The sequence below is a fragment of the Liquorilactobacillus satsumensis genome, from assembly GCF_964065465.1.
Lineage (GTDB): Bacteria > Bacillota > Bacilli > Lactobacillales > Lactobacillaceae > Liquorilactobacillus > Liquorilactobacillus satsumensis.
This window is the reverse complement of the sequence record NZ_OZ061606.1, coordinates 2,479,875-2,537,545: the sequence shown is the minus strand read 5'-3', so window position 1 is coordinate 2,537,545 and position 57,671 is coordinate 2,479,875. Positions and strand designations below refer to the sequence as shown.

The window sequence follows — 57,671 nt, the reverse complement described above, 5'->3', positions numbered from 1 at the left end:
TCTAGAAGCAGTCAGTATTCCGCAAGGTGCAGTCGTTACCGAACGCGGCACCCAAGATTATACCTGCTATACGGCTTATATGTGTGCAGAGTCGCTTTCTTTTTACTTCTCGACATACTTTAATCAAAGAATCAACAAGATTTCTTTAGCTCCTTTGCTGCTGGAAAAGGATTACAAAATCTTCAAAATAAATAATCATGAAGATCTGCATGAATTAAATTAAGGACAATTCTGGCTGAAAAACCAATCGTTTTCATGCAAATTATTTTATAAATGTTAAAATGCTACCCAAATGAGTTAAGGGACTGTGACAAAAGTTAAATTTTGTCACCGCCCCTCTTTTATTCCGGATAAACGTGTTCCATAAGTCAAAATTCTCCGTCTAACTTTGAATTACTCATAGCAAAGCACTCGCTATGTTCGTAATTTCGAGTTAGCACTCAATTTCCCCGACTTAAGTCACACTCTCTTAATGTTTACTAGTGAGCTTTTTTCTTTAACAAATCACTGATCAACTGAATGACGCTCTTTAATCTGAAAATCCGCTGCATGCTCAAACATGTAGCGCACTGTTCGCCCTTTGGTCCCAGTTAAAACTTGAAAATCGTCAGTGTGTGTTGCCATTTTTCCCAAACGAATTGCTTTTCCAAAGGTCACCATTCCTTCTGAAGAAAATGGTGCGCTTGACCCTTTTTTGAATTGTCCGTCTGTTGTCCGTGGCACTCCCATTTTATCAAAAAGCGCGTAATCCTCTTCATCAGAGATCTCTTGATACTTGACCTGGTTACCGGTGACTGCATTTCCGATCTTAATAAATTCAGAAATAGTGAGTAGTTCTGGGCCGTTAATATTTAAAATTTCACGGTGCAGATACGGATTAGCAAGTACTGCTGCAGCCGCTATAGCACAATCCGCACGCGAGATATAAGCCATCTTTCCAGTACCCTGATTATTACTCAATACTCCAGTCTCCAACATCGCAAAATAGTTCGTAATCATTGCCTCGGCGTATTGCGAATTACGTAAAAAAACATAATCTAGTTTGGTGTTTTCAATATACGATTCGGTCCACGCATGATCGATTTTTTCAATGCTTGGATTGCTTGGATCAGTTGCATTAACTAGCGAAGTATAAATAAGCTGTTTAACATTGCCTGCAACACAAGCATCAATTACATTTTTGTGTGCCCGCTGTCGTTTTTCACCCACAAAGGGCATCGAAATCAAAAGCAGCTTATCTGCATTAGCAAAAATTTTAGTTAACCCTGCAACATCATTGAAGTTAGCAACCGCCGTTTCAATTCCGCTTTCTTTATACTTAGTCAAGCCTGCTGCTTTTGGAGCCGTAAACAACAATTCATTGTGTGGGACTAACGCTTGTACTCTTTCAGCTACGCGCGCCCCAAAATTACCATCGACACCTGTTACAATATACTTACCCATAATCAAGCACTCCTTTGATATTTTTTTCACAATCTTTACCACCCGATTATAGCATGCTTACTTAAATAAGCAGCCTTCCGTTTTAGGGAGAAGTTTAACTTATAGTTAACCAAGGAGGAATACCATGGATGACAAGCTTAAGTACTTTCTTTACGCAGCTCAAAATTTAAGCTTTACTAAGACAGCTGCACATTTTTTTATTTCAACTACTGCAGTCAGTAAAGCCATCGCCAACCTTGAAGAAAAAATTGGATTTCCACTCTTCAAACGCCGCTATAATTCGCTTGAACTCACCCAAGCTGGACGCAATTTCTATGAAAACGCGCGTTTTATTGCACTCGACTATGAAAATGCCATTAAAAGCGGACAACATTTGTATAAAGATTCACAGCCTCAACTAACAATTGGTTTTTCTAGTTTATACGAAAGTTGGTTGCTGACACCACTTTTAAATGAATTTCGTCAACATCATAAAATCACTTTTAACTTTACACAACGCAGCATCGAACAGCTTGCACAAGGCGTTAGTCATAATATCATTGACCTTGCCTATTCTTTTGGCAATCTGCCGCCTCTTCCCAACCTAGAGATGACAACTTTGCATCAATCTAATTATTTAGTCGGAATCTCCTGCACTAGCTCTTTAAGTCACGCTAAAGTGCTTGATCCTAGTGCGCTGCAAAATCAAACTTGTGGCTATTATAGTCAACCAACCTCGTTAAATGCTAAACGCTGGTTAAATGCAAAAGCCCAAGCAAGTGGATACCTTTTCAAATCCTTTAAACAATATGAAACACTACCCGCACTGTTATTGGCTGTCGCCACTGATCAATGCTTCGCCTTTTTTCCAGATTTCTGGGACAAGCAACCATTTTTCCCAGAAATTAAATTACGACCAACGACCCAACCCTTCGACAGTTATAAATTTGTAGAATTTAAGAAGCGACAATCTAGTGAACTGTGTACCCTGTTAAGTTCCGCTATCAAAAAAACATTTGCTAATAAGTAATCCGCTTGTATAAGCATTTACTAAACATTGCATGTGCTATTTCTGGGTGGTCACATCGGGACTATCTTTAAAAGTCATTTTGCATTATGCTGGTATATATAATAGAAGCGGTCAAAAACAGCTCACTCAATTCACACAAAAGACTAAAACTTTGAGTCTTTTTTAACGATTGAGTTAATAAGCGACTGTCCCTTCTTTGATTAAGGATCCCGCACAAAATCGATACGGATCTTGCAACAATTAAATAAAAGGATGCGTGAAAATGAAAGAATATGATCCAGATTTTTTAGATTTCGTCCAGAGACTTGGAGAATGGTTTCACGAAGCGGAGCAAAATCAGTATGATATTTCGCAGTCTGAAGAAGCCTATGATGATGACATTGCAATGATCGCTGTAATTTCAGAATTAAACACATTCATTACAAAAAACGAAGCACTGTTAGAAAATCTCTTCAACACATATCGCCACAAGTTGGAATAACATTTCTTATTCTAACTGCTTTTAGTCAAAATCTTTGCTGCTGTTTTATGATCTAAGGCATGCGCTGCTGAGCTTTCTGTGAATCCTTGCTAGACAACGTTTCTTGAAAACTATTTTGGTTATGTTTATCTAAAAATAATATTCAAGTAATAATTATTTAAATTCGGGGGAAGCAGAATGGATAAAGATTTAACGTACTTCATGTATAGATTAGAAACATGTCTGGAAGAAGCTATTAAAGAACAGCAACAGGCTGCCGGGGGACCAGATTCTGTTGAAGATGACCTTGCGATGCTTAGAGTACTTGAGGAACTTGAAAATTATATAGACAGAAACGAATTTTTGCGCTGTTTGTTGTACCAAGTTTACCAAAAAAATCTGCATTAATTGACCTTAAGCAGCTCAAAAACCACGTGCACTAAATAAAAGGGGACTGTGACAAAAGTCAAATTTTGTCACAGCCCCTCTTTTATTCCGGATAAACGTGTTCCATAAGTCAAAATTCTCCGTTTAACTTCGAAAAAATGGAGACTCACTTTTTAAAATTGAGAAAAAAGCTCATCTTTAAGATCCTGCATTTCAAGATCATTAGGAACGATTTTGAGATAAGCTACAACATTTTCCTGAGCTTTCTTTAAATGACCAGCGGCGCGACTAACAAATGCAAATTCTCTAAGAAAGTCAGGATTGTCATTAAATGAAGCTGCCGCTGCCTGATAATTCGCAAAGGCATCTTGTTCTTTTTCAAGTGCATTATAAGCTTGCCCCATATTCCAGTAAAGCTGCGGATCAACCTCATCTGCTTGCAAAAACATACTCAAAAAGTCAATGGTCTCTTGGTAGCGCTGACGGCTAAGTAATAGGTTACTCAGTTCAATTACTAAAGTTAGGTTATCCGGCTCCAGCTCAAGCGCTTTTTTTAAATAGTCTGCTGCTGCTTGCGGTTGTTGCAGCTTTAGTGAAACATTGCTTGCTTCTTGGTAAAGCTTAATGTTGTACTCATCATAGCGTAGGCCTTGCTTGAACGCCTCAAGTGCTTCTTGGAGCAACCCCTGCTCTTCGTACGCCCTTCCTAAGTATGGATAAAGCGTCGTGTAGTCGCTTTGAGCTGCCGCAAGTTTTTTAAAGTTCTTAATTGCACCCTCGTAATCTTTAAGTTGAAACTGCGTAAACGCTAACTGAAAACGAGTGTCTGGATCAAAATCAGCTTCAGAAACCTGCTCGAAGTACCCCAAAGCTTGTTCCAGCTTCCCAGCAGCAGCAGAAACCTGTGCTAACCGTTTTACAAGATGCACCCCAGCAACTGTTGCACTTCCCTCTTTTACTAACTGCAGGTACAGCTTCAGTGCTTTATGGTACTCTTTCATATTGAAATAAAGTTCGGCAAGCCCAAACGTCACAGCTTCTTCTGTAGGTGCAATTCTTTGAGCCGCAAGCAATTTTTGTTCGCTAACTTCAAAGAGTCCCTGTGTTTGATATAAGTCAGCTGCCACTAACAGTGCATTGAGATAGGCATCAGAAGTAGGTTGAATAGCCGCCAAATAATTCAAAGCCTCATCATCTTTCCCTTGATCAACTGCAAGGTCAGCAAGTGCAACCTTCAACAAATCTTCATCTGGAAATTTTTGCAATAAGTTTTTGTATGCTTGTGCAGCCAGATCAGAAAATCCCAACAAGTACAACTCTTCTGCTAAGTGATAAAGGTCATCCGGGGTGTCTTGTTGCAAAGCCTGTCCAAATTCCTGCCTCGCAGCAGTCAACTTTCCGTTTTTGAGCAACTCAATTGTTTTCAATGAATGATTCATATAAACTCCTTTTAAGAATAATATTTTAGTAAGCCGCCAAGCAAACATTCCGTTAACATGCACAAAAAAGCCGGACTTTAAGCCCTGACTCTTTAATTTTTTAAGTAGCCGCTAAATGCCTCAATGGCAATGATTGTACCATATTATTTTTTTAAAGTATAGTATTGTGTAATGCTTGTCACCACGTTTTTGGCTCGGGTCACCTAAGCTCTTGGTTTATCTTTTACAAATTCCATGCATTCTGGCTTTTTCTTGTTCACACTTTGTTAGCTAAAAAGCCAATCTATCTTCTAAAAAACTAAAACATAATATTATAAAATAGTTGCTAGTTTAAAGGAGGATAAAGCATGTCAAAAGAAAACAATGCATTTAAAAAAATAATTCTGACAGTTATTGCAGCTGTTATTTTGATGGGAGCTAGCGGCGCTGCAGGCTATTTTTTAGGTCACAATAGCGCTCAAGCCAATTTAAGCAAGACGATGAAACAAAAAGGTGGTGGAATGCCCAACGGTAAAAAACCTACTGGATCACCAGCTGGGAACGGAACTAAAAATTAATCAATTTTTTACTTAATAAGGGGCTGTGACAAAATTTAAATTTTGTCACAGTCCCTCTTTCATTCCGGATAAACGTGTTCCAGAAGTCAAAATTCTCCGTCTAACTTCGAATTACTCATAGCAAAGTACTCCCTATGTTCATAATTTCGAGTTAGCACTCACATTTTCCCGACTTATGTCACACTCTCTTTTTTGTTACGCCATTTTTTGTGCCTAAATCCACCTAAGCTTTTGAGCTCGCTCAGAAAAAAATTTTCAAAGTCTGCCAAATTGGTCCTAAGCTAAATAGTTTTAATTACTTGGCATTATGTTATATTTAAATTATTCAAGGCTCATGTAGTCCAAATACTGATGACGCTAAAAGCTGACTTCATATAGGGGGAGTAATTATGCAAGAAAATAGCAAAACCGTACCTGCTCAGATCAAAGGGTGGAATTGGGGTGCCTTCATGTATAATATTTTTTGGGGAATCGGCAATAAGACATACCTGCCACTCTTATGTTTAATTCCGGTATTTAATCTTGTCTGGATATTCGTATGCGGTTTCAAAGGAAACGAATGGGCTTGGCAAAATGGAGATTATAAGGACATTGAGACCTTTAAAGCTGTTCAAGCGACTTGGAATCGGGCTGGTCTTGTACAATTTATTATTGCAGTTGTTATTTTTGTTCTTTATCTCTTGTTCTTTGCCTCAATCTTCGCTTCACTTATGAATTCATATTAACAAAATAAAACACATTCCTAGCTCAAAAGAGCCAAGAATGCGCCTATGGAATACTGTGGGGAGTTAAACTCCCAAATGTATTATAAATGAATTTATGCTTTTCAACAAGCTTTTTTAGAAAAAATATTCACTACTATCTTCATATCAAAAATATAACCTGCAAGCTTTTTATATTTGCAAAAACAAACTCTACCTGCAGATCACTCCAGAAAAACAACCTCAAACTGCATTTCCCAAAATATCATTCTTGCTCAGCTTAATAGAATTAAAATAAAAGAAAAAGCTGATAAATCAACGTTTTACGCTGACTTATCAGACTTTACAAATGTATCATCAGAACGTTTTGTTCCGACTTAAGACGGATAAAGAACGGTTTTATTTAACAGCATCCTTTAAGGCCTTACCTGGTTTAAATGCAGGTACTTTGCTTGCAGGAATTTGAATTTCTTTACCTGTTTGTGGGTTACGGCCCTTACGAGCTGCACGGTCACGTACTTCAAAGTTACCAAAACCAATAAGTTGGACCTTTTCGCCCTTTGCTAATGTAGCTTGGATTGTTTCAAAAACTGCATCAACAGCAGTTGTTGCATCTTTCTTTGTCAAGCCAGTTTTTGTAGCAACTGTTTCGATTAATTGTGCTTTGTTTGCCATGTGTTTCACCTCCTCAAATGAAGAAATAGACACAGATAACAAATATCTGTCAACAGTCATTTTGACTGAATCAAAATGATGAAACAATGACTAACAAAATCATTATCTCTGTTAATAAGATAGCATATAAAGCCTAATCTGACAAGGTTTTTAACCCTTTTTTTAGTTTTTTGAACTAAATTTTCCGCGTAAAAAAACGCTTTTTTTCAGGGTAAAAAATTAGCTTAACACATTGGACATTATTTTTAAACTATTTACGCTTACGCTCTATCAAATGAAGCGGCGTCCCCGTAAAATCAAAGGCTTCACGAATTTGATTCTCCAAAAAACGTGCATAGGAGAAATGCATCAGTTCAGGATCATTTACAAAAACAACAAAAGTTGGCGGTTTAATTGCAACCTGTGTCGTATAGTAAATGCGCAGGCGCTTACCATTATCGGTCGGCGTTGGGTTCCGTGCAATTGCATCCATCACAACATCGTTCAAGACAGCTGATGGAATACGGCGTTGATGATTTTCATTGATTCGTTTGATCAATTGTGGCAACTGATCAAGACGCTGCTTAGTCCGTGCCGAAACAAAAATGATTGGCGCATAACTAAGATACTGAAATTCTTGTCGGATCAGCTCTTCAAATTCCTGCATCGTGTGATTAGTCTTTTTAACAGTATCCCATTTGTTGACTAAAATAATAATCCCGCGTCCAGCCTCATGCGCATAACCCGCAACCTTTTTATCCTGCTCGCGGATTCCTTCTTCAGCATTGAGAACAACTAAAACAACATCCGAACGATCAATCGCGCGCAATGCCCTTAGAACCGCATACTTTTCAGTATTTTCATAAACCTTTCCTTTTTTTCTGATTCCGGCAGTGTCAATAACTGTAAATTCATCACCATTAGCGGAGATAAAAGGAGTATCAATCGCATCGCGGGTTGTCCCTTCCACGCTAGAAACAATTACACGATTTTCACCCAAAATGGCATTTACCAATGATGATTTACCAACGTTAGGACGCCCAATCAGACTAAAACGGGTTGTATGATCTTCAATTTCTGCACCCGTATTAGGAAAAGAACGGCACACCTGATCAAGTAGATCCCCAATCCCAATACCGTGCGTACTGGAAATGGGAACTGGTTCACCAAAACCAAGCGCATAAAAATCAAAGATTTCACTTCTTAACTCTGGATTATCAACCTTATTAACAGCCACCACGACGGGCTTATCTGAACGATAAAGAATTTTGGCGACTTTTTCGTCTGCATCAGTGACACCTTCGCGTACACTCACAACAAAAACAATAACATCTGCTTCATCAATCGCAATTTCTGCTTGCTCGGTAATTTGAGTCAAAAATTCCTCTTCGCCTGTGTCAATCCCGCCCGTGTCAATCAAGCTGAATTTCTGTCCCAGCCATTCACTGTGAGCATAAATACGATCACGAGTCACTCCTGGAACATCTTCAACGATAGAGATTCTTTCTCCAGCAATCCGATTAAAAACGGTTGACTTGCCAACATTAGGGCGACCCACAATTGCAACAACTGGATTAGCCAATATTTACACCCTCTTTCAAAATTATTCAAGTTCATCTACCAACTGAAATCATAAAAAATGACCCAAAAGCAGCTTATCTTTCGGGTCATTCTGAATAACATAGTAGAAGAATTACTTATCTTCGTCTTTATCCTTCAAATCACCAACAAGATCACCCAAGGTGAATCCGGTGCTTTCTTCAGGAATGTCAACCTTTGAAGGTTTCTCAGCTTCCTTCTTAACTTCACTTCCAGCACTTGGTTTTTCTTCGAGTGCCTTGATTGAAAGTGCCAAACGATGTTCTTGAGGATGAACACTAAGCACCTTCACTTTGATTTTTTCACCAGAACTTAAAACTTCATTTGGAGTTGCAATGTGCTTATGTGAGATCTGGGAAATATGAACCAAACCTTCAACTCCTGGGAAGACTTCAACAAAAGCACCAAAGCTGGTCAGACGTTTAACAGTTCCTTCAAGTACATCGCCTTCAGCGACTTTTTCTGCTAAATCATCCCAAGGTTGCGGTAAGGTTTGCTTAATTGATAATGAAATACGTTCTTTATCTTTATCAACTGCAAGAATCTTAACTTTAACTGTTTCGCCAACCTTTAGCACATCAGCAGGTTTGCCAACACGTTCATATGAAATTTCTGAGACGTGTACTAAGCCATCAACGCCACCTAGATCAACAAAAGCACCAAAACTGGTCAAACGCGCAACTTTGCCTTCAACAACATCCCCCACAACTAATTGGGAAAGAGTCTCAGCTTTCTTTGCTTCACGTTCCTTGCGCACAATTTCTTTATGCGAAAGAATTAACCGGTTCTCACTTGGCTCAATTTCAATAATCTTAAGTTCAAGTGTCTGACCCTTGTATTGACTCAGATCTTCAACAAAACGATCATCAACCATCGAAGCCGGGATAAAGCCACGTACGCCTGCATCAACAACTAAGCCACCCTTTACAACTTGTGTAACAGGTGCTGTAATTGTTTCTTCAGCTTTGAACTTGTCTTCAATCTCATCCCAAACTTTACGTGCCTTTAGTCGACGCTGCGAAAGTAGGTAACTTCCGCCTTCTTTGTCAGAACCAATCCGTGAAATCACTACTAAGTCCAATACGTCTCCAACCTTAACATTTTCTTCAACGTTTTCATCGGCCTTAACACTGATTTCCTTAAAAGGCACTACGCCTTCGACACCGGTTCCTTCAATTCCAACGATCACTTGTTTTGCATCGTCAATGGCCAAAACTTCCCCCTTGACAACATCACCGATCTTAACCTCGTTGACGCTATTGAGCGCCTCTAATAAATCTTTGTTTGATTCTGCTTCACTCATGGACAATGTCCTCCTTAACGACTAACTCTACCTACCATTTTAGCCGAATTTTATTAAAAATTCCAGTTAAATTACTAATTTTACGCTTTTTCAAGCTTATTTTCTACAATTCTCATTATTTTCGTGACAACTTCATCAATACTTAAACTCGTTGTATCAACTTTAATCGCATCTTCCGCTTTTACCAAAGGAGAAACCGTTCTCGTTGAATCCTTCCGATCTCTTTCTTCAATTTCAAATTCAAGCTTGGTAAGACTTGTTGGAATATTTTTTGCTTGATTCTCACGAAAACGACGCAAAGCTCGCTCTTTGACACTCGCAACTAAGAAGATTTTAACTTCTGCATCTGGGAGAACGGTGGTTCCAATATCTCGACCATCCATCACAATCCCACCGCCGGCAGCAATTTCTTGCTGTCTTTGTGTGAGTACTTTACGCACACTGACCTGTGCAGCCACCGTCGAAACATTGTTCGTGACGGTTGGCATTCGAATTTCTTTAGTAACTTCATTATTATTTACAAAAACGCGTTGTCCTTCTTTAGCTGGCACAAATTTTATTTCGAGCTGTGCCAGCATCTTTGCCAATGCCAGGTCATCATCCAAAGCGACCTTTTTTTGCAGTGCCCACCACGTAACGGCCCGATACATGGCACCTGTATCACAGTATATGTAACCCAATCTATGAGCAGCCAGTTTGGCAACTGTACTTTTTCCAGCTGAAGCTGGTCCATCAATTGCAATTCGTAATTGTTTTCCCATGGTACATAACCTCTCTGAAGTGACTGCAGATAATTCTGCTTGCAGCCCCATTACTTGATCTTTCAATTTTGGAACTTGTACAACCTGCTTACACGCTAACACCCTTATTTTACGCGAACTTTTTGCCCTGGTGACAAGGTGGAACTGCTACTAAGCGTAGGATTAAGTTCCAACAATTGTGCAACTGTTAAACCATTATTAACCGCCACACGATAGATTCCTTGTCCCTGCCCAACTTCTACATAACTTGACTGCGTTGCATCCGAACTGGATGAAGAACTTGTCGTAGTTGCTGAGCTGCTTGATGTTTCTTGCGTAGTTGAGCTGCTGGCAGTCGCTGCAGCTGTCGAACTGCTTGAGGCCGTAGCTACGCTTTGTTCACTTTCTGTTGAAGTTGAACTCTGTGTTGATTCTTTTTTACTGGAAGTAGTACTCGCCTTTTTCGAAGTCTCCTTTTTGGAGGAGCTTTTCTTCGAAGAACTGCTGTCAACCAGCCCTACATCATTATTACTCCCACTTTCTTGCTTAGCGGAAGTCTGCTGTGAAATAAAATATAATGCAACTGTACCTAAAATGATTGCAATAAAAATAACAAGTAACGAGGTGGTTAGCACGCTCGTAGTTTTATCCTTTTTGCGTGTAGCACTGCGTGAATAATTTCCACTGTCATCCCGTTCGTCTTCAAATGTCTTATCCCAAGGTTTTTGTTTTTGCTCAGAATCTTGGTCCCTTAATTTGCGGCTCATAAGCAATTCCTCCTCAAACGATCATCTTTATTTTACCATAAGAAGATGCTGTGCAACATACTTGTTTGCTTTAGTAGCACCGATCTTCGTCTTAATTAAACTTATTAGTTACATTTTAAACAGTGCCGCAATAATTTCACGATAATCATGCGGTACACTTGCAGCAGTCTGATCTCTTTTAGAAGCTAAAAACCTTTTTAAAACAAGGGGTTGGCCGGCCGGTTGACAACAAGTAACTGTATGCTGCACGACACGTTTTTCACCAAAATATGCACATAAAAAGTTTCTTCTGCACTCCGTTGATTTAAGATAGTTAATCAGTGCTTGCAGCTTCTCCTCTTTTCTTAAGCGGCGGCGCTTGAAAATCAAGCGGATTTTTTCGGGGGTCATGGCGCGTTGTGTGTAATACTCCAGTAGTAATTCTTTCTCACTAGCCGCACTGTGTTTATGATCCAGCCCTTTATGTCTAAAATAATACTCTATTTCAAGGTCATCTGGCAAAGTATTGCTACTCAATTGCCGCTGCAATTTAATATCTGCCGGATCAAAGAGTAACAAAGCTAAACTGAGCTGTTGATCCCTTCCGGCACGTCCGACTTCTTGGGAATAGCTTTCTAGGTCCGCGGGAAGATGATAATGCAAAATACAACGAATATTTTTTTTGTTGATTCCCATCCCAAAAGCACTTGTGGCACAAATTACATCCAACTGATCCTGCATAAACTGTTGTTGGATAGAATAACGATCACTTTTGGCCAGCCCTGCATGGTATGCTGCTGTTCTAAGTGAAGTTTTTGCCCTGATTAGCTGACTAAGTTCATCAGCTTTCTTTTTACTTGAAAAATAAATCAGCACTGGCATCTTTAATTGCGGTAAAAGCTGCAGCAAATATTCATTTTTTTGCTGCTGCGATGTGACCTCTTTAACTGCCAAAAAAATATTTGCACGATCAACCGACCTGCGAATTATTTTAGGAACTTCATTTGTATCAAAAAGCTGCTGACAAATGTCACTTTCTACAGCAGATGTAGCCGTGGCTGTCAATGCAAGCGTTAAAGGATTACCAATTTTTTGCCGCAATTCTTTAAGATCCAGATAATCAGGTCGAAAATCTGGTCCCCACTGGGAAATACAGTGCGCCTCATCAACGACAAATAATCCTAACGAAATATGCATTAGCTGTGCAAGCACTGCTTGTTTTTGCAGCATTTCAGGAGCTAAATAAACGTAATCATATTCACCTAAATGCTGTAAGACAAATTGTTTATGCTGATAAGATAATTCAGAGGTCAATGCAATGGCTTTTTTTTCTCCTAGATACCGTAGTTGTTCGACCTGATCCTGCATTAAAGACAGGAGCGGTGAAACAATTAAAACCGGTTTTTTTAAGATTTTACCCATCAACTGATAACAAAGCGATTTCCCAGTTCCGGTCGGTAAAATTCCCAAAGTTGAGTGTCCCGCTAACAGTGCACGCATAATTTCTGCTTGTCCGTCTTTAAAAGAGTTATATCCAAAAAAATGCTGCAGTTTTTCGGTTAAGAAAGTCTCAGAGATCATGTTTGCTTCTTCCAATCTGAAAAAGTCTGAATTTGAAAAAATCAATCTTCTTTTTATGTTCTTCAATTACTTGATAATCCCACGAACTTGGGGGACCGGTGAAAATACCTGCTAAGAATTCAATCTCCGTGGCACTCAAAAGTCGCTTAAATGCAAAATTTTTCTCAAAAATTGCCGCTTCGAGCAAATGTTCATTAATCGTACTGAGTCTCAACTTTCTGGACTTGGCAATCTGTGCTGGCAAAGCCCCCTTTAGGAACTGCGCATAAGTTGCAGCAGTACTGTTAGAAAGCAAGGATTGTTTAAAAAGCGGGGCTACAAGTGCTTGAAAATAAGTGTCTTGGTGCAATAAAAACCAAGCAAAACTGACTGCATAATCACGCCAAAGATTAACAATGTCACTAATATTATAGTTGCTTTTGTCGGCAAGCTGCGCTGAAGTCGCTGCGACAACCCCATGGCCATTAAAAAATGCCATAAACAAATCAGCTTCTCGTGTTGGTTTATCTTTTAAAAAAGCTAATAACATTTTTCCCAAAGTGGCAGCCTGCAATTGCTGTTTGGAGGTCCGAAACCAGCGTTTAAAATAAGCCTGTGCACCATCAGAAGCAGCTGCAACATAGTAATGTTTGTTGGCATACGCTAATTCTGAAGTAACCTGGACTAAAAGCTGTAGCACATCCTCCCACATTTTTTCATCAAGCCGTTGAAAAAGTTGCGGTTGTTTAATCCGATAATGTAAAGCCGCATATTGCGTGCGCGCGGACAATCCTTTTGCTGTTAACAAAAGGCCATTGGGATGCTGCTCCAATTTTGCTTGCCTAAGCAATTGCTTAATTGCCTTATCAAAAAGCAGGCTCTCCATCTGTGGCTGCGTATTTAACCAGTCCAGGATTTGATACTGCATTCCCCAAAAAAGATTTGAGACTGTCCGCTTATTAGCAAGCACTTGACGCACCACTGCAGGTCGACGTGTTTGAGTTTGTGAAAAAAAATAAAGCAGTTCCTCTTGTGCAAACATAGTCCACCTCCTTGCTCTTTAACTATCACTTCTTATTCTACCGTATTATCTACGCAAATAAAGAATAAATACACTCAAATCGCAGTGCTCTCTTTGAAAAAAGCTGTACCTGTTTTAACTTCAAATTAAATCTGCCCAGTCAATCATTTTGTAGACTGCTGGTTTTATTTTCGATGTAACTAAAAAAGTTCAGCCAGCTGGGTAAACAAACCTCCCTGCTAAACTGAACCTAAACTTAAGCTATTTTATTTACATTTTGCAATCTGAGGCTCCAGTCCAAGTCCTGCATTTGTTCATGTTCTAACCTGCCGTGCAGCATTAACTAATGCATCACTACTGAACGGTCCTTGAGCCAAACACGCAGCTTGGTAAATAACAACCAAAAAGCAGTTCCAACCAGCACACCTTTGATTAAATTGAACGGCACCACACCATATAAAACCAACTGGCTAAGAGGAAGTGAGAGCTTCATCCCTAATACCGCCATATATAAAGGCGTGATTACAAAGTAATTGGCCAGCGATAGCACTACCGTGAGACTAGCAGTTCCAGCAAGGATAGAGCGTCCAATGTTGCTAGCGGTCACGGCATGACTTTTGCGTAAAATATAGAAAACTGGTAAGCAAAAGCAAAGTGAAGCAAGCAAGTTAGTCGAAACGCCAATCAAACTAGCAATAGACGGTCCAGAAATCAAGAAATACAGCAATGAACGTAAAATCGCAATCTCAATTCCGCCTAACGGACCAAACAGAAACATACCAAAAAGAATTGGCAAGTCTGAGAAATCAATCTTCATATATGGTACCAGCGGAATCACCGCAAAAGACAAAAACATTAGTAGATACGATAATCCTGCTAAAAAAGAAGCGATTACGTATCTGCGTGTAGCAGAATAAACCATCAAAAAAACCTCCTGATGTTCATCTTCAACAGTGTGCTTATTCAACAAAAAAACTCTGCTGATCAGAGACCAACAGAGTTTACCTAATTATCATTAAATAAGCCCTATCTTCTTTATCCAGACTATACTGTCGGTACTGGACTCACACCAGTTCAACTGCATTGCTGCAGGTCGCGGACTTTTACCGCCGGTCGGGATTTTCACCCTGCCCCTGAAGATAAACTAATTATTTTATTATATGTTAAAAATACCATATCCCTGAACGCATTGCAACTAGGAATTCCACGTTACTGTTTTAAGCGTTGAACTTCATCTTGGGTTAACTTACGATAACTTCCCGCGTTTAAACCGGCAAGCGTTAAAAAACCATAACTTTCACGCCGCAACTTTTGCACAGGATAACCTACCGCCTCAAGCATCTTCTTAACTTGATGGTAGCGCCCTTCATGAATTGTTAACGAAATTACTGCCGTTTTCTTCGCACGCTCAGCGGACAAGAGATGGGCCTTGGCTGGGGCCGTTTTCTTGTGATCGATTAAAACCCCTAGTCGTAATTTTTTGAAAGCTTCATTATCTGGAATTCCTTCCACCTTGGCAATATAGGTCTTATCAATTTTGTAGCGTGGATGCATCAATTTGTTAGCTAATTCGCCATCATTTGTCATCACTAACAGCCCTGAAGTATCATAATCCAAACGGCCGACTGGATAGAGGCGTTCTGGAACATCTTTAAAATAATCCACTACAACTTTTCTGCCCTTATCATCACTAGCCGCTGAGATGACCCCCCGCGGTTTATAGAAAAGATAGTAGACCTGTTTTTCACGCTCAAGTGCCTCCCCGTTGACAGTTACCAAATCTGCAGGTCCGACCTTAATACCTAGTTCGGTCACAACTGCTCCATTAACCTGCACCTTCCCAGCTAAAATCAACTTTTCAGAGGCTCGTCTGGAAGCTACCCCCGCACGTGCCATCACTTTTTGCAACCGTTCAGTTTCATTTGTCATCTTTATGTTCCTCCACTTTAGAATCATCTTCTTGCAATGTTTCATTAAAAAGTTCAAGCAGATCTTGCTGCTCGCTGCCGCCTTTTTCTTCATTCGGTTGCGGCAATGCCGGTAAATCTTTCAACGAATGCAATCCAAAATGATTGAGGAAATTTTCAGTTGTCTGATATAAAATTGGACGCCCAGGCGCCTCCAGCCGACCTGCTTCAGTGATTAATTCAAAAGCCAGTAACTTCTGTAATGAACCCGTTGAACGTACCCCTCTAATCTCTTCAATTTGCACACGCGTAACTGGTTGTTTATATGCAATAATGGCTAAAGTCTCCAAAGCAGCATGTGACAAAGAAGCAACATTGGGGGCTTCGAAATAAGCTTGCAGCAAGGAAGCAAACTCCTGCTTGGTTGCTAGTCGAAATCGTTCCTGTGTTGTAATGATTTGCAAACTGCAATCAGAATTAGCAGCGTAATTTGCAGCCAATTTTTCAATTTGCGCTGAGAGTGCCGGTTTGAGCAAACCAGTCAACTCAACCAACTGATTCAACGAAAGCCCCTCGTCTCCTGCTACAAAAAGCAAGGCTTCAATTTTTGCCTGATTACTCTGCATTTTTTGCGACACTCCTCAATTTGATTGGACCTAACACACTTTTTTGCTTAGCTTGCACAATCCCGCGTTTAATCAACTCTAGCAATGCTAAAAATGAAGTTACCACTTGATCAAGCTCAATTTCTTGCTGTTTTTCAAAAAGTGCGCTGAATTCAAGCTCTACTGTTGGACCAGTTGCAAGCAACTGCTGGAGCCGCTGCATCTCACCCTTAATCGTGTAATGCTCGCGATGCACTTTTTTATTAACAACCACTTTAATTTGCTGCCGACTCAAAAGACTAAACAACGCATGTTGTAATTTTTCAGGCGCCTGCTTTTTCTTTAAAAGCTGACTTCTGACTCCCGCAGGCACCGCCGCTTGTTCACGTGTATGCTGTCGTGCTCTTTTTTGAGCCGCAGCTTCTAAGTTGCTAGCTGCAAGCTGATAACATTGATGCAAGAGCAACTGCTGGACAAGTTCCAAACGCGGATCTTGACTTTCCTGTGTGTCCATGATCGCTGGATGCTGCGGTAGGAGCATCTTACTTTTAATATTTAATAAGGTTGCAGCCATAACTAAATACTCCCCAGCGATATCGAGCGACATTGTCTGCATCTGATGCAGCTGTTCAATATACTGAGAAGTTATTTTTGTCATTTGAATATCATAGATATCCATCTCATTTTTTTTGATCAATTGCAACAACAAGTCAAGGGGGCCTTCGAACGTATCAAGTTTAAAAGTTAGCTGTGTCTGAACATCTTCACTTGCCATTTCGTTGCTCCCACTTGGCGATTAAACCAGCAGTCTCAATACTTCCCATCATTTTAATCTTTGGATATAAAATAGCAAGGTCACTTAACATCTCAAAACTAACGCCTTCATTGCGCTCCGCCGGGGTCACCGCAATATGGCGAATCATTAAGACATTCTCAGTCGCTTCTACTCCAATGACGCCAACAAAATCACCCGTGTCATTCTTCCACAAAAAGAGACAACGATCGTCATCATCACTGTACCATTTAATCTCAGCTTTCAGGCGGGAGAACTCTTTCAGGTCAGGAATGAAAGAGAGCAACCCCATGGTGATTTTCTCATAATCATTTTTATACTTGTAAAGCATGATTGACCTCCTGTGGTCTAGATATCTAAAGTAAAATCGAATTTACTTTATCATAATTTTCTTTTTTGTTCAAATTATCTAAGCACGCGGGTGATACTTATTGTATACATCTGCAAGCCGTTTCTTAGAAAGGTGTGTATATATTTGAGTAGTTGAAATATCTGCGTGGCCCAGTAATTCCTGCACCACTCTTAGATCGGCACCATTTTCTAAAATGTGCGTTGCAAACGAATGTCTGAGCGTGTGGGGCGTAACATTTTTTTGAATTCCCGCTTTTTGAACTTCGAGCTTCAAGTTTTTCCAAATACCTTGACGTGACAGTTTACGCCCATGGTGATTTAAAAAAAGATAGTTGTTTCGCTGTTTTTTCAGTAATTGCGGCCGAACTTCATTTAGATACCGTTCCAACCAGTGAATTGCTTGATCCCCAATTGGGATTATTCTTTCTTTTTGACCTTTTCCCAAAGTTTGAATCAAACCCAAGCTGAGATGCAGATCTGCTAGTTTCAATCCAATTACTTCACTAACACGCAATCCAGTCGCATACATCAATTCAAGGATTGCCCTGTTCCTTAATCCCAGTGGTTTAGCTGTATCAGGCGAATTCAAGAGACAATCAACTTCTTTAACAGAAAGTACTTCCGGTAGATGCTCTCTTCGTTTGGGAGCATCAATCAGTTGCATTGGGTCAGCCGTGACTTTTTCTTCTTCAATTAGGTATTGGAAAAACTTACGCAAGCTAGTCACACAGCGCACAATCGAACTCGTAGCTTTTTTTTGCTCATTTTCTTGTTGCAGGAAAGAAACTACGACTTTACGATCAACATCATTGAAAGAAGTTATTTTAAAAGTTTGCAAAAAAGTCATAAACTGCAATAAGTCATTTTGATAACTGACAATTGTATTATGTGACAAGCCCCGCTCAACTTTCAGATAATGTAAATAGTCAGCAATAATTCCTTCGATAATCCCACATCCTTTGCGTTAGAAAATTCTAGCTTCAAGTCCAACCATTTTGCTGCATCCGTACAATTATTCTTTGTTCAATAAAAGCTGATCTGCAGTTTGTTTAACCAAACCGGCTTTCATCAAGTGACCGACTGCTCGTTTGAATTGTCCCTTACTGATCCCGAAAAATACCTTGATCTCCGCTGGACTACTTTTGTCAGTAAAATTCAGTGTTCCGTTTTGATGCTGCAAAAGCGCTAAAATCATCTGTGCATCATCACCAATCGCTTCGTAGGCTCGCGGACGTAAGGAAAGATTCAAAAGGCCATCAGGGCGTACACCGATTACACGTGCCTTAACCTTTTCTCCCAGCCTTGGTTCAGCATCTCTTTCACTAGGATGAATAAAGCCCAAGTGAAAATCTGAGGTCAGCACATGTGTGCCTGTCATTTTCAAGCGATATGCAATAGCACTCACGTCCTTATTTTGCATCTCTTTATCAGCTTTGACTGAAATTTCTTGAAAGACCTCCTCAGTCGCAAGTGTCCCCCATAAGCGTCCTTTGGAATCAACTCTTAAAGCAATCATCAACCAATCTCCCTTTTTAGGCCAAAGACGAGTTAACTCAGGAAGTTCATCTAGTGAAACAACAACATCTTTATTAGGAAGTCCAATATCAACAAACACGCCTAACTCATGCTTAGTTGCAACTACTTGTCCAAATCCATAGCGACCTATCCGGCTTTCAGGAAGGTTAGTTGTCATTTGTAATTCATGATCTTCGTTTTCATAAATTAAACCATTAACTTCATCAGATTTGGTTAACGGTTCTTCCACTTCAGCTTTCGCCAATCTAAGCGTCTTTCCTTGAATCTGCAAAAAATAGAAAGCTTCATTTTCGTCAACTACTTTGGCAGTCAATTCTTGCCCAATTATTTCTTTCATTTCCATCTTGATTATTATTCCTCCACTAATTAAAACTGATGTGCAGCACACTCATGATACAATATGCGATCCCAGAAGCAATTACAGGACCCGCAGCCACTCCTCTGAGAAAGACAACTCCCAGAATCGTCCCCAAGACTAGTGCGACTGTCACCTGAGGGGTATTCGCAAGCAGCGAAACTCCATTACGTGATAACACGGCTACTAAAATCCCACAAGCAACAGCAATCAACCCCATTGGAGTCTTAAACACACCTACTAAGTCAGCAAATGTAATCTGCCCCCGTGCAATTGGAATTAAAATTGCAATTGAAATGACCGTCACACCCCAATCAATTCCACGACTTTGAATCACCGGCAGCCACCTTTGGGTTAACGGAAAAACTTTAAGTGCCAAAACCACTAAAGCGGCTAACGCCAAAGACGAATTCTTCGCCACAACTGCTACCAGCAAAATAATACCTAAGAAAATCCAACTTTCCATTGTTTCACCCCGTATACTCAAATCCTTATCCATTTTAACTGAAAAAGAATGAAAATGCGAACTAATTTGTTGTGTTCTTCAGCTTGTGCTTATTTTGAAAGCTCTTAAAAACCAAAAAGTTCAAAAAAACAAAGAGACTGTGTCAAAACCTTAGTTTCAACACAGTCTCTTTTCTACTAGTAGTTATTCTTAACAGAAAATCTAAACTTTAGCTAAACATTAAAGTGCGTTTGAAGCTCCGCGATAGACGATTCCACGACGTGAATCAACTGTCACAACTTCTTCATCAGTAACTAAATCAGTTGCACCTTCAGCGCCAACAATTACAGGAATTCCCATTGAAATTCCAACAACTGCAGCATGTGATGTTAAGCCGCCATTTTCAACAATTAAAGCACTCGACTTTTCAATTGCTGGGAGGTAATCCTTATCAGTAGTCTTTGTTACCAATACGCCACCTTCAACTGCCTTTTCGTTAGCTTCAGCAGCTGACTTAGCAATTACAGCTTTACCAATTACTGTTTCATCGCCGACGCCTTGGCCTGAAACAAGCTTAGTCCCGATTAATTGGATCTTCATGACATTAGTTGTTCCCTTTTCACCAACAGGAACTCCAGCGGTAATCAAAATCAAGTCGCCTTCTTTAGCAAAGCCAGCTTCTTTTGCTTTTTCTGTAGCAAGGGTAAACATCTCATCAGTTGAAGCAGGTGCTTCAGCCATAACAGGATATACACCCCAGTTAACAGCTAAACCGCGACGTGTACGATCATCAAATGTAACCGCCAAGATGTCTGCATCTGGACGATACTTCGAGATCATACGTGCAGTGTGACCAGACTTAGTTGCTGCCACAATTGTCTTGATGCCCAAGTTATCTGCAGTTTCAGCTACAGCACGACCAATTGCTTCTGTTACATCAGTCTTGTCAAAGTCATTGATTGAAAATGTGCTGTGTTGACGCAAAGCATTTTCAGCCTTGATATCAATGCGTGCCATTGTAGCAACAGATTCAACTGGGTAATCCCCATTTGCACTTTCGCCTGAAAGCATCGTAGCATCTGTGCCGTCAAAAACAGCATTAGCAACGTCAGAAGCTTCAGCACGTGTAGGACGTGGGTTTTCTTGCATTGAATCAAGCATTTGTGTAGCTGTGATAACAGGTTTGCCTAAAGCATTGCATTTTTTGATCAAAGTCTTTTGAACCAAAGGAACATTTTCAGCTGGAATTTCAACACCCATGTCACCACGAGCAACCATCAAACCATCTGAAACTTTGATAATTTCATCAAAGTTGTCAATTCCTTCTTGAGATTCGATCTTAGGGAAGATTTGAACATGTTCCATGTTCTTTTCTTCAAGTAATTTACGAATATCTAAAACATCTTGTGGTTTACGTACAAAACTTGCTGCAATAAAGTTGATTTCGTTGTCTAATCCAAAACGAATATCGCTTGAATCTTTTTCTGTAATTCCGGGTAAGTTGATTGAAACGCCAGGTGCATTAACACCTTTACGTGAACCCAAGACACCAGCATTCAAGACTTTACATACTAACTCGTTGTTTTCACGATCGATTTTTTCAATCTGCATATCAATCAGACCATCATCAAACAGAACATGACCGCCTTCATGCACATCATCAATCAAACCTGGGTAAGTAACAGCAATTTTCTCATGTGTTCCTTCGATTGAAGCATCCATTGAAATCCGCACTTCATCACCGATTTTGTAATTAATCTTACCTTCTTTTTGGACAGTAGTACGAATTTCTGCACCCTTCGTATCAAGCATAATACCAACCATCTTGCCGGTAATTTTTTCAGCCTGATGTACTAAATTAAGGCGTCCCAAATGTTCTTCATGATCACCATGTGAAAAGTTGAAACGGAATACATTAGCTCCTGCCTCGATTAATTTTACGATTGTATCTAGATCAGAACTAGCTGGACCAAGCGTACTTACGATCTTGGTTTTCTTCATGAGTAAAATCTCTCCTTTGAATAGTTTTAAAGATGACGTTTAAGTCAATTCTTTACCATATTTAAAAGCAAATCACGCCGTCTGCTCAATGCGATCTCCTGCTAGACGGGCAAAACAAAGTTCTAGAAGCGCACCCGCTCATTTAAATCATAGAGCGAGACATCAGTTTGATGCTTATGGTTTTCCAAAGTGTCAATGATATCGGTAGCCACAAGTTGATTATCGTGAATCCCGATTGCAAGACCACCTTTACCTTCAAGCAACAAGCGAATTGCATAGTCGCCAAAGCGCGTTGCCAAGACACGATCCTTAGCAGTTGGACGACCGCCACGTTGAACATGACCCAAAGTAATCGCACGTGTTTCAAAGTTACTAAACTCATCCAATTTGTCTTTGAAGTCTGCAGCCGACATCACACCTTCTGCCAAAACAATCAGACCATGCTGCTTGCCATTCGCGTAGTTGCGATTTATCTTTTCTGCGATTTCCTTGATATCGTACTCACGTTCAGGAATCACAATTGCATCTGCATCTGCGGCGATTCCAGCCCAGAGTGCAATATCACCAGCACCACGACCCATAACTTCTACAACGAAAGTCCGCTGATGAGAAGTTGCAGTGTCATTGACACGGTCCAAAGCATCTAGCGCAACGTTAACTGCTGTATCAAAACCGATCGTGAAATCTGTTCCTGGAATATCATTATCGATTGTTCCGGGGACCCCGACTGAATTGAAACCATGTTGGGTCAGACGTTCTGCACCATGATAAGAGCCATCGCCACCGATTACTACTAATGCATCAATACCGAATTTCTTCAGTTGTGCAATTCCCTTTAACTGCGTTTGCTCCTGTGCAAATTCAGGAAAGCGCGCAGAATACAGCAATGTGCCTCCGCGATCAATGACCCCGTCCATTTCACTTGAATCAAGTTTACGAATATTTCCGGCAACAAGACCTGCAAAACCATAATTGATTCCGTATGCCTCAAGACCTGCCGAGATTGCAGAACGAGCAATGGCACGAATTGCTGCATTCATCCCAGAAGAATCTCCGCCACTTGTTAAAATACCTATGCGTTTCATTTCTTCACCTCAGTAAATGTTATGGAACAACACACTCTCCATGCCATATATTATCACTTTTAGCAGCGAATGTCTTGTAAAAATAAAAATTAAATTCACTTTCTCACAAAATGTTTTCAACGCTTTTCATTTTGAAAAACCACATTTTCTTTTCCAATCATGGCCCTTAACGCTGCACTTGTTTCTTCACTTTCAGCCAGCCAATACTGCCGATCTAAAACCCACTTTTTAGCCTGAGCTGTCTCATAAAGCACAACTGGTGTTTCACCATGATGCTGCAATAATAGCTCTAATAGCTGTTTTCTTTTTGTTTCAGGGAACTTAGGATCTAAGCGTAAATAAAATGTCCCTTTCACACGGCCTTTCAATTTTTTTGCAAGAGAAACTTGATTGGCAATTATTTGAATGCTCCGTGTTTCACTTTCTGTTTTACCAACAACTAAATAAACTTGATTAAGTGCTAATTCAGCAGCAATTTTGCGGAAAACGTTTGGAAAAATGGTAACTTCCACCGTTCCTGTCTGATCTTCACCAGTCACAAAAGCCATCTGATCACCTTTTTTCGTGCGAATAACCTTCATCTTTTTAAAGTAAAGCAGCAATTTACAGTTAGTCTGCGCTTTAAGCTGCGTCACTAAATCAATATTTTCTTGCACTGCCAACTGTTTATATTCTTCAACCGGGTGCGCAGATAAATATAATCCTAGATATTTTTTTTCATTTACAAGCCTTTCATCTAAAGAAAGTTCTTGAAAATTTTCATATTTAGGTGCTAAAGCAGCAAAAAGCACAGCATTATTCCCGCTCAAAGTCACATTGCTTAAAACTTTGGAAAGGTTCTGCAGTAACGTAGCCCGATTTTGTTGGAAACTATCACATGCTCCGGCAAGGATCAAAGCTTTTAAAGGTCCTTCCTTCAAGAATTTATTGTCCAGCCGCTGCAAGAAATCTTGAAAACTATGAAATCTCCCTTGCTGTCTGCGCGCATCCAGAATATGTTTAATAAAATCGCGGCGTAAGGTCTTTATATTTCCCAAACCAAATACGAGTTCTTTTCCTTTTAGTGAAAAATAGTAATTACTCTCATTCAGATCAGGACCATGAACTGGAATATGCTGCTGCCGGGCCTCTATCAGATAATTACTTGTTTTAAGACTATCACCCACAACTGTATTTAATAACGCCGCAAAAAAAGCGGCCGGAAAATGACATTTTAAATAAGCAAGCTGAAAAGCCATTTTAGAATACGCAACTGCATGTGAACGGTTAAAACCATAGTTAGCGAATTTTTCAATATAGTCATACACTTGAGCGGCCGTCTTCAGCGTGTAGCCTTTCTGCAGTGCCCCACTAATAAACCTTTTTTTCATCTGTAAAATGACGTCACCTTTTTTTTTGCTCATTGCTCTGCGCAACAGATCCGCTTGTCCAAGTGAAAAACCGCCCATGACCGAAGCCACTTGCATAACTTGTTCTTGGTAAACCAAAACACCATAAGTATTTTGCAGAATAGCTTTTAAGGATTCAGCTGGATAAATAACAGGCTCCTGACCATGTTTGCGTGCAATAAAATGATCAATGTTTTGCATTGGACCAGGCCGAAAGAGCGCATTAACAGCTGCAATATCTTCAAAAGACGTGGGATGCAACCGACGTAACACATTTCTAATTCCAGCAGATTCAAACTGAAAAACACCGGTGGTATCACCGCGTTGAAAAAGCGCTAAAGTTGCAGCATCAGCTAAAGGCAACTGCCGAATGCTGATTGCTTGCCCATATCCCTTTTTAATGAAAGACAGGGTTTGTGCCAGAATACTGAGATTGCGTAACCCCAAAAAGTCAATTTTTAAGAGCCCTATGCGCTCCACATCGTCCTTAGCAAACTGAGTTAACAGCACACCATCATTTCCGGGTTGCAGCGGGACAATTTCTGTTAAATCAGTATCGCAAAGCACTATTCCGGCTGCATGAATTGAAAAATGCCGTGGAAGTCCCTCTAATTTATAAGCTGTTTTAAAAAGCAGCAGATTTCTTTCACTTTGTTTAACATAGGTGCGCAATCGTTCCGATGAACTGTACGCCTGCCGTAAAGAAATTCCAGGTTCACGTGGAATCAGCCTACTCCATTCATTCATCTCAAATTGATTTAATCCCAGTACACGACCAACATCACGCAGAACCTGTTTGGCTCCTAATGTGCCAAAAGTAATTATCTGTGCCATATGGTGTGCTCCATATTTTTCATGCACGTATGCAATCACTTCCTGACGCCGATTATCAGGGATATCGAGATCAATATCCGGCATTTGTGCGCGTTCTTCATTTAAAAAACGTTCAAACAGTAAATGATACTGCAAAGGGTCAACATCTGTAATTGCAAGCGTATAGGAAACAAGCGAACCAGCGGCAGATCCACGTCCGGGTCCAATAATAATCTGATTACGGTGTGCAAAATTAGTGACATCCCAAACAATTAGAAAGTAATCTGCAAAACCCATTCTCTGAATAATTTGCAGTTCATGCTCTAAACGTGCGCGATAAAGCTGGGCTTGCACCGGTTCTTTTTTAACTGCAAGCCTTTTTTTCAAACCTGCAAGACACAATTGGCGCAAATATTCTGAAGCAGTAATGTGAACTGGAAGTTTAAAATGGGGCAGCCTAATCTTAGGAAATTCTAGCTTTAATTTAACTTGGTCTACAAGCTTGGTAGCATTTTCAAACACTTGTGTGCGCTCTTGTTTCTGATAAGTTAACCATAATTGCTCGCTTGGAAGCAGCCAACGTTTTCCCACAGCATTATTTGCAGACTGCAATTGTTCTCGTTCGAGTTGCGTTCCTGCTTTAATAGCTGTCAGTGTCTTAAGTTCAAACAAATCTTCTTTATCAAGATATCTGACCTGATCAAGGGCAACAGCAGTGACTTTTGCTTTATTTGCACATTGCAAAATACTTTCGAAAAGGACAGTTGACATTTGAGCATTAACGCCGATTGCAAGCTTTCCCTGTTTGCTTACTACCGTTTTCATTTCGGTTATAAATTTATGTGCGTCCTGTTGTGCTCCATCCGAAACAAGTCGCACTAATTTGCTTTGAAAAACAGGGGTAATTACGAGCAGCCCTGCAAATGAAATTGCGGCGTCGCTCAAATCAACCGTTGTTATTTTTTGTGCGAGCAACTCCTGTTTTCTTGTCGAAATTTTCATTAAATTATGATAGCCGGTTTCGTTTTCGGCTAAAAGAACCAGTGACTCATGGGGAGCCGTTTCTAGCGTTAATCCAAGAATTGGCTTGATTTTAGCAGCTTGACATTCACGATAAAAGGTCAGTGCGCCATACATGACATTAATATCTGTTAAAGCCAGTGCATCGTATCCTCTTTCTTTTGCTTTTTGAACTAAATCAGTGATTCTGATAGTTCCTTGCAAAAGGCTGTAGCTGCTGATCACTTGTAAAAAGCTCGCCAAACTCCCCACCTCCTCTATCTTTGTTATTATTATAGCAACTCTGATCAGAAAAAACATCTTTCCAATTTTCATGAAACTAATGCCAAATTAAGAAACTTGTGCTACACTACTGTTGTATTGTGAGGTGTAATTATTATGGCTAAACAATTAACGATCTTAGTTTGGGGCTTTATCTATGGAGAAGTCATTGGTTATATTAGTGCAGCCCTTTCTGGCGGAACTTTTTCTCCTTTATACAGCGGTGTTTTTTCAATGATTGTTGGTTTCGTACTTGTCAATGCCCTTGATCATTTTATTAAAGCACCTGCCAAAAAAGATCATGAGTAGTAAGTAACGCTGCTTGTTACCACTAGTAACCATGAGCCGCGTAGGGGAATTGAGACGTACTGGTGCAGAACGTCTCAATTCCCTATTTTTGTAAAAATCCATGTCTTAAAGAACAGTACATTAAAACAACGCATACACCATTCTTAAAAATGAGGTGAACACTTTGCTCTCTTGGATCGCTTTGCAACATTCCATTATCAGCGTAAAAGCACTCTAGTGAATCAGCTAAAATAAATCGAAATGCACACTTGCTAACTATAAAAACCAAGTTTGTGCTTTTCCTCACTGGAGTGTCTAACATTATGAAAATTGAATATCAAAATAATATTTCCAAAAGCTACGGCTACTCGTTTTTCAGCTTTTTTGGAATTACAAGTTTATGGGTTCTCTACCTTCAAATGAAAGGGTTGAGCTTAGTTGAAGTTGGTGTGTGCGAAAGTATCTTCCACGTTGCCAGTTTTGTCTTTGAAGTTCCAAGCGGTCTTTTGGCAGATCGCTTTTCCTACCGTTTTGTTTTAATTTGCGGCAGAGTCGCAGCAATTGTTTCAGCACTGCTGATGTTATTTGGGAATTGCTTTTTACTCTTTGCACTAGGCTTTATTTTCAGTGCACTCTCGTATAATTTGCAATCTGGAACAATTGAAGCACTTATTTATGATTCATTGACTTCAATTGCACAAACCGACCGCTATCCCAGTATAATCAGCAAAATCACTATCACGAGTGAATTTGCTGATACGGCAGGTGTGGTACTTGCTGGCTTTCTTGTTCACTGGCATTTTGGCTTAACATATGTGTTAGCAGCTATCTTTGGCTTTTTTGGCATGCTAACAGTAATCTTCTTAAAAGAACCGCCAAGTACTCACCCAAACGAGCAAGCTGTTCCAAGACCCACAGCGGCTGCAATCCTGAAAGCCGCGGCAGATACACTAAAGAAAAGTTCTCTTTTACGTAACTTGATGCTTTTTCACGCGCTCTTTAGCACGATCTGCACCCTTTATTATTTTTATTTCCAATCATTGATGGAAAAATATCATTTTCCTGGGGGGTTAATCTCAGCCTTAATGATTATCGCGGCCGTGATTAACATTTGTGGGCTGCGCTACACCCCTTTACTGCAACAACGGCTCTCAAAGAGAACTCTAATTTTTTTATTAACTAGCAGCCTTCTTTTTTTACTGCTTTTAACTTGGGTTAATCAATTACCACTGCTCTGTATCCTATTTTTATTTTCTCAATTACTGTCCTCAGTCATCGAACCCATTTTCAGCAGCTATTACAATACTCTAATCTCTTCGGCCCAAAGAGCAACTTTACTAAGTGTTGCAAGTGCGCTCTTTTCGTTGATAATGAGTGCCATTTTCCCATTGGCAGGCTGGCTACTTCAAAATAGCAGTTTCTCATTCACATTTGGGAGTTGCGGTGTCATTTTCTTGCTGATTCTCAGCCTAGTTAGCCTTAAACGTTGCATTCTTAAATAAAAAATTCTGACTAAAATTAAAGAGAGTGTGACATAAGTCGGGAAAATTTGAGTACTAACTCGAAATTACGAACATAGCGAGTACTTTGCTATGAGTAATTCGAAGTTAGACGGAAAATTTTGACTTATGGAACACGTTTATGCAGAATAACTAGAAAAAGAGTGTGACATAAGTCGGGAAAATTTGAGTGCTAACTCGAAATTACGAACATAGCGAGTACTTTGCTATGAGTAATTCGAAGTTAGACGGAGAATTTTGACTTATGGAACACGTTTATCCGGAAAAAACTAAAGGGGCTGTGACAAAAGTTAAATTTTGTCACAGCCCCTTTAGTTTTTACATAGTCACACACATACCTCTGCTTAATTTTCTTGCGTAGTAAATACTAAATTTTCCTGGACGCCCAAATCAATTGTGACAGTTGAATGCGGCATTATTTTTCCGCTAATAATCTGCTTAGCTAGCGGTGTTTCAACATGATTAGTAATGAAGCGGGCTAATGGTCGTGCTCCATAAGAAGGCTCATATCCGTTGTGTGCAATCCAATCTTGAGCTTTAGCTGATAACTTGAGCGTAATCTCCTGTTCTTCCAACCGTTTAGACAGCCGCGTAATGAATTTGGCAACAATCTGTTTAATAGCTTCCATATTAAGCGGAGTAAACATAATAATATCATCAACCCTATTCAAGAATTCGGGTTTAAAGTGAGTTTGCGCTAATTGCAGCACTTGTTGTTTAACCTCAGCTGAAATCTGCCCATTTTTAGCCTGATCCAGTAAAATACTCGATCCAAGATTAGACGTCATAATAATGATTGTATTTTTAAAGTCCACTGTACGACCCTGACCATCAGTTAACCGTCCATCGTCAAAAACCTGTAACAAGATATTGAAGACATCCGGATGCGCCTTTTCAACTTCATCAAGCAAAACAATCGTGTACGGATTACGCCGAACAGCTTCTGTTAATTGTCCACCTTCTTCATAGCCAACATACCCAGGAGCAGCACCAACCAGCCGCGAAACAGATTGTTTTTCCATATATTCACTCATGTCAATGCGCACCATATGCTTTTCCGAATCAAACAAATTTTCTGCTAAGGCTTTAGCTAACTCCGTTTTGCCGACTCCAGTTGGTCCCAAAAACATGAACGTTCCCAACGGTTGGTTTGGATCCTGCAAGCCTGCACGTGCACGCAAAACTGCATTTGCAACCGCATCAACTGCTTCATCTTGTCCTACCACACGTTGGTGCAGGCTTTGGGGCAATTGTAGCAGTTTCTCGCGTTCGCCTTGAACCAACCTAGCAACTGGGATCCCAGTCGTGCGACTAACAACTTGTGCAATCTCATTTTCAGTCACGGATTCTTCAACGAGCCAATTATCGGGCCGATCTGTCTGTTCCAACTTTTTAAGTTCTTTTTCCAGTTGCGGGATCGTAGCATGCTGTAACTTCGCAGCTTTTTCCAAATCATAATTATTTTCAGCTTCTTCTAATTCATGCTTAGCCCGATCCAATTCACCTTTTTTGTTGCTAAGTGTTTGTATATCTGCCTTTTCGTCTTCCCAACGCATTTTAAGCGTATTTGTTTTTTCGCGGGTTTCTGCCAGCTCATTTTGCAGTTCTGCCAACCTTTTTTGCGAAGCGGCATCACTTTCTTTCTTCAAAGCAGCCTCTTCAACCTCTAGCCGCATCAATTGACGTGTCGCTTGATCCAGCTCTGTCGGCATGGAGTTCATTTCAACTCTAATTGTTGCACACGCTTCATCAATCAAATCAATCGCTTTATCTGGCAAAAAACGGTCCGTAATATAACGATTTGAAAGTGTTGCCGCAGCCACAATTGCATTATCATGAATGCGCACACCATGATGAATTTCAAAACGTTCTCTGAGTCCACGCAGAATTGAAATTGTGTCTTCAACACTTGGCTCTTGCACCAATACGCGCTGAAAACGGCGCTCAAGTGCCTTGTCTTTTTCCAAATATTCGCGGTATTCATCTAGGGTGGTTGCCCCAATCAGATGCAATTCTCCCCGTGCAAGCATTGGTTTCAGTAAGTTGCCAGCATCCATGCTGCCTTCAGTCTTTCCAGCACCGACAATGTTGTGAATTTCATCAATGAAGAGAATAATCTGCCCTTCACTTTTAGTAACTTCTTTTAGAACTGCTTTTAAACGTTCTTCAAACTCGCCACGATACTTTGCGCCAGCGATCAAAGAACCCATATCCAATGAAAAGAGCTTTTTATCTTTTAAGTTATCCGGAACATCTTTGCGAACTATTCGCTGCGCCAGTCCCTCAACGATCGCTGTCTTCCCCACACCAGGTTCTCCAATTAGCACAGGATTATTTTTGGTCTTACGCGATAAAATCCGAATAACATCTCGAATTTCCTCGTCTCTGCCAATTACCGGATCCTGTTTGCCACTACGCACCTGTTTGACCAAATCAATTCCATATTTCTCAAGTGCTTTGTAATTTGCTTCTTGATTTTTTGACGTCACCCGTTCTCCTCCTCGCAAGTCTTGCACAACTTGTAGTAATTTCTTGTAAGTTAATCCATCTTTTTCAAGATAAAGTTTTAGCGGATTATATTGAAGCTTCATTAAAGCTAATGTCAAAGTGTCGAGCGCGATATATTCATCACCCAGCTTTGTTTTAACTTCAGCAGCTTTTTGCAATAACTGAACTAGATTCTGACTAAAACTTTGGCCATACGCAACTTGACCTTCAACAACCGGTACTTGGTCTAATTGCCGATCAAGTTCATGTTCCAGCTCCGGTAAAGAAACTTGCACCCGTTTGAAAAGATCTGCTCCAAACTCACCGGGTTGAATCATCACTTTAAAAAGTTGTGGAATATCAATCTCTTGTTGTTTGCGCGTCACTGCAACTTGCTGGGCTTGTGCCAAAGCCGCTTGTGCTGCGCTTGTCAGCTGATCTTCTTGCATTCTTTTCCCTCCTCAGATGCTTCCAAGCAAAAAGCGCCAGACTTAAGCTGACGACTTGGAAACACCACTCTTTATTATTTATTATAACCCGAACGTGTGTTCATGTTAATCTTTTTGCACTGTTGCGAGCTTGATAATTTCTAAAATCACATCTGTTGCTTTTTCCATTACCTGAGCTGAAACAAATTCAAAGCGCGAGTGCATATTTTCACCACCCGCAAAAATATTTGGTGTCGGTAACCCCATAAATGAGATTTTTGAACCGTCCGTACCACCGCGAACTGGGTAAATAATTGGTTTGATCCCTAAATTCTTCATTGCTTGTTGTGCGAGTTCAACCACTGTCATATCTTTTTCAATGACTTCCCGCATATTATAGTACTGATCTTTCAAGTCCAACTGTAATCGCCTTTGCCCATAAAAATTATTCATTTCGGCAACGATCTCTCGCATCAGCTGCTTCCGCGCCTCAAACTTAGCACGATCATGGTCTCTGATAATATATGTCATCAGCGCCTCATCGACGGTTCCGTCAAGTTGCAATAAGTGAAAGTAACCCTGTCTGCCATCTGTTTTTTCAGGAACTTCAGCAGCTGGCAACTTTTCATGGAAGTCAAACGCTACCTGTAAAGCATTTACCATAACTCCCTTGGCAGTTGCGGGGTGCACATTCTTCCCGCTAATTTTTAATTTAGCTTGAGCAGCATTGAAGGTTTCATATTCCAATTCACCCAACGGTCCTCCATCAACCGTATATGCTAGTTGCGCGCCAAACTCGGAAACATCGAAATGATCTGCACCAGTCCCAATTTCTTCATCAGGACCAATTCCAATCCGAATTTCTCCATGCTTGATCGCTGGATGCTGCTGTAAATACTCAACTGCAGTTATAATCTCTGCAATTCCAGCCTTATCGTCTGCCCCTAAAAGGGTATCACCTGCAGCGGTAATCAAATCATGCCCGCTGTAGTTCTTTAAATTCGGAAAATCTTTAGGGCTCAGCTCATACTTGCCCTGATCGCCGAGTCGAATTGCTGAGCGACCATCGTAGTTTGGAATAACTTGAGGTTGCACATTCTTAGCATTGAAATCAGCAGTATCCATATGGGCAATAAAGCCCAGCTTTTTAACAGTGGTCTGTGCTGCCAAATTACTAGGCAAGGTTGCAAAAACATAACCGCTTTCAGCAGCAATCCGCACATCTTGTAAACCAATTTTTTGCAATTCTGCCACTAATTCTTTGGCGAATAAAACCTGTGTCTGAGTAGAAGGAATAGTTGTTGATTTTTCATCAGAACGCGTTTCTTTTTTGGCATAGCCAATAAAGCGCGTAACCAAGTTAGGGTATTTAGTCATCATAAAAACTCCTTATAAAGTTATAATCGTCTAGATAAATTTAAACGGATCTGTGTTTAATTTGGAAGAAAAGACCTCAATCTGCCAGCCAGCTTCTGTATTCCAGGTGTTGAATTTGGCCGCCAACTGCTGCTTGCAAATCTGTTCAATATGATGTCCTGGATCAACCGCTGACAAACCACAGGCCAGTAGATCATGACCTGTATGGTAAGAAAGATCTCCCGTAACATACATTTGAGCTCCTTGTCGCTGAGCGGCTTGATAAAACTGCCCACCGCTGCCGCCTAAAACTGCCACTCTTTTGATACTTTGCTGTAAATCAGAACTGATTAAACGTAAGTGTGGCACTGCAAAAATTCGTTTACAATCCTCTGCAAATTGTTGCACGCTCATCTCACGGGGAAGATTGCCGACACGCCCCATTCCGTATTTTTCACCCATTTCTTTTAAAGTAAAAAGATCAAAAACCGGTTCTTCATATGGATGAGCCGTTCGCATTGCAGCAAGAACTCTTCTTTTTTTACTTTGCGGAAAAACGACTTCGACTTTTTCTTCGGTGACACACGCTAATTTTTCGTGTGCGCCGTACGCCGGATCTGCTTTGGCAGAGGGCACAAAGCGTCCAGTTCCCTTAACCGAAAAAGAACAATTGCGATACTCTCCAATCTGACCAGCACCTGCAGCTGCAAGCGCTCTGCGCATTTGATCTGCGGCATCACTAGGCACAAAAACAGCTAACTTGAGCAAAGGCAATTCACGAACTGGCAAAAGTGGTTTAGTCTCTAAAAGCCCTAATGCTTCAGCAAGCCAATCGTTCATTCCGCCATTTGCATTATCAAGATTAGTGTGTGCGGCATAAACTGTGATATTGTGCTTGATCAACTCCGCATACATCGCATTTTGTGGAACACTCAAATCAAAGTTTTTTAGCGGATGAAACATTGCCGGATGATGCGCAAAAATAAAATCTACATTGTTTTTAAGTGCTTCTGCTACAACTGCGGGACGCACATCAAGTGTGACCATCATTTTTTTGACTTGTGCATTGTAATCACCTAGTTGCAACCCCACTGGATCGCCTGGTTCCGCCAAGGACTGTGGCGCAAATTCCTCAAAGCGGTTAATAATATCACGCACTTTGGTCATTTAGAACACCTTCGATCTGTTTAATTTTTTGTTGCATTCTTTGTTGTTGTTCAACCGGGAATTCTTTAGCTTTTTTCAATTGTTGTAAAACACGCTTAATTTTAAAAGCTTCTGCTTGCCATTTTTTCAAAAAAGGGGCACTTTGTTCTCTGCGTAAAAAGGGACCAAATTCATAATCAAGTTCGTCCAACAGTACCTGTTCAGGCTGATACTGTGCAACGAGTATCTCATAAATATGTTGGTCTTCTTCTAAAATCTCTTCTGCTATCAGCTGATAACCGTTAGCACCTAACCAGCGCCTAAGTTGGGGTGTACCGACATTCGGCTGTAAAATCAACTTAGGATGTGCTTGCAGCTTATCCTTGCCATCTTCCAAAATTTTTTTAATCAACGGCCCTCCCATCCCACAAATTGTAATTGTGTCAATTTGATCATGGTCTTCAATTGCGGCTAGTCCATCGGCATGCCGCACCTGTACTAGTTTTGTAAGTCCTTCATTTTCAATCTCATGCAGCGTGTTAAGGTATGGTCCCTTAACAATTTCACCTGCAACAGCATACGAAATTCGTTTGTTTAAAGCCAGATATGCGGGCAGATAGGCATGATCCGATCCGATGTCCGCAAGTCGGGCAGCTTGGGGCACATATGCGGCCACTTTAAGCAAACGCTCAGACAAATGTCTTGCATCCATTTAGCACACTCCTTAGTATTCTAACCTAAAGTATAGCGAAAAATTTCAGATAAAAAAAGGGACAAGCGCAAAACAAAAGGAGCTGTGACAAAATTTAACTTTTGTCACAGCCCCTCTTTTATTCCGGATAAACGTGTTCCATAAGTCAAAATTCTCTGTCTAACTTCGAATTACTCATAGCAAAGTACTCGCTATCTTCGTAATTCCGAGTTAGCACTCAAATTTTCCCGACCTATGTCACACTCTCTTTTTGGACGCAATCATGATCAACGCATCATTTTTTAAGCTTTTGCTAACGCGTTCTTTAAATCTGCCACTAAATCGCTGGCTTCTTCAATTCCAACTGACAACCGAATCAATTCGTTCGTAATTCCATTTTTTAGCCGGATCTCTTCCGGAATTGAACCATGTGTCATGATCGCTGGAACCTCTACTAAGCTTTCAACTGAACCCAGACTTTCCGCCAGTGTAATCAATGACAAATTTTCAATGAATTTTTTAACAGATAAGCCTTGCTTAAGTTCAAATGAAAGCATTCCACCAAACCCATTCATCTGTCGTTTGACAATCTCATATCCCGGTGCCTCCGGATCACCAGGATAATAGATTTTCCCAATTCTGTCATCTGAACGCAAGAAAGAAAAAATCTCCTGTGTATTATGTTCATGCGCCTTCATTCTAACAGCCAAGGTCTTAATTCCACGTTGCAATAACCAGCTATCCTGCGGTCCTAGAATACCACCAATTGCATTTTGCAAATACCCAATCTTTTCCCCAAGTTGTTCGTTTTTAGTAACTACCAAACCAGCAACCAAATCACTATGACCCCCTAAATATTTTGAGGCACTATGTACCACAATATCAGCACCCAGGTCCAATGGTCGTTGAATGTATGGTGTCGCAAAAGTATTATCTACAATTGTTAATAATTCATTTTCGTGTGCCAGTTTGGCTAAAGCTGCGATGTCAGAGATCCGCATTAACGGGTTAGTTGGGGTTTCAAGATAAATTGCCTTGGTATTTGCTTTAACAGCCGCTTTGACAGCCGCCAGATCGCGGGTATCAACCGTCGTAAATTCTAGCCCCAGCCTTTTAAGAACACTATTGATCAACCGGAATGTCCCACCATATACATCGTTGCCAACAATAATGTGATCTCCTGTCGAAAAGAGCGTAAAAACGGTATGAATTGCAGCAGATCCTGAAGCAAAGGCAAATCCGGCGGCCCCATTTTCCAAATCGCGAATCAGCTTTTCAACTGCTTCACGTGTCGGATTCCCTGTTCTGGAGTATTCATAACGTGGACTGCCACCTAGTTCCTGTTGTGCGTAAGTAGATGTCTGATAAATGGGAACATTAACCGCACCCGTTGCCTGATCTTGACTGATACCTGCATGAATTAACTTTGTATTGAATTTCATTTTAATTTCTCCTTTTTCTCTTTAGTCGTATATTTTTTGACTGAGGTAGCGTTCACTACTGTCTGGAAAAACAGTCACGATGTTACTGTGCGGTGGCAAAACTTCTGCTAACTTTAAACTGGCTGCTAAAGCTGCCCCGCTTGAACTGCCAATCAGAAGGCCTTGTTCTTTAGCACTTCTTTTAACCCACGAAAAGGCCGCTTGGTCACTAATTGTAAAGATATGATCAACATTTTTTTTATCTAGAAAAGGAGGAATAAACTCAACCCCGATTCCTTCGGTCCGATGGGCATGTTGTGGCCCGCCATTTAAAATAGAGCCTTCCGGTTCGACAATCGCAGTTTGAATAGCTGGGGATAATTCTTTAAAGTAACGTGCCATCCCAACAAAAGTTCCTCCGCTGCCAACTCCTGCAGCAAAGCCATCAATTTGCAGCTGATTTGCGGCCATCTCACGCGCAATCTCAGGAGCAATACTATGATAATATGCATCTGGATTATCCAAGTTTTTAAATTGCATTGGTACATAACTATCAGGGGTTGCTGCCGCTAACTCTGCTACTTTTTTAATCGCACCAACAATTCCGTCTTCACTAGGTGTGTGCACTAATTGTGCACCAAGTGCTTTCATTAGGGTTTGTTTTTCTTGACTGAATTTTTCAGGAACTACTAGGATTGTTTTCAGATCATAATAACTGGCTGCAAGCGCCACCCCGATCCCTGTATTTCCGGCCGTGGGTTCGATCACGGTCATTCCTTTATGCAGTTTGTGTTCCTTGAAAGCTTGCTCGATCAGATAAAAACCCAAACGATCCTTGATACTTCCACCTGGATTATTCATTTCAAGCTTGGCAAAAATTCTTGATCCATGCGGAACTTCTATTTCTAGTTCAAGTAAGGGTGTCTTTCCGATCAGTTCTTTTACTGAATGGTATATCATTTCCATTTCCTCCTTAAAGTAACAAGAAAAAGGGCGCGAATCTGAAATAGATTCGCGCCCTGTGCGTAAAAGGTTTGTTAATGGCAGTTTTTAACTTTTGAAGTCTCTTCTAAAATGACTCCAACTCAAAACGGCCGCATCCTTTACACCAACACGCGGAATGCGACAGCTACAGCAGTTATTTGTCATTTTATTAAAAGTAAAAGCAACCATTACAAATACCTCTCTTCTTATTACTTTGAATCTTACTACCTAGTTTCATAAAAAGCAAGTTCTATTTTAAAATATCCTTTATTCAAGAAAATCTTTTAATTGTTTTGAACGTGATGGGTGTCGCAGTTTACGCAAAGCCTTTGCCTCAATTTGACGAATTCTTTCACGTGTAACCCCGAAGACTTTTCCGACTTCTTCTAATGTTCTAGTTCGGCCATCATCAAGTCCAAAGCGCAGCCGCAACACATTTTCTTCCCGATCGGTTAAAGTGTCTAAGACACTCTCAAGCTGTTCTTTCAACAGCTCATAAGCAGCATGATCGGCAGGACTGGTTGCATCCCGATCTTCAATAAAGTCGCCTAAATGCGAGTCATCTTCTTCACCAATTGGTGTCTCAAGTGAAACCGGTTCTTGGGCAATCTTTAAAATCTCACGCACCTTATCTGTCGGCATATCCATCTCGGCACCAATTTCTTCCGGCACGGGTTCTCGTCCAAGATCCTGCAGCATTTGTCGTTGAATCCTAATTAATTTATTGATCGTTTCAACCATGTGCACCGGAATACGGATAGTCCTAGCCTGATCAGCAATCGCACGTGTAATTGCCTGTCTGATCCACCAAGTAGCATAAGTTGAAAACTTGAAACCTTTACGATAATCAAATTTTTCAACAGCTTTCATCAAGCCCATGTTGCCTTCTTGAATCAAATCCAAAAAAGACATCCCACGACCAACGTACCGTTTTGCAATTGAAACAACCAAGCGCAAGTTAGCTTCTGCTAACCGCTGTTTAGCCTCTTCATCGCCTTTTTCAATTCTCAAAGCCAAAGCAACTTCTTCATCAGCAGTCAGTAAATTAACACGCCCAATCTCTTTTAGATACATCCGGACTGGATCATTAATCTTGACTCCTGCTGGAGCAGATACATCACGATCATTAGAAGCTTTTTTAGCCTCAGAAGTCGCTGCCTTTAAACTAGCAGCACTTGGTTCACCCTTTTCATCTACAACCGAAATGCCAGCATCTTCTACAGCTTGAACTAATTCATCCATCTGCTTTGCCTCTAATTCGAAAGGAACGACCATTTTCTTAGTTAAATCATTATAATTGATTTGTTTTTTTGGCTTATAATCTCTAATCAAGCTGCGTAATGCTTTAACATAAGCAGGATTTTTGGTGCCCTTGTTTAAACTTTCTTTTGCCATGGGATGGCCTCCTTATAATGATGCTGATTTTTCTGACTGCTGTTGGCGCAACAGCTCAATTAATCCAATTGTCAGTTTTGTTACAAGTTCCTCGTTATTCATTCTTTTCGCATCCGCCAACTGTTGCTTCACATCCTTAATGCGTTGTTCCAGCGGAGATTGCTGCATAATCACTCTCACGCAGTCAGAAAACTCCTCTTCGTTTTCTTCCCCAGAATAATTTTCAAGCTCTAACCCTATCAGCAGCTGCCTGAGTCCTTCATCATCCAAAAAATCTAAGAAGCGTGCAGTCTCATATTCAGGATACACATTAAAGTAACCTTCCGCAATCGTATACAGTTCTTGATAACCATCATGTACAAATGCATAGCTTGGCAGTTGCCTCAACTTCAACCGAATATTTGCACTGTGCAACAAACGATACAATAGCAAACGTTCTGCTTTTTCTACCCGTTCATATTTTTTGGGGGATGCATTACCGGCAACTGGACGGCTTGCTTGTGCTGGTTTCACTAGTGCTTTACTATTACCGCTTTTGCGCATAAAATCGTTTAACTGCGCAGCTAAACTGTCCTTATCAACTCCAAAGCGCTTCGCTAATTGATTAAGGTATAAGTCTCGCTCAATTGGTGAAGTAACCCCTGCTAATTGCTTCAAAACATCAGCAATATAAGCAAGTTGGTCATCCTCATTGGCTAGATTGCGCCCTTGTTCATAGTAATGCAAGTAAAAGGCAAGTCCAGTCTCATGTGTGTTCTGTGCAAGTTCCTTAAAAGCAGCTTCACCATACTTACGAACATACTCATCAGGATCAAGCGCCTCAGGCATCCGGATTACACCAAGTGTCATTTTAGTAAGCGGTTCTAGTAACGAGAGTGCGCGCGCAGTTGCGGTCTGCCCAGGAGAGTCTCCATCATAACACAAGTACATTTTGGACGTTGTTCTTTCCAACAAATAAATTTGTTCATTTGTTAGACTTGTCCCCATGGAAGCTACTCCATTTTTGATCCCCGCGCGATAGGCTGCCAGCACATCCATAAAACCTTCGAATAAAATTACAAATTGTTTCTGCCTGATTTCTGTTTTAGCTTTGTCAAAATTAAATAAGACTTTGCGTTTGTTGAAAATCGCGGTTTCTGGGCTATTAAGATACTTGGGCTGTTTCTGATTCTGCGCTAGCGAACGTCCAGAAAAAGCAACGGTTTTGCCTTGCACATCTCTAATTGGAAATAATACTCTTCCCCGAAAGCGCCCCCGCAGATCGCCCGTCGCCGTTTCACTAAAAAGGCCAGATTTGCGCAGCAGTTCCTGCTTGACCTTCTTCTCCTGAAAAAAGGGTAACAGAAGTTCTTTTTGCGGTGCAAAACCGAGCTTGAATTCCGTAATCATGTCATCACTAAGGCCACGTTTGTGCAAGTATTGGAGCGCCTCTTCACCCATCGCTGTATTAATAAGAATGTGGTGAAAAAGTTCTGTTGCATCAGCATAAAGCTGCTTTAACTGCGTTGTTTCCGAGGATTCACTGTCAACTGCACCATTTTGTGACTGTAACACATCCGCATCAAGCTGAATATTCCCGAGCTCTGCAACCCGCAACACCGCATCGGGAAAACTCAGATTTTCAATCTCCATGATGAATTTAAAAACATTTCCACCACGGTGACAGGAAAAACAGTGAAAAATTTGCTTTTGTTCAGTAACAGAAAAAGAAGGTGTCTTTTCTTCGTGAAACGGACATAAACCAAAAAAATTCTTCCCTGATTTGCTCAGTTGAACATATTGGCTTACGATATCAACAATATTGACACCTGTTCTGACTTTTTCAATTACCTCTTCAGGTATTCTGCGGCTCAAAAGATCACCCCGCTTAATTTCCAAAAATGTTTCAAGGACATAAAAGCCGCACAGCTAGTGCGACTTTCAAAAATACAATCATTATTAATTATACAATATCACCTAGGAAAAGCAAACAATTGCTTTGGGAGAAACTGATTTAACGCTCTACTTGACGTTCAGCTTAGTCAGATCGCCGAATGGTGCGGTCAGATCAGCAATTTTAACTAACTGTGCTAAGCGATTATTACGTACCGCTTCATCCTTTGCCATCACCATAGTTTCTTCAAAGTACTCCGCAATCACAGGCTGCAAGGTTTTCAATAAGACATAGCGTTCCTCACTTGTTTTTCCTTTGCTGTCTGCAGCCACACTCTCTACCGCAGCGTATAGTTTAGTTTCTGAATCATTTTCAAATAACTTTTTATTGATAATTTTCAAATTAGCAGGTGAAACTTTTTTTGCCAAACGTAAAACACGTGTTAAAGCTTCGATTGTCTCTTTAAAATCAACCTCGACCTTATGCTTTTGCAGCACTGCTGCCGCTGCCATAATCGCGACAAACGAATTTTTTGTAAGGGCTGTGACAGTCTCGACAACATCATAATCGAATTGCTCACTGCTTAAAAGCTTCTTAATCCGTTCAACAATAAATACCTCGACTTCTGCTTTATTATTTTGCGGGGCGATCTTCGCGTATAAGCTAGGAGCCTCCTCATAGTTACGGGTCACAAGCGCCGTTAGATCAACAGCAGAAAGCTGCCATTTGCGTGCTAACAAAATTCTAACAATCCCTGTTGCTTGCCGTCTTAGTGCATAAGGATCATTTGAACCTGTTGGTACCATTCCAGCAGCAAAGAAGTCCATAATACTATCTAATTTATCCGCTAATGCCAAAACTGCACCGACAACTGTTTGTGGTAACTCACCCTCTGCAGAAATCGGCAGGTAATGTTCCCGAATTGCCGTTGCAACAGCTGGTTTCTCTCCTTGGAGCAATGCATACTTTTCACCCATGACTCCTTGGAGTTCAGAAAACTCACCAACCATGCCTGTTACCAGATCAAATTTATAGATCTGAGCTGCCCGTAAAAGAGCAGTATTTTCGGTCGGAGATAATCCTAAAATTTTACCAAGTTGCTGTGCCAACAAATGAACCCGCGCCATTTTTTCAGAGACTGTGCCGATTTTATCATGCAGCATTACTCTTTTAAGGCGTTCCACAAACTCTGCAATTGTATGTTTCTGATCTTCATGGTAAAAGAATGCCGCATCCTCTAAACGAGCAGTCAGCACCTTTTCATTTCCAGCAACCACTTTTTCAAGATATTCGCGATTACCGTTACGCACTGATACAAAGTTAGGCAGTAACTTGTCATTTTGATCCAAAACATAAAAGAAACGTTGGTGATCTTTCATCGAAGTAATAAGAACCTCGTCTGGAATTTCTAAGTATTTAGCAGCAAAATGTCCTGCAAAAACAGTTGGATATTCCACTAAGTTGTTAACTTCCTCTAATAGTTCAGGCTCAATGACAATTTTCCAAGCATTTTTTTGCGCCAGTTCTGTGAGTTGCTGTGTAATCATTTGTTTGCGCTGTGCAGCATCTGCAATTACATACTCCGCTTCTAGAGCCTGAGGATAAGCAGCTGCATTTTCTAAGCTGACTGTTTTCCCAAGAAAGCGATGTCCCTGTGAAAGCCGATCCGTCTTAACATCCAGAATCTGAAATGGCACAACTGTGTCATCCAGTAATGCAACTAGCCAGCGTAATGGTCTGACATACTTAAAATCATTATTTCCCCACCGCATCATTGTTGGGAAGGTCATTGACGCAACCACTTGCTGAAGCCCTTGGAGGACTGTTGCGGCACTTTTTCCGGGAATGAATTTTTTCACGTAGGCATATTCGGTCCCCTTAAGCTCTTTAAAAAAGATTTGCTCTGGTGAACTTTTTTGTCCTCGTGAAAATCCAATTGCAGCTTTCGACCAATTACCATCCTTATCCAAAGCAATCTTTTTAGCCGGACCTTTGGCTTCTTCTTCAAGATCAGCTTGCTTGTCTGCCAAGTTCTCAATCTTGACCGCCAAACGCCGTGGAGTTGAAAAAGAAACAAGTTTGCCAAAGGGGAGCCGCTCTTCTTTTAAAAACGCAGCTACTCGTTGGACAAGCTGTGCTGCACTTGGTGTGACTACATGTGCTGGAATTTCTTCCAAACCAATTTCAAGCAAAAATGTATGACTCATCCTCATTTATCCTCCTTCAGCAATGCTGCCCGCACTTTTTCATCTTTGATTAACGGGAAACCTAATTTCTTTCTTTCTGCCACAAAAGCCTTGGCAATGGACTTCGCTAGATTGCGAATGCGTGCTAAGTAACCTGCTCTTTCTGTCACTGAAACAGCACCGCGTGCATCAAGCAAGTTAAATGTATGACTACATTTTAGTACATAGTCGTAAGCCGGATGAACTAAGCCATTTTTAATCTGTTTTTTGGCTTCCGTCTCAAAAGTATCAAAAAGTTTAAACAGCATTTCCTGATTACTTTCTTCAAATGAATATTTGGAATGTTCATATTCCGGTTCACCAAAGATATCACCATATTTAACTCCATCAGCCCACTCAAGTTCAAAGACTGAATTAACATTTTGAATATAAGACGAAAGTCGTTCAAGGCCATATGTAACTTCGGCCGCAACGGGACGCACTTCCAGCCCCCCAACTTGTTGGAAATATGTGAATTGGGTTATTTCCATGCCATCAAGCCAAACTTCCCAACCAACACCGGCGCATCCCATTGAAGGATTTTCCCAATTATCCTCAACAAACCGAATGTCATGTTCTTTGGGATCAATGCCTAATGCACGCAGACTGTCGAGATACAACTCCTGAATATTTTCTGGTGATGGTTTCATAATTACTTGGAACTGATGATGTTGATACAGACGATTAGGGTTTTCACCATATCGCCCGTCAGCAGGACGCCGTGATGGTTCCACATACGCTGCACTCCATGGTTCTGGTCCAATTGCACGCAAGAATGTATATGGACTCATCGTCCCTGCTCCTTTTTCAGTATCATATGACTGCATCAGCATACAGCCTTGTTTTGCCCAAAATTGCTGCAGAGTTAAAATAATGTCCTGCAAAGTCATTGTTTTAGCCATGTTACCCCTCCTCAAATTTTGATCGCAGCGATCTTAAAAAGCTGGAAGCATAAAAAAACCTATGCAACCACATTTAAGGTCACATAGGGACGATTCGATCTAATCGCGGTTCCACCCTACTTCTAGCACTAAAGCTAGCAACTTAATTAATTACGGCTCCAAAAACGCCAACAATAAAACAACCTACCCGCTTGCACCAATCCGAGTTCGCTATTCAAGTCATTGTATTGCCCTTTTTTATCATTGCCTTCATATTCAAAGACTAGGATAGTTGACAAACAACTATTTGTCAATCCCTGGACGCAACTTCAAAATATTTTGATTTTGCTTTAACATCTCATCCAAAAAGTGTTTAGGCTTCAAGCTGACCCCAACATCATTGTTATAAATTTGATCTAGCGTATCACGCAGCTTCACCTTAGTTTCTTCCTTAAGGTTAATCGAACGCAAGCGTAAAAGATCCACGCGGGCTAAGAAGCGCATAAAATAAACCGTCCGCTGATCCAAATGCATCCGATTACGATCAACTGACCAGTGGTGCTGACAAAGCAAGCCCCCGTAACTCTCTGAAAAATCGAATGTACCGCTTTGACGACCGCAGATGACACACCCTTTTAGATTCGGTTTAACGCCAAAGTTCTCAAGCAACTGAAGTTCAACAATATTGGTCACAATTCCAGCATCAAGTCCATGATCAATTGCAGCTAAAGCCGCCACAATCCGCGGATACCAAATTCCAAGTGGGCGTGCATCTCCAAAGGCTGCAGCCACTAATCCTAGAATATAGGTTGCATAAGCATTCAATAAAATATCTTGGCAAATCTGCTGGTACTGCGCAACATCTTTAACCGCATCAATAAAAGACAAGCCGTCGTCGTTAATTGTTCCCGTATAAGAAGCAGTGGTAAAGGGCAAAATAGCTGCCCCCAGCTTGAAACCACGTTTACGCGCCCCACGGACAAAAAACATTTTAAAGCCATAGTGGTCAGTTAAGATCTTAACCAGCATATCCCGTTCGCGATAATCGCGCCTGAACATGACAATTCCTTCAAATTCAGCCATTCTAGTCGTTCCCAAGCTGACCACCTCCCGTCATGCTTTTTAATAATCGTCTTGCTTGTAACCAAAAGCCTGCAGATCAGCTTTTTTATCCCGCCAATTTTCTTGAACTTTGACCCAAAGTTCAAGATAGACACGGTCACCCAAAAGATGTTCGATCTCTTTTCTAGCTCGAGTTCCGATCAGTTTGAGCATTTTACCGCCCTTTCCGATTAAGATTCCCTTTTGCGAGCCGCGCTCAACGATAATTGTTGCTTGTACGAGTACTTTTTCTTCATCTTCACGATGAATTCTATCGACAATTACAGCCACAGAATGCGGTACTTCTTCGCGTGTTACCTTGAGCACCTGTTCTCTAACCAATTCTCCTGCAATAAAACGTTCTGGATGATCCGTAATCTGATCATCCGGATAAAATTGCGGTCCGGCTGGCAACTGTTTTCCAAGTGTCGCTACCAATTCTTCACAATTATTTCCTTTGAGAGCTGAAATTGGGAAAACTTCTTTAAAAGCTAATTCATTGCGATAAGAATCAACAATTGCCAATAAGTCATCAGGATGAACCTGATCAATTTTGTTAATGACCAAGAAGATAGGCTGTTTTACCTGTTTTAGACGCTCAATAATGAATTGATCGCCTTTGCCTTTTTTTTCAGTAGCATTAACCATAAAAATTACACAATCAACTTCATTTAAAGTGGATAAAGCAGACTGCACCATAAAATCACCTAGACGACTATGCGGCTTATGAATCCCTGGAGTGTCTATAAAAACAATTTGAGTTGTAGCAGTTGTATAGATTCCTTGAATCTTGTTTCGCGTGGTCTGTGCCTTATCACTCATGATGGCAATCTTTTCGCCGATTACTTGATTCAAAAATGTCGATTTCCCGACATTTGGTCTCCCGATGATTGCAACAAAACCGGAATGTGCTTTGCTTTCCATTAATAAACCTCTCTTCGTATATTAAAACAACGCCAATAAGTGCGGAATGAAAATAACCGCGCCGCTAATTGCCGCAAAAACCGCTGTCACAAAAACCGCACCGGATGCAATATCCTTAGCTTTTTTTGCCAATGGATCACGTTTACATTCTGTAATCAAATCCACGACGTTCTCCAAGACTGTATTCCAAAGTTCACTTACCAATACCAAAGTGACGCAAAGCCCCAGCCAAAGCCACTCAAATAAGCCAAGCTGTAGGAGCCACGCAAGCAAAAAAACTGCAATTGCAGCAAAGGAATGAAACCTCAGATTCCGTTCTTCTTTCCAAGCCGTCAACAACCCAGCAGAAGCGTGACAAAAAGATTGCCAAAAATGGCGATGTTTCCATTTATTCTTTTTATTTTTTAAGTCCATAAGCATCTAAAATCTTTCGTTGTAATCCAAACATAACTTCCTCATCTTCTTTGCGCATATGATCATAGCCATTCAGATGCAAAAAACCATGCACGACTAGGAAACCTAGTTCCCGCTCTTCAGAGTGCCCAAGATAAGCAGCCTGTTCCTTAACCTTGTCCACTGACACCATAATATCACCAATATTTTTAGGAACATCAAATTCAGCATCATCTGGAAGAATGATTGGAGTGTCATCATCACTTTCTTCTTCAATCGCAAAACTAATCACATCAGTTGGTTTATCAACTCCACGGTACTTTTTGTTGATTTGATGGATCTTCTCATTATCCATTAATGTGACAGACATCTCAGTGTCGGCCGGTAGATCAATGTATGCGCCCGCAAAATCTAATACTTTTTGCACCAATTCAAGTCTTGCTTGCGACACCTTTTTGGTATCATCAAAAATTTCTAAATCCACTACACTCGTCCTTCTTCTTTACTTTGATTTGCATAAGCTTCAATGATCTCCGCAACAACTGGATGACGGACTACGTCAGCAGCATCGAAGTTAACAAACGCAATATGGGGGCGCCCTTGTAAAACTCTTTGTGCATCAATCAGGCCGCTTTGGCTATGACCGCGGGGCAGGTCGATTTGTGTCTGATCACCATTCACAACCATCTTCGAACCAAAACCAAGACGGGTTAAAAACATCTTCATCTGCGCCCGGGTAGTATTTTGGGCCTCATCCAAAATTACAAAGGCGTTTTCTAAAGTCCGTCCCCGCATATAAGCAAGTGGAGCAATCTCAATAACGCCACGATCAAGCAGTCTTTCCGTGTGCTCTTTACCTAAGATTGCATGCAAAGCATCATAGATAGGGCGTAAATACGGATCAACTTTTTCTTTGAGATCGCCCGGCAAAAAGCCCAAAGATTCACCTGCTTCAACCGCGGGACGCGTTAAAATAACACGTTCTACTTGATTCTTCTTCAGCGCTGAGATTGCCATTACAACGGCTAGAAATGTTTTCCCAGTACCCGCAGGTCCAATCCCGAAGATTAAGTCATTGTTTCTAATAGCTTGAACATACTGACGCTGGCCAAAGCTCTTAACCCGAATTGGCCGCTTCTTTTGATCTTTTAAAAGTACATCGGTGTAAAGATCACGGAAATACGTTAAGGTCCCACGTTCAGCCATCTTAATTGCTGAAAGGACATCTGCATTTCCAAGGGTTACGCCTTGTCCCAAGACGGCTGCAAGCTGCTGCAAAACTGCCAGCGTACGGTCAACAGCGGCTGCTTCACCCTTAATTTTTATTTGGTCACCAAAAGGACTGATAATAACATTTTCATTTTCTTCAAGCAGTTTAACATACTTATCATGTGTCCCCAACAAAGCAGCACTTTGTTGTGAATCCTCTATTTTAAACTCTTTTTCAACTAATTGTTTTTCAGCCAATCCGCATAGACTCCCTCAATTAAGCATTATATGCAATATCATAGCATAAAAAAAGCTGAAACAAAACCCGTAGGATTCCATTTCAGCTTGGATTCAACTAAAACCAGTTGAATACTATTAATTACTAACCTAATAACGACTTAACCGCCGCATTTACCAGCTTGCCATCAGCACGCCCTTTAACTTTAGGCATCACTGCGCCCATCACTTTACCAAAATCAGCTTTTGAGGAAGCATTAACCTGTTTGATTGTTTCTGCAACAATCTCATGGACCTCTGCTTCACTTAATTGCTGTGGCAGGTAACGCTCGACAACTTTAATTTCTTTTTCAAGACCAGAAACCAAGTCGGCACGCTGCGCCTTTGAAAACTCTGCTAAAGAATCTTTTCGCTGTTTCAATTCACGAGATAACACACTGATTTCTTCATCAGAAGTCAATGGTTGACCAGTTTTGATCTGCTCGTTCATTACGGCTGCTTTTAACATCCGCACAGTACTCAAAGTCTCTTTATCGTGAGCCTTCATCGCAGTTTTCAAATCATTATTTAATGAATCAAGTAAGCTCATCAGTTCTATCCTCCTTAGGAATTAGAAACGACGCTTATTTTTACGCTTTCTTGCTGCTTCAGATTTTTTCTTGCGTTTCACACTAGGCTTCTCATAGAACTCACGTTTCCGGTATTCTTGTAAAGTACCAGTTTTTGAAACGGAACGTTTGAAGCGACGAAGAGCATCATCAAGAGATTCGTTTTTACGAACGACTGTCTTTGACATTTTGTTTCCCTCCCTCCGAGCTTAAAATGTAACCGTTATATTCTGCATAAATACACAAACTTTTAACAGTTCTTAACTATTATACATAAACCTTTATAGCACGTCAATAACACATCGGCAACAAATCAATAATTTAATTGTTCTTAAGCTCTAACACCCTTTTCTTAAATTATTCCTGTATACTAAAGGAGTTCAAAAACTATTCAGCAACTGGAGGAAAAAAGATGGATGTGAAGAAAAAAATGGCTGTTTTCATCATTTCTGATTCAATTGGTGAAACAGCGTATAATTTAGCAACGGCCGCAACAGTTCAGTTTCCAGATGTCGAATTTGACTATCAGCGCTTTCCCCTAACCAAGACGACCTCTTTGCTTGCAGGAATTTTAGAACAGGCAAAGCGCGCAGATGCTTTTATTGTGCATACTCTCGTTGGAAAGGGACTTGCCGCCTATGTTAACGAGTTTTGCGCCGAAAATCAGCTTTGCGTCCTTGACGGCATGTCAAAGCTCATTCAGACAATCAGCAGCAAGACTGGCACAACACCTCTTCTCCAAGCAGGCCGCAACCACAAATTAAACAAAACATACTTTAGTCGGATTGAGGCACTTGAATTTGCTGTTACTTACGATGATGGTAAAGATCCGACTGGTTTTCTAAAAGCAGATATTGTTCTTTTAGGAGTCTCACGCACCTCAAAGACTCCACTTTCTTTGTATTTAGCAAATAAAAATTACAAAGTTGCCAATTTGCCGCTGGTTCCTCAGACAAGAATCCCAGAAGAGTTATGGCAGGTGGATCCCAAAAAAATCTTTGGTTTGACTAATGATCCGCAAGTATTGAACAATATTCGCCGTGAACGACTGGTCACATACGGCCTTAACCCTGAAACAAATTATTCAAATCTAAACAATATCGAAGCTGAATTAGCGTTTGCAGAAAAACTTTACCACAAAATTGGCTGCCTTGTAATTAATGTTTCAAATAAATCAATCGAAGAAACTGCTACCTTAATTACCGAAAGTTTGCCGCTTAATCACTGATTGAAGCTATTCACTCGTAAACAAGGCAAGTACCTCTTCTTGTGGAATACCTGCAAAATAATTATCTAAGTGCTGTTCTTCTAGAACAGCACTTAGTTGTGCATGCTTAAAAGGCAAGCCCTTTAATTTGGCCTGTAAGTCACTCACTGGCTGTGTCCCGAAGAAGTCACCATAAATTGTAACTTCCTGGATTAATCCTTTTTCAACTAAGAAGCGCACGTCAATCGTGCCATTTTTAAAATGTTTCCTCTTCTTAACCGTAAATTGTGGGGAATTGCCATAAACCCAGTCCCAATTAGCATAATACTTTGCCACCAACTGCTCAATCTGCGCTTCATCTTCACTATCTAAATGATACTCAGACTGCCGCATCGCTTGCAAAGAATCTGCTTTGAGAATCTTCAAAATTAGCGCATCCCGGAAGTCTGCTGTTGTGATTCCTTGATATTGTTTATCTAAATAAGGCATCAAGTTGGTTACGCGGCTACGCACAGACTTGATGCCTTTTGAAGCAATTTTGTCTGCCGGGACGTTCAATGCTTTAGTAACTTCGGCAAGATCAACATTAAACATGAGGGTTCCATGACAGAATGTCTTTCCGCCTTTAGTATACATTGCATTGCCAGAAAATTTTTTGCCCGCAATCACAATGTCATTTCGACCTGTAACCGCAGCTCCAGTTGCCCCCATTGCATGTAAAGCTGTTACGACTGGTGCAACCAATTGCTTAAAATCGCCAAAAAGACGCCGATCAGCTGGAACAACAAAACTAAATGAAAGATTCCCTAAGTCATCATACATCGCCCCGCCGCCTGAAAGTCTGCGTGTTACAACAATCTGATGTTTTCGACAATATGCTTCATTAATTTCCTCAAATGTATTCTGATTCCGACCGACAATGATACAGGGCTTTTGAATATAAAAAAGCATAAAAGGCAGTTCAATCTTATTGCTTTGCATTAAGTACTGCTCAGTTGCCAAATTTCGTCTAATATCTGTTGTAGGCATCACTACATACCGCATTTTCATCGCTCCTTACTTTTTAGCTGATCTTTGTTAACCTCTGTATTATAACGCTTTCACTTAAAATACGACAATCAAAAAAGCGGCCCGCTACTGACCAAGGTCAACGCAAGTCGCTTAGCTTAAAAAGGTTATTTACTTTAACTATGGAACACTTCACTAACTTTAAACTACTTTGCCATTTATCTATTCAATTAGGTTAAAGGCGCGCATTAATTACCGGGCTGTATTTATAATTTGCCGGCTTGTGCCAATACCTTTTTTTGCATTTCCGGGTCAAATGTTTGTGTTTTAAGCATCTCAATTTCAAAAGCATACGGCGGATACTTATGATTTTTGTCTGGTCCAACATAAGGAGTCTCCATGATTTTGGGTAACTCTGCGAGTTGTGGATGGTGCACAATGTAGTTCAAAGTGGAAAAGCCGATCGTGCCAAAGCCAAGATTTTCATGCCGATCTTTATGCGCACCACGCTCATTCTTTGAATCATTGACATGGACGACTTTCAAACGGTCCAATCCAATGATATGGTCAAACTCATTCAAAACACCATCAAAGTCATCCTTTACATTGTATCCTGCATCATTTGTATGGCAAGTGTCGAAAGTAACTGACAGCTTTTCATTGTAGGTAACTCCAGCAATAATTTGTGCTAATTCTTCAAATGTTTTCCCAACTTCGGTTCCCTTCCCAGCCATTGTTTCAATTGCAATTTGCAAATCTTGTTCTGGGGTAAGCACTTCATTCAAGCCCTTAATAATATTGGCAATTGCTGCGGGAGCGCCGGCACCCACATGTGCTCCTGGATGAAATGTCATCTGTTTTGCACCCAATGCTTCAGCTCGCTCAATTTCATCGTGCAAAAACGAAACTGCAAAAGTGAAATTTTCAGGTTTTTTAGTATTTCCAAGGTTAATAATATATGGAGCATGAATCACAATATTGCTAAGACCATGTTGTTGCATAAACTCTTTACCTGCTGGAATATTCATTTCAGCAATCGGCTTTCTGCGCGTATTTTGTGGCGCGCCTGTATAGATCATAAAAGTAGTGGCATGATAGGCAGCCGCTTCTTGGGCAGAGCCCAAAAACATCTCTTTGCCCTTCATCCCTACATGTGAACCTAATAACATATGTAAAGCCTCCTTGATTTTTTAAATTAGTGGAAATAATTTAAGGTTCTGGTTCATAAAAGCGGCCCATAATCTGGACATTTTCCGCAATACTAACAAACGCATACGGATCGGATTCTTCCATTGCAGCTTTGAGATCATGCTGCTCATAGCGTGAAATAACGGTAAATAGAATTGTTTTTTTATCATGCCGATATGCGCCTTCTGCACCGTGAACAATTGTAATTCCGCGCCGCATATGGCTTTGAATACAGTCAACCACACTTCTCGGCTTGTTTGTGACAATCATGACCTGCATTTTTTGTTGGCGTGTGTACACCATATCCATGACACGTGCATTGACAATCAGACCCAGAGCAGAATAAAAAGCATACGGCCACCCGTAAACAGCGCCCGCTGCTAACACAATAAAGGCATTAAAACACATATTGATGGTCCCGATACTTTTGCCAGTCTTTTTGCGCAGCGTCAACCCGATGATATCCAAGCCGCCAGTTGAAATTCCATTTTTCAATGCCAAACCAGTTCCAAAACCATTGATTGCGGCACCAAAAATTGCACAAATAATCGGATCAGTTGTCAATGTAATGGGCTTCAATAATTTAATCATTATACTCGAAAAGACAACTGCTAAAAAAGTAAATAAAGTGAAACGATGCCCAATTTGGAGCCATGCCAGCAAAAAAAGCGGAATGTTTAACATAAATAAAAGCAGCGCAGTCGATGGGTGAAACAAACCCTGATTTCTCGTAAGTGTCTCTAATAACTGCGCCAAACCGGTGATTCCGGAAGAATAAATCTTACCTGGTGTCCAAAAAAAATTCATCGCGATTGAAACAAGAATGCCATAAATAAAAGCTGTTGATGCACGAGCCACATACTGGTGTCTTTTCCAAATTCGCTGAAGTTCATCCATAAGGTGTTCTCCTTCTTCTCTTCTTAATGCCTAATTATTTTTGCCCTTTTCCCCCCAATATTTTTGTTTGAAGTGTTCCCGGCCGCCTTCTTCAAGAGCAAAGCGCGCCGGATTTTTTTTATAGAATTCCTGATGGTAATCCTCTGCTTCATAAAAAGGTTGTGCATCTTCAATCTGGGTCACAATTGGAGCTGTAAAACGTCCGCTCGCAGCAAGTGCTTGCTTAGAAGCTTCCGCAATTTTCTTTTGCTCATCACTATTGGTAAAGATCACCGGGCGATAGCTGTCCCCACGATCTTGAAATTGTCCCATTGCATCTGTTGGATCAGTTTGCTGCCAATAAATTTCTACTAGCTGCGCATAAGAAATCAGTGTAGGGTCAAACGTGATCTTAACGGCTTCTGTATGCCCAGTTGTATGGGCACAAACTTCCTCATAAGTCGGATTTGGAACATGTCCACCGGTATATCCAGATACTACTTTTAAAATGCCTGGTTGTTGATCAAACGGTTTAACCATGCACCAAAAACAGCCACCTGCAAAAATTGCAGTCTCTTTTTTCTCACTCATTTATTTTCCTCCCAGCTCAAGTTCATGTATAAGATAACTTAAAAATATTTTTTCAGCAAGAGACTTGGTTTGAAAACATGTCATAAATTGCTTTTACCGAATATTGTAGCATGCTTTTCGATTCTAACAGCAGTCCACACAAGTCTTTGTTTGAGTACATTCCTCGCTATCTGAAATCAAAAAAGGGACCGCATCAAATCTAGTTTTTGATCCAGCCCCTCTTTTGATTTTTTAAACCGACTTTAGACATTACAGTTTCCAAGTAACAAACTTAGTCCCACAAAAATTAGTCGTCAAAAACCCGGATGGTACCACGTGCTTACCTGCTAATGCTTGCAGTTAAATACCACCCGAGCATAGACATAGTTGTCTTTAAACTAAAACTTGTTGGTCTACTCTTCTTCAGTAGTTTCCAAATGAAGTTCATCAAGTTGTTTTTGAGCAACAGTGCTAGGCGCATTTGTTAATGGCTCAGATGCCTTTGAGTTCTTAGGAAATGCAATTACTTCACGGATATTATCCTTGTGGGTCAGCAACATTGCAAAACGATCAAGCCCAATTGCCAGCCCGCCATGTGGTGGAAAGCCATAATCAAGCGCATCAATAAAGAAACCAAATTGCTGTTCTGCTTTTTCTTTGGTAAAGCCCAACGCCTTGAACATCTTTTCTTGCACTGAGCGCTGATGAATTCGGATTGAACCCCCACCTAATTCATACCCATTCAAAACGATATCGTAACTTTGAGCGTGTGCTTTATGTGGATCAGTATCCAGCAACTGAACATCTTCTTCATTTGGCATTGTGAAGGGATGGTGCGCTGCAATATACCGATGGAACTCCTCACTATATTCAAATAATGGCCAATCAACCACCCATAAGAAAGCAAATTTGGCTTCATCAATCATCCCTTGTTCCTTGGCAATACTTGTACGCAAATATCCTAAAGAATCAGCGACTACTTTGCGTGTATCAGCAGCAAAGAGGATCAGATCACCGGTATGAGCACCTGCAGCCTGCTTAACCTGGTCAGCGCTGTCTTTGAAGAACTTGGCAATTGGACCTGAGAAACCGTCAGCTGTTACTTTTAACCATGCCAGTCCTTTTGCCCCAAAGCGCTTCAAATATTCCTGCTTTGCATCAATTTCTTTGCGTGAATATTTATCTGCCCCTTGTGGCACAGTAATTGCCTTGACTTGACCGCCATTTTGCAGAACATTTTGGAAAACTTTAAAATCAACATCCTTAACTGCTGCTGCCATATCAATCAATTCCATCCCAAAACGAATGTCAGGTTTGTCGGAACCGAAACGATCCATGGCCTCATTCCAAGTGATGCGCTGCAGTGGCAATTCAATGTCAATATCCAAAACATCCTTCATCACCCGTTTAAGCAAACCTTCCGTAAGATCTTGAATTTCTGCTGCTGTTAAAAATGACGTCTCTAAATCAACTTGCGTAAATTCTGGTTGGCGATCACCACGCAAATCCTCATCACGGAAGCACCGTGCAATTTGGTAGTAGCGATCAAATCCAGCTCCCATCAAAAGCTGTTTGAAAAGTTGCGGCGATTGGGGTAAAGCATAGAAATGGCCAGGATAAACACGTGAAGGCACCAGATAATCGCGCGCACCTTCAGGCGTTGATTTTGTCAAATATGGGGTTTCAATATCAATAAATTGCTCTTCTTCTAAATATTTATGGATAGAAGTCGTGATTTTACTACGTAGGATCAACGACTGTTGCATCTCTGGACGCCGCAAATCCAAGTAACGGTACTTAAGGCGTAAATCATCTGAGACATTAATCCCGTCTTCAATATAAAATGGAGGAGTCTTTGCTTTGTTCAGTAAATGAACTTCATGAATTTCAACTTCGATTTTCCCCGTCTTCATATTGGGATTATTTGCCCCTTCACCACGCGGAACAACCTTTCCTCGCGCCTCAATTACATACTCACTGCGCAAATCATCGGCGATTTTCAGTGCTTCTTCATTGAATTCATGGCTGAATACTAACTGTACAATTCCCTCGCGGTCACGCAGATCAATAAAAATCAAATTGCCTAGATCGCGGCGCTTTTGAACCCAGCCTTTTAAACAGATTTCCTGTCCTAGATACGTTTCATCTACTAATCCACAATAAGTTGTTCTTTCCATTTTTTGCCTGTTCTCCTTCTTAATTTATGCACGTAGCTGTTTAATTAGCTCTGCGAATTTTGTATAAACAGCACCAAGAGGTACCTTGATTTCCTTTCCGCTTTCCATTTCCTTTAGATTTACTTCTTTTTGTGCTAACTCTTCTTCACCTAAAGTCAATGTAAAGTGCGCACCTAAACGACTGGCTGCTTTGAATTGTCCCTTAGGCTTGCGTTTTAAATAATCTCGCTCAGCATTAAATCCAGCAGTACGCAAACTTTGAACCAATTTGAGGGTTTCAACATTGGTTGCTGCACCGATTCCAACCACATAAACATCTAGTTCATTATTAAGTGGCAGTTGAATGCCTTCAGCTTCGAGTATCAATAAAAGACGTTCAACGCCCAGCCCAAATCCAATTCCAGGTGTCTCAGGCCCCCCAAGTTGTTCAACAAGCCCGTTATACCGGCCACCTGCACAAACAGTCGTCCATTTGCCACCAAAAGCTTTTGAGTTGCTCATTAATTCAAAGATAGTGTGGTTATAGTAATCTAGTCCACGTACCATACTAGTGTCAACCTCAAATGGAATCTCTAAAGCTGTCAGCAGTTCTTTAACACCCTCAAAATGTGCCTGTGCTTCAGGGGTCAAGTAATCAAGAATCCGTGGTGCTTTCGCTACAATTTCTTGATCCTGCTGATCTTTGCTGTCAAGAACACGCAACGGATTTTTATGCAGTCGTTCTTGGGAATCAGCGCTCAATTGTGCTGTCAGCGGCTCAAGATAAGCAATCAATGCCTGTCTGTACCGCGTGCGTGATTCATTATCACCCAAAGTATTCAATGCCAGCTTCAAATCTTTCAGCCCTAAACTATGTAAAAGTTCAACAGCCATTGCCATTACTTCAACATCTAGTGTTGGATTGTCAACTCCAAACGCCTCAACTCCGATTTGATGGAATTCGCGTAGCCGTCCAGCTTGAGGACGTTCGTAACGAAACATCGGTCCCATGTAGAAAGTCTTAAAGGGTTTTTGAATTTCAGGGCCATACAGTTTGTTTTCAACATAGGCGCGAACTACGCCAGCTGTCCCTTCAGGCCGTAAAGTAATATGCCGTTCTCCTTTATCATAAAAATCATACATTTCCTTAGTCACAATGTCTGAGGTTTCACCTGAAGTTCGTGAAAAGACCTCAAAGCTTTCAAAAATTGGCGTCCGGATCTCGTGATAACGATATCGTTTGAACAGTGTACGAGCAGCTTGTTCGACACTCTGCCATTTTTCAGATTCGCCAGGGATGATATCTGTGGTTCCCTTTGGGCGTTGATATTTCATTAATATTTCCTCCTTAATAAAATCTTATTTGTTGCATAAAAAAAACCCCGCCGAAGACATCGACAAGGGTGCAAGAGTGCACGGTACCACCTTAAGTTATTACTCTAGTAGGATAACGTTCCATACGGCATGCAACAAACATGCACCTCAAGAGTGTCATTCGCCCGTGAATTTCAGTGGGCTCACACCAATTCCCACTCGCTAGTTGAAACTCAACGAACTACTCTTCTCTCTTCCGGCTTCATATACTGACACTAAGATACTCGAAAAGTTACACAAAGTCAAGTTGTGAAAAAAATGTCTTCCAAATACGAATGTTTTCGTTGTTTTCGTATAAGTTTGCTATAATTAACAGGATAACAAATTGAAACGATGGAGTCCTAGTATTGAAAAACAGTAAAAAAGAAAAACGTCAGCTTAAAAAAAGACATTTAATTTTAAGCATCCTGGTGGTCCTCTTAACTGGGATACTTTTCTTCCGCACCTTAAATTATTTCAGACAAGTGATCATCGAAGCTCCAACAGCCAGCTTAAAAAAGGGACCTGGCATTGAATATTCCCAACTTAAAACACTAAAAAAAGGCAGCAGAATTACCATTATCCGTTCAAAATATCATTGGTTTTATATCAAAACTAGTGATAATCACTTTGGCTGGATTGCAGACTGGAATCTGGCCACTAAAGAACGCAATCAAATTGACGACCTAGCCGACGCAACCATTGTTCTTGATCCCGGACATGGTGGTGCTGATTCAGGGGCTCTTTCTGCTAACGGTCGGATGGAAAAAACATATACCTTGAAAGTAGCTAAAAAAGTGGCCGCAAGTTTGCGTCAGCGTGGCGCAAAAGTCTACCTCACCCGTTCAGCTGATAAATATGTAGATCTCGAACCACGTGCACAACTTTCAAATAACGTCCACGCTGATGCTTTTATCAGTTTTCACTTTGATTCTTCACCTGTGGAAAATGGAGCTTCTGGAATTACTACGTATTATTATCATCAAAAGACTTCTTATAGTTTAGCTAAAAGTGTTAACTCACAATTCAAGGCACTTAGTCTCGAAAATCGCGGCATTGACTTTGGCGATTTTCTAGTCATCCGCGCCAATAATTTCCCTAGCATTCTCCTTGAAATGGGATACATCAACAGCAGCCGCGACTTTGAACAAATCAATTCTGCAAGTTATCGCAATCAAGTCGCCAGTGATGTCGTACGTGGCTTAAAAGCATATTTTGATTCCAAAAATTAAAGTATACTTACAGCTTAACGTGCTGAGCAGCCACAAAAACGTAGTTCAAGCACTTGGGTCCATAAATTCAACTAAAAAACAATTGGACCATAATTATAAAGCAGCCTTCAATTCACTGATTCTTCGATCACACTCAATCTTTGCAATAATTGTTTGGTCTGGATCAAACAGGTATCCCTGCATCCCGGCGCGCCGTCCCGCTTCTACATCAAGTGGCCGATCTCCAACCATTACAGCTTCTGTGCGGATAATCCCGAACTTTGTACACAGGTAATTCAAAGAAGCCGGATTCGGTTTGCGTGGAAAATGAGCATCTCCGGTCACTGCTCCCGAAAAAAATTCGGCGAGTTGATCACGCACCAGCAGCTGCCATGCACTGTGATCCCGATGTGTTAAAAGAAAATTGCGACCACCGCGGGCCACAACTTGTTTGCAAACCTCACGCGCACCACTAAAAGGATGCTCGTCTTTTTGCGCCTGCTGTTCCCGTTGCCGATAGTCCTGCACAATCTTTGCTTGGGTCGTTGTGGGCAGATCGTTTGTATAGAAAGCAAAGGTTTGTCCTAGTGAAGAGCGCCGCATTCGCAGATAGACTGCCTGAGCGTTTACCTCAATACCATAATCTTGCAACGTTTCTTTAAACGCTTTGACCATGACTGGATATGTCTGATAAAGTGTCCCGTCAAAATCCCAACAATAATCGCGCATCTTTGCCCCTTTCCAGCTACTTAAGTG

55 protein-coding genes and 1 riboswitch (2 of these 56 cut by a window edge) are annotated in these 57,671 nt (G+C 40.8%); of the genes, 10 read left to right on the top strand and 45 right to left on the bottom strand.

The annotated features are described in order from the left end of the window. Window positions 1-223, top strand: partial view of a choloylglycine hydrolase family protein gene (locus tag AB3Y88_RS11920; protein ID WP_056960329.1) — the 3' end only. It extends 776 nt beyond the left edge of the window; the window shows 223 of its 999 coding nt (coding positions 777-999); its start codon lies off the left edge, out of view; it ends in the stop codon at window positions 221-223. A gap of 281 nt (window positions 224-504) precedes the next feature. On the opposite strand, the gene AB3Y88_RS11915 is transcribed toward AB3Y88_RS11920, so the two are convergent. Next, complete coding sequence (locus AB3Y88_RS11915; RefSeq protein ID WP_228887909.1) at window positions 505-1,443, bottom strand: NAD(P)H-binding protein; 939 nt, start codon at window positions 1,441-1,443, stop codon at window positions 505-507. A 124-nt stretch (window positions 1,444-1,567) separates the two neighbouring features. On the opposite strand from AB3Y88_RS11915, the gene AB3Y88_RS11910 reads away from it, so the two are divergent. The 3 genes from AB3Y88_RS11910 to AB3Y88_RS11900 all read left to right on the top strand — a co-directional run bounded on the left by AB3Y88_RS11910 (window position 1,568) and on the right by AB3Y88_RS11900 (window position 3,320). Then, window positions 1,568-2,452, top strand: a complete 885-nt coding sequence (locus tag AB3Y88_RS11910; RefSeq protein ID WP_228887908.1) for a LysR family transcriptional regulator — start codon at window positions 1,568-1,570, stop codon at window positions 2,450-2,452. Between the two features lie 262 nt (window positions 2,453-2,714). Continuing rightward, on the top strand, window positions 2,715-2,933 hold the full coding sequence (locus AB3Y88_RS11905; protein WP_054756546.1) for a hypothetical protein: 219 nt from the start codon (window positions 2,715-2,717) through the stop codon (window positions 2,931-2,933). A gap of 177 nt (window positions 2,934-3,110) precedes the next feature. Continuing rightward, entirely contained in the window at window positions 3,111-3,320 is a 210-nt protein-coding gene (locus AB3Y88_RS11900; protein WP_056960324.1) for a hypothetical protein, read from the top strand. 152 nt (window positions 3,321-3,472) lie between these two features. Here the strand turns inward: AB3Y88_RS11900 and AB3Y88_RS11895 are convergent, their stop codons facing one another. Next, the gene (locus tag AB3Y88_RS11895; RefSeq protein WP_228887907.1) at window positions 3,473-4,738 is read right to left on the bottom strand and encodes a lipopolysaccharide assembly protein LapB; all 1,266 of its coding nucleotides are present in this window, start codon (window positions 4,736-4,738) and stop codon (window positions 3,473-3,475) included. A 347-nt stretch (window positions 4,739-5,085) separates the two neighbouring features. On the opposite strand from AB3Y88_RS11895, the gene AB3Y88_RS11890 reads away from it, so the two are divergent. Next, window positions 5,086-5,295 carry a hypothetical protein gene (locus AB3Y88_RS11890; protein WP_054756540.1) on the top strand — a complete coding sequence of 70 codons (210 nt, stop codon included), beginning with the start codon at window positions 5,086-5,088 and terminating at the stop codon, window positions 5,293-5,295. Between the two features lie 389 nt (window positions 5,296-5,684). Then, window positions 5,685-6,020: a hypothetical protein gene (locus tag AB3Y88_RS11885; RefSeq protein WP_054756538.1), complete on the top strand. Its 336-nt coding sequence runs from the start codon at window positions 5,685-5,687 to the stop codon at window positions 6,018-6,020. Window positions 6,021-6,395: 375 nt separating this feature from the next. Here the strand turns inward: AB3Y88_RS11885 and AB3Y88_RS11880 are convergent, their stop codons facing one another. The 18 genes from AB3Y88_RS11880 to dnaE form a co-directional block, all read right to left on the bottom strand. Beyond that, complete coding sequence (locus tag AB3Y88_RS11880) at window positions 6,396-6,671, bottom strand: HU family DNA-binding protein (protein ID WP_056960319.1); 276 nt, start codon at window positions 6,669-6,671, stop codon at window positions 6,396-6,398. Between the two features lie 250 nt (window positions 6,672-6,921). After that, on the bottom strand, window positions 6,922-8,232 hold the full coding sequence (gene der, locus AB3Y88_RS11875; RefSeq protein WP_056960317.1) for a ribosome biogenesis GTPase Der: 1,311 nt from the start codon (window positions 8,230-8,232) through the stop codon (window positions 6,922-6,924). Between the two features lie 111 nt (window positions 8,233-8,343). Further along, a complete protein-coding gene (gene rpsA / locus AB3Y88_RS11870) occupies window positions 8,344-9,552 on the bottom strand; it encodes a 30S ribosomal protein S1 (protein ID WP_056960315.1) in 1,209 nt (402 codons plus the stop codon). Window positions 9,553-9,632: 80 nt separating this feature from the next. After that, window positions 9,633-10,313 (bottom strand): (d)CMP kinase, encoded by a 681-nt coding sequence (gene cmk, locus AB3Y88_RS11865; protein WP_054756532.1) that lies wholly within the window; start codon window positions 10,311-10,313, stop codon window positions 9,633-9,635. A gap of 104 nt (window positions 10,314-10,417) precedes the next feature. After that, window positions 10,418-11,059, bottom strand: coding sequence for a LysM peptidoglycan-binding domain-containing protein (locus AB3Y88_RS11860; RefSeq protein ID WP_054756530.1), 642 nt, complete (start codon window positions 11,057-11,059; stop codon window positions 10,418-10,420). 108 nt (window positions 11,060-11,167) lie between these two features. Next, window positions 11,168-12,619, bottom strand: a complete 1,452-nt coding sequence (locus AB3Y88_RS11855) for an ATP-dependent DNA helicase RecQ (protein WP_228887906.1) — start codon at window positions 12,617-12,619, stop codon at window positions 11,168-11,170. Next, window positions 12,609-13,640 carry a helix-turn-helix domain-containing protein gene (locus AB3Y88_RS11850; protein ID WP_228887905.1) on the bottom strand — a complete coding sequence of 344 codons (1,032 nt, stop codon included), beginning with the start codon at window positions 13,638-13,640 and terminating at the stop codon, window positions 12,609-12,611. The genes AB3Y88_RS11855 and AB3Y88_RS11850 overlap by 11 nt, the downstream gene beginning before the upstream one ends. A gap of 322 nt (window positions 13,641-13,962) precedes the next feature. Next, the gene (locus AB3Y88_RS11845) at window positions 13,963-14,541 is read right to left on the bottom strand and encodes an ECF transporter S component (protein ID WP_054756524.1); all 579 of its coding nucleotides are present in this window, start codon (window positions 14,539-14,541) and stop codon (window positions 13,963-13,965) included. A 102-nt stretch (window positions 14,542-14,643) separates the two neighbouring features. Next, window positions 14,644-14,764, bottom strand: a riboswitch (FMN riboswitch). 64 nt (window positions 14,765-14,828) lie between these two features. Further along, window positions 14,829-15,548: a pseudouridine synthase gene (locus tag AB3Y88_RS11840; RefSeq protein WP_056960311.1), complete on the bottom strand. Its 720-nt coding sequence runs from the start codon at window positions 15,546-15,548 to the stop codon at window positions 14,829-14,831. Continuing rightward, window positions 15,538-16,152, bottom strand: coding sequence for an SMC-Scp complex subunit ScpB (gene scpB / locus AB3Y88_RS11835; RefSeq protein ID WP_056960309.1), 615 nt, complete (start codon window positions 16,150-16,152; stop codon window positions 15,538-15,540). Before scpB ends, AB3Y88_RS11840 begins: the two co-directional genes overlap by 11 nt. After that, window positions 16,142-16,906 (bottom strand): ScpA family protein, encoded by a 765-nt coding sequence (locus AB3Y88_RS11830; protein ID WP_056960307.1) that lies wholly within the window; start codon window positions 16,904-16,906, stop codon window positions 16,142-16,144. Before AB3Y88_RS11830 ends, scpB begins: the two co-directional genes overlap by 11 nt. Then, window positions 16,896-17,255 (bottom strand): GNAT family N-acetyltransferase, encoded by a 360-nt coding sequence (locus AB3Y88_RS11825; RefSeq protein ID WP_056960305.1) that lies wholly within the window; start codon window positions 17,253-17,255, stop codon window positions 16,896-16,898. Before AB3Y88_RS11825 ends, AB3Y88_RS11830 begins: the two co-directional genes overlap by 11 nt. Window positions 17,256-17,333: 78 nt before the next feature. Continuing rightward, the gene (gene xerD / locus AB3Y88_RS11820; protein WP_228887928.1) at window positions 17,334-18,221 is read right to left on the bottom strand and encodes a site-specific tyrosine recombinase XerD; all 888 of its coding nucleotides are present in this window, start codon (window positions 18,219-18,221) and stop codon (window positions 17,334-17,336) included. A gap of 66 nt (window positions 18,222-18,287) precedes the next feature. Then, entirely contained in the window at window positions 18,288-19,154 is an 867-nt protein-coding gene (locus tag AB3Y88_RS11815; protein ID WP_315972236.1) for a S1-like domain-containing RNA-binding protein, read from the bottom strand. 19 nt (window positions 19,155-19,173) lie between these two features. Next, window positions 19,174-19,632 carry a DUF441 domain-containing protein gene (locus AB3Y88_RS11810; RefSeq protein ID WP_056960298.1) on the bottom strand — a complete coding sequence of 153 codons (459 nt, stop codon included), beginning with the start codon at window positions 19,630-19,632 and terminating at the stop codon, window positions 19,174-19,176. 219 nt (window positions 19,633-19,851) lie between these two features. Continuing rightward, window positions 19,852-21,612: a pyruvate kinase gene (gene pyk / locus AB3Y88_RS11805; RefSeq protein ID WP_056960297.1), complete on the bottom strand. Its 1,761-nt coding sequence runs from the start codon at window positions 21,610-21,612 to the stop codon at window positions 19,852-19,854. Window positions 21,613-21,734: 122 nt separating this feature from the next. Further along, window positions 21,735-22,697 carry a 6-phosphofructokinase gene (gene pfkA / locus AB3Y88_RS11800; protein WP_056960295.1) on the bottom strand — a complete coding sequence of 321 codons (963 nt, stop codon included), beginning with the start codon at window positions 22,695-22,697 and terminating at the stop codon, window positions 21,735-21,737. Window positions 22,698-22,813: 116 nt separating this feature from the next. Continuing rightward, a complete protein-coding gene (gene dnaE, locus AB3Y88_RS11795) occupies window positions 22,814-26,161 on the bottom strand; it encodes a DNA polymerase III subunit alpha (RefSeq protein WP_228887904.1) in 3,348 nt (1,115 codons plus the stop codon). Between the two features lie 135 nt (window positions 26,162-26,296). Here dnaE and AB3Y88_RS11790 point away from each other — a divergent pair, with 135 nt between their 5' ends. Then, window positions 26,297-26,488: a YjzD family protein gene (locus AB3Y88_RS11790; protein WP_054756519.1), complete on the top strand. Its 192-nt coding sequence runs from the start codon at window positions 26,297-26,299 to the stop codon at window positions 26,486-26,488. Window positions 26,489-26,790: 302 nt separating this feature from the next. Next, entirely contained in the window at window positions 26,791-27,969 is a 1,179-nt protein-coding gene (locus AB3Y88_RS11785; RefSeq protein ID WP_228887903.1) for an MFS transporter, read from the top strand. Window positions 27,970-28,331: 362 nt separating this feature from the next. Here the strand turns inward: AB3Y88_RS11785 and clpB are convergent, their stop codons facing one another. From clpB to rpsU, 17 genes are all read right to left on the bottom strand, one after another. Continuing rightward, window positions 28,332-30,923: an ATP-dependent chaperone ClpB gene (clpB, locus tag AB3Y88_RS11780; RefSeq protein ID WP_056960287.1), complete on the bottom strand. Its 2,592-nt coding sequence runs from the start codon at window positions 30,921-30,923 to the stop codon at window positions 28,332-28,334. Window positions 30,924-31,028: 105 nt separating this feature from the next. Further along, entirely contained in the window at window positions 31,029-32,279 is a 1,251-nt protein-coding gene (pepT, locus tag AB3Y88_RS11775) for a peptidase T (protein WP_056960285.1), read from the bottom strand. A gap of 30 nt (window positions 32,280-32,309) precedes the next feature. Next, window positions 32,310-33,425: a Nif3-like dinuclear metal center hexameric protein gene (locus tag AB3Y88_RS11770; protein WP_228887902.1), complete on the bottom strand. Its 1,116-nt coding sequence runs from the start codon at window positions 33,423-33,425 to the stop codon at window positions 32,310-32,312. Further along, window positions 33,409-34,116, bottom strand: a complete 708-nt coding sequence (locus AB3Y88_RS11765; RefSeq protein WP_228887901.1) for a tRNA (adenine(22)-N(1))-methyltransferase TrmK — start codon at window positions 34,114-34,116, stop codon at window positions 33,409-33,411. Before AB3Y88_RS11765 ends, AB3Y88_RS11770 begins: the two co-directional genes overlap by 17 nt. A 281-nt stretch (window positions 34,117-34,397) precedes the next feature. After that, window positions 34,398-35,537 (bottom strand): PLP-dependent aspartate aminotransferase family protein, encoded by a 1,140-nt coding sequence (locus AB3Y88_RS11760; RefSeq protein ID WP_228887900.1) that lies wholly within the window; start codon window positions 35,535-35,537, stop codon window positions 34,398-34,400. A 21-nt stretch (window positions 35,538-35,558) separates the two neighbouring features. Then, window positions 35,559-36,476 (bottom strand): PLP-dependent cysteine synthase family protein, encoded by a 918-nt coding sequence (locus tag AB3Y88_RS11755; RefSeq protein WP_228887899.1) that lies wholly within the window; start codon window positions 36,474-36,476, stop codon window positions 35,559-35,561. Window positions 36,477-36,767: 291 nt separating this feature from the next. Then, window positions 36,768-37,895, bottom strand: coding sequence for an RNA polymerase sigma factor RpoD (gene rpoD, locus AB3Y88_RS11750; protein WP_056960276.1), 1,128 nt, complete (start codon window positions 37,893-37,895; stop codon window positions 36,768-36,770). Window positions 37,896-37,907: 12 nt separating this feature from the next. Continuing rightward, the gene (dnaG, locus tag AB3Y88_RS11745) at window positions 37,908-39,749 is read right to left on the bottom strand and encodes a DNA primase (RefSeq protein WP_228887898.1); all 1,842 of its coding nucleotides are present in this window, start codon (window positions 39,747-39,749) and stop codon (window positions 37,908-37,910) included. Between the two features lie 147 nt (window positions 39,750-39,896). Continuing rightward, entirely contained in the window at window positions 39,897-41,975 is a 2,079-nt protein-coding gene (gene glyS / locus AB3Y88_RS11740; RefSeq protein WP_228887897.1) for a glycine--tRNA ligase subunit beta, read from the bottom strand. Between the two features lie 2 nt (window positions 41,976-41,977). Beyond that, window positions 41,978-42,895 carry a glycine--tRNA ligase subunit alpha gene (gene glyQ, locus AB3Y88_RS11735; RefSeq protein WP_228887896.1) on the bottom strand — a complete coding sequence of 306 codons (918 nt, stop codon included), beginning with the start codon at window positions 42,893-42,895 and terminating at the stop codon, window positions 41,978-41,980. A gap of 282 nt (window positions 42,896-43,177) precedes the next feature. After that, window positions 43,178-43,957 (bottom strand): DNA repair protein RecO, encoded by a 780-nt coding sequence (recO, locus tag AB3Y88_RS11730; RefSeq protein ID WP_228887926.1) that lies wholly within the window; start codon window positions 43,955-43,957, stop codon window positions 43,178-43,180. 39 nt (window positions 43,958-43,996) lie between these two features. Continuing rightward, window positions 43,997-44,899, bottom strand: a complete 903-nt coding sequence (gene era / locus AB3Y88_RS11725; protein WP_054756313.1) for a GTPase Era — start codon at window positions 44,897-44,899, stop codon at window positions 43,997-43,999. Window positions 44,900-44,920: 21 nt separating this feature from the next. Next, a complete protein-coding gene (locus AB3Y88_RS11720) occupies window positions 44,921-45,313 on the bottom strand; it encodes a diacylglycerol kinase family protein (protein ID WP_056960360.1) in 393 nt (130 codons plus the stop codon). After that, window positions 45,297-45,776 (bottom strand): rRNA maturation RNase YbeY, encoded by a 480-nt coding sequence (gene ybeY / locus AB3Y88_RS11715; protein ID WP_054756314.1) that lies wholly within the window; start codon window positions 45,774-45,776, stop codon window positions 45,297-45,299. Before ybeY ends, AB3Y88_RS11720 begins: the two co-directional genes overlap by 17 nt. Next, window positions 45,776-46,759, bottom strand: coding sequence for a PhoH family protein (locus AB3Y88_RS11710; protein WP_056960268.1), 984 nt, complete (start codon window positions 46,757-46,759; stop codon window positions 45,776-45,778). Before AB3Y88_RS11710 ends, ybeY begins: the two co-directional genes overlap by 1 nt. Before the next feature lie 124 nt (window positions 46,760-46,883). After that, the gene (locus AB3Y88_RS11705; protein ID WP_054756316.1) at window positions 46,884-47,327 is read right to left on the bottom strand and encodes a GatB/YqeY domain-containing protein; all 444 of its coding nucleotides are present in this window, start codon (window positions 47,325-47,327) and stop codon (window positions 46,884-46,886) included. A 21-nt stretch (window positions 47,328-47,348) separates the two neighbouring features. Beyond that, window positions 47,349-47,534 carry a 30S ribosomal protein S21 gene (gene rpsU, locus AB3Y88_RS11700; protein ID WP_003694124.1) on the bottom strand — a complete coding sequence of 62 codons (186 nt, stop codon included), beginning with the start codon at window positions 47,532-47,534 and terminating at the stop codon, window positions 47,349-47,351. Window positions 47,535-47,758: 224 nt separating this feature from the next. Here rpsU and AB3Y88_RS11695 point away from each other — a divergent pair, with 224 nt between their 5' ends. Next, on the top strand, window positions 47,759-48,574 hold the full coding sequence (locus tag AB3Y88_RS11695; protein ID WP_228887895.1) for a pyruvate, water dikinase regulatory protein: 816 nt from the start codon (window positions 47,759-47,761) through the stop codon (window positions 48,572-48,574). A gap of 6 nt (window positions 48,575-48,580) precedes the next feature. On the opposite strand, the gene AB3Y88_RS11690 is transcribed toward AB3Y88_RS11695, so the two are convergent. The 6 genes from AB3Y88_RS11690 to hisS all read right to left on the bottom strand — a co-directional run bounded on the left by AB3Y88_RS11690 (window position 48,581) and on the right by hisS (window position 55,686). Beyond that, entirely contained in the window at window positions 48,581-49,597 is a 1,017-nt protein-coding gene (locus AB3Y88_RS11690; RefSeq protein WP_228887925.1) for a lipoate--protein ligase, read from the bottom strand. Between the two features lie 230 nt (window positions 49,598-49,827). Beyond that, window positions 49,828-50,730 carry a deoxyribonuclease IV gene (locus tag AB3Y88_RS11685; RefSeq protein ID WP_056960264.1) on the bottom strand — a complete coding sequence of 301 codons (903 nt, stop codon included), beginning with the start codon at window positions 50,728-50,730 and terminating at the stop codon, window positions 49,828-49,830. A gap of 40 nt (window positions 50,731-50,770) precedes the next feature. Then, the gene (locus tag AB3Y88_RS11680; RefSeq protein ID WP_054756322.1) at window positions 50,771-51,646 is read right to left on the bottom strand and encodes a YitT family protein; all 876 of its coding nucleotides are present in this window, start codon (window positions 51,644-51,646) and stop codon (window positions 50,771-50,773) included. Window positions 51,647-51,676: 30 nt separating this feature from the next. After that, window positions 51,677-52,216, bottom strand: a complete 540-nt coding sequence (gene msrA, locus AB3Y88_RS11675) for a peptide-methionine (S)-S-oxide reductase MsrA (protein WP_056960262.1) — start codon at window positions 52,214-52,216, stop codon at window positions 51,677-51,679. Window positions 52,217-52,608: 392 nt separating this feature from the next. Then, window positions 52,609-54,372: an aspartate--tRNA ligase gene (gene aspS, locus AB3Y88_RS11670; RefSeq protein ID WP_056960260.1), complete on the bottom strand. Its 1,764-nt coding sequence runs from the start codon at window positions 54,370-54,372 to the stop codon at window positions 52,609-52,611. Between the two features lie 24 nt (window positions 54,373-54,396). Continuing rightward, complete coding sequence (hisS, locus tag AB3Y88_RS11665; protein ID WP_228887894.1) at window positions 54,397-55,686, bottom strand: histidine--tRNA ligase; 1,290 nt, start codon at window positions 55,684-55,686, stop codon at window positions 54,397-54,399. A 386-nt stretch (window positions 55,687-56,072) separates the two neighbouring features. Between hisS and AB3Y88_RS11660 the strand changes: the two genes are divergently transcribed. Then, the gene (locus AB3Y88_RS11660) at window positions 56,073-56,936 is read left to right on the top strand and encodes an N-acetylmuramoyl-L-alanine amidase (RefSeq protein ID WP_228887893.1); all 864 of its coding nucleotides are present in this window, start codon (window positions 56,073-56,075) and stop codon (window positions 56,934-56,936) included. A gap of 93 nt (window positions 56,937-57,029) precedes the next feature. On the opposite strand, the gene AB3Y88_RS11655 is transcribed toward AB3Y88_RS11660, so the two are convergent. Both AB3Y88_RS11655 and AB3Y88_RS11650 read right to left on the bottom strand, forming a co-directional pair. Continuing rightward, window positions 57,030-57,644: an HAD-IA family hydrolase gene (locus tag AB3Y88_RS11655; protein WP_228887892.1), complete on the bottom strand. Its 615-nt coding sequence runs from the start codon at window positions 57,642-57,644 to the stop codon at window positions 57,030-57,032. Window positions 57,645-57,660: 16 nt separating this feature from the next. Next, window positions 57,661-57,671, bottom strand: the end of a protein-coding gene (locus tag AB3Y88_RS11650; protein WP_228887891.1) for an alpha/beta hydrolase. It continues 958 nt past the right edge of the window; the window shows 11 of its 969 coding nt (coding positions 959-969); its start codon lies off the right edge, out of view; it ends in the stop codon at window positions 57,661-57,663.

Coding starts and splice junctions, on each gene's coding strand:
- AB3Y88_RS11915 (WP_228887909.1), bottom strand. CDS start 1,443: ATGGGTAAGTATATTGTAACAGGTGTCGATGGTAATTTTGGGGCGCGC.
- AB3Y88_RS11910 (WP_228887908.1), top strand. CDS start 1,568: ATGGATGACAAGCTTAAGTACTTTCTTTACGCAGCTCAAAATTTAAGC.
- AB3Y88_RS11905 (WP_054756546.1), top strand. CDS start 2,715: ATGAAAGAATATGATCCAGATTTTTTAGATTTCGTCCAGAGACTTGGA.
- AB3Y88_RS11900 (WP_056960324.1), top strand. CDS start 3,111: ATGGATAAAGATTTAACGTACTTCATGTATAGATTAGAAACATGTCTG.
- AB3Y88_RS11895 (WP_228887907.1), bottom strand. CDS start 4,738: ATGAATCATTCATTGAAAACAATTGAGTTGCTCAAAAACGGAAAGTTG.
- AB3Y88_RS11890 (WP_054756540.1), top strand. CDS start 5,086: ATGTCAAAAGAAAACAATGCATTTAAAAAAATAATTCTGACAGTTATT.
- AB3Y88_RS11885 (WP_054756538.1), top strand. CDS start 5,685: ATGCAAGAAAATAGCAAAACCGTACCTGCTCAGATCAAAGGGTGGAAT.
- AB3Y88_RS11880 (WP_056960319.1), bottom strand. CDS start 6,671: ATGGCAAACAAAGCACAATTAATCGAAACAGTTGCTACAAAAACTGGC.
- rpsA (WP_056960315.1), bottom strand. CDS start 9,552: ATGAGTGAAGCAGAATCAAACAAAGATTTATTAGAGGCGCTCAATAGC.
- cmk (WP_054756532.1), bottom strand. CDS start 10,313: ATGGGAAAACAATTACGAATTGCAATTGATGGACCAGCTTCAGCTGGA.
- AB3Y88_RS11860 (WP_054756530.1), bottom strand. CDS start 11,059: ATGAGCCGCAAATTAAGGGACCAAGATTCTGAGCAAAAACAAAAACCT.
- AB3Y88_RS11855 (WP_228887906.1), bottom strand. CDS start 12,619: ATGATCTCTGAGACTTTCTTAACCGAAAAACTGCAGCATTTTTTTGGA.
- AB3Y88_RS11850 (WP_228887905.1), bottom strand. CDS start 13,640: ATGTTTGCACAAGAGGAACTGCTTTATTTTTTTTCACAAACTCAAACA.
- AB3Y88_RS11845 (WP_054756524.1), bottom strand. CDS start 14,541: ATGGTTTATTCTGCTACACGCAGATACGTAATCGCTTCTTTTTTAGCA.
- AB3Y88_RS11840 (WP_056960311.1), bottom strand. CDS start 15,548: ATGACAAATGAAACTGAACGGTTGCAAAAAGTGATGGCACGTGCGGGG.
- scpB (WP_056960309.1), bottom strand. CDS start 16,152: ATGCAGAGTAATCAGGCAAAAATTGAAGCCTTGCTTTTTGTAGCAGGA.
- AB3Y88_RS11830 (WP_056960307.1), bottom strand. CDS start 16,906: ATGGCAAGTGAAGATGTTCAGACACAGCTAACTTTTAAACTTGATACG.
- AB3Y88_RS11825 (WP_056960305.1), bottom strand. CDS start 17,255: ATGCTTTACAAGTATAAAAATGATTATGAGAAAATCACCATGGGGTTG.
- AB3Y88_RS11815 (WP_315972236.1), bottom strand. CDS start 19,154: ATGGAAATGAAAGAAATAATTGGGCAAGAATTGACTGCCAAAGTAGTT.
- AB3Y88_RS11810 (WP_056960298.1), bottom strand. CDS start 19,632: ATGGAAAGTTGGATTTTCTTAGGTATTATTTTGCTGGTAGCAGTTGTG.
- pyk (WP_056960297.1), bottom strand. CDS start 21,612: ATGAAGAAAACCAAGATCGTAAGTACGCTTGGTCCAGCTAGTTCTGAT.
- pfkA (WP_056960295.1), bottom strand. CDS start 22,697: ATGAAACGCATAGGTATTTTAACAAGTGGCGGAGATTCTTCTGGGATG.
- AB3Y88_RS11790 (WP_054756519.1), top strand. CDS start 26,297: ATGGCTAAACAATTAACGATCTTAGTTTGGGGCTTTATCTATGGAGAA.
- AB3Y88_RS11785 (WP_228887903.1), top strand. CDS start 26,791: ATGAAAATTGAATATCAAAATAATATTTCCAAAAGCTACGGCTACTCG.
- clpB (WP_056960287.1), bottom strand. CDS start 30,923: ATGCAAGAAGATCAGCTGACAAGCGCAGCACAAGCGGCTTTGGCACAA.
- pepT (WP_056960285.1), bottom strand. CDS start 32,279: ATGACTAAATACCCTAACTTGGTTACGCGCTTTATTGGCTATGCCAAA.
- AB3Y88_RS11770 (WP_228887902.1), bottom strand. CDS start 33,425: ATGACCAAAGTGCGTGATATTATTAACCGCTTTGAGGAATTTGCGCCA.
- AB3Y88_RS11765 (WP_228887901.1), bottom strand. CDS start 34,116: ATGGATGCAAGACATTTGTCTGAGCGTTTGCTTAAAGTGGCCGCATAT.
- AB3Y88_RS11760 (WP_228887900.1), bottom strand. CDS start 35,537: ATGAAATTCAATACAAAGTTAATTCATGCAGGTATCAGTCAAGATCAG.
- AB3Y88_RS11755 (WP_228887899.1), bottom strand. CDS start 36,476: ATGATATACCATTCAGTAAAAGAACTGATCGGAAAGACACCCTTACTT.
- rpoD (WP_056960276.1), bottom strand. CDS start 37,895: ATGGCAAAAGAAAGTTTAAACAAGGGCACCAAAAATCCTGCTTATGTT.
- glyS (WP_228887897.1), bottom strand. CDS start 41,975: ATGAGTCATACATTTTTGCTTGAAATTGGTTTGGAAGAAATTCCAGCA.
- glyQ (WP_228887896.1), bottom strand. CDS start 42,895: ATGGCTAAAACAATGACTTTGCAGGACATTATTTTAACTCTGCAGCAA.
- recO (WP_228887926.1), bottom strand. CDS start 43,957: ATGGCTGAATTTGAAGGAATTGTCATGTTCAGGCGCGATTATCGCGAA.
- era (WP_054756313.1), bottom strand. CDS start 44,899: ATGGAAAGCAAAGCACATTCCGGTTTTGTTGCAATCATCGGGAGACCA.
- AB3Y88_RS11720 (WP_056960360.1), bottom strand. CDS start 45,313: ATGGACTTAAAAAATAAAAAGAATAAATGGAAACATCGCCATTTTTGG.
- AB3Y88_RS11705 (WP_054756316.1), bottom strand. CDS start 47,327: ATGAGCTTACTTGATTCATTAAATAATGATTTGAAAACTGCGATGAAG.
- rpsU (WP_003694124.1), bottom strand. CDS start 47,534: ATGTCAAAGACAGTCGTTCGTAAAAACGAATCTCTTGATGATGCTCTT.
- AB3Y88_RS11695 (WP_228887895.1), top strand. CDS start 47,759: ATGGATGTGAAGAAAAAAATGGCTGTTTTCATCATTTCTGATTCAATT.
- AB3Y88_RS11690 (WP_228887925.1), bottom strand. CDS start 49,597: ATGCGGTATGTAGTGATGCCTACAACAGATATTAGACGAAATTTGGCA.
- AB3Y88_RS11685 (WP_056960264.1), bottom strand. CDS start 50,730: ATGTTATTAGGTTCACATGTAGGGATGAAGGGCAAAGAGATGTTTTTG.
- AB3Y88_RS11680 (WP_054756322.1), bottom strand. CDS start 51,646: ATGGATGAACTTCAGCGAATTTGGAAAAGACACCAGTATGTGGCTCGT.
- msrA (WP_056960262.1), bottom strand. CDS start 52,216: ATGAGTGAGAAAAAAGAGACTGCAATTTTTGCAGGTGGCTGTTTTTGG.
- aspS (WP_056960260.1), bottom strand. CDS start 54,372: ATGGAAAGAACAACTTATTGTGGATTAGTAGATGAAACGTATCTAGGA.
- hisS (WP_228887894.1), bottom strand. CDS start 55,686: ATGAAATATCAACGCCCAAAGGGAACCACAGATATCATCCCTGGCGAA.
- AB3Y88_RS11655 (WP_228887892.1), bottom strand. CDS start 57,644: ATGCGCGATTATTGTTGGGATTTTGACGGGACACTTTATCAGACATAT.